Annotated in this window: 56 protein-coding genes, 1 other RNA gene and 1 riboswitch (2 of these 58 cut by a window edge); of the genes, 51 read left to right on the top strand and 6 right to left on the bottom strand. The window is 40.2% G+C overall.

Annotated elements, in window-relative coordinates:
* From JOC77_RS09885 to JOC77_RS09840, 10 genes are all read left to right on the top strand, one after another.
* Window positions 1–375, top strand: the end of a protein-coding gene (locus JOC77_RS09885; RefSeq protein ID WP_204542497.1) for a hypothetical protein. The gene continues 492 nt to the left of window position 1, outside the view; the window shows 375 of its 867 coding nt (coding positions 493–867); its start codon lies beyond the left edge, outside the window; it ends in the stop codon at window positions 373–375.
* A 33-nt stretch (window positions 376–408) separates the two neighbouring features.
* Window positions 409–1,674 (top strand): tetratricopeptide repeat protein, encoded by a 1,266-nt coding sequence (locus tag JOC77_RS09880; protein ID WP_204542490.1) that lies wholly within the window; start codon window positions 409–411, stop codon window positions 1,672–1,674.
* A 79-nt stretch (window positions 1,675–1,753) separates the two neighbouring features.
* Window positions 1,754–2,299, top strand: a complete 546-nt coding sequence (locus tag JOC77_RS09875) for a ReoY family proteolytic degradation factor (RefSeq protein WP_204542481.1) — start codon at window positions 1,754–1,756, stop codon at window positions 2,297–2,299.
* Between the two features lie 138 nt (window positions 2,300–2,437).
* Window positions 2,438–2,902 (top strand): YpiF family protein, encoded by a 465-nt coding sequence (locus JOC77_RS09870; RefSeq protein WP_204542479.1) that lies wholly within the window; start codon window positions 2,438–2,440, stop codon window positions 2,900–2,902.
* A 163-nt stretch (window positions 2,903–3,065) separates the two neighbouring features.
* Window positions 3,066–3,572 (top strand): Rieske (2Fe-2S) protein, encoded by a 507-nt coding sequence (locus JOC77_RS09865; RefSeq protein ID WP_204542477.1) that lies wholly within the window; start codon window positions 3,066–3,068, stop codon window positions 3,570–3,572.
* A gap of 3 nt (window positions 3,573–3,575) precedes the next feature.
* A complete protein-coding gene (gene qcrB, locus JOC77_RS09860; protein WP_101645010.1) occupies window positions 3,576–4,250 on the top strand; it encodes a menaquinol-cytochrome c reductase cytochrome b subunit in 675 nt (224 codons plus the stop codon).
* A 63-nt stretch (window positions 4,251–4,313) separates the two neighbouring features.
* Window positions 4,314–5,078, top strand: coding sequence for a menaquinol-cytochrome c reductase cytochrome b/c subunit (locus JOC77_RS09855; protein ID WP_204542475.1), 765 nt, complete (start codon window positions 4,314–4,316; stop codon window positions 5,076–5,078).
* Window positions 5,079–5,325: 247 nt separating this feature from the next.
* A complete protein-coding gene (gene lhaT / locus JOC77_RS09850) occupies window positions 5,326–5,916 on the top strand; it encodes a lipoprotein heptaprenylglyceryl N-acetyltransferase LhaT (RefSeq protein ID WP_204542473.1) in 591 nt (196 codons plus the stop codon).
* 80 nt (window positions 5,917–5,996) lie between these two features.
* Window positions 5,997–6,785, top strand: coding sequence for a sporulation protein YpjB (gene ypjB / locus JOC77_RS09845; RefSeq protein WP_204542471.1), 789 nt, complete (start codon window positions 5,997–5,999; stop codon window positions 6,783–6,785).
* Window positions 6,786–6,843: 58 nt separating this feature from the next.
* On the top strand, window positions 6,844–7,515 hold the full coding sequence (locus JOC77_RS09840) for a zinc metallopeptidase (protein ID WP_204542469.1): 672 nt from the start codon (window positions 6,844–6,846) through the stop codon (window positions 7,513–7,515).
* 720 nt (window positions 7,516–8,235) lie between these two features.
* On the opposite strand, the gene JOC77_RS09835 is transcribed toward JOC77_RS09840, so the two are convergent.
* The gene (locus JOC77_RS09835) at window positions 8,236–9,108 is read right to left on the bottom strand and encodes a YitT family protein (RefSeq protein WP_204542640.1); all 873 of its coding nucleotides are present in this window, start codon (window positions 9,106–9,108) and stop codon (window positions 8,236–8,238) included.
* Window positions 9,109–9,265: 157 nt separating this feature from the next.
* Here JOC77_RS09835 and JOC77_RS09830 point away from each other — a divergent pair, with 157 nt between their 5' ends.
* The 18 genes from JOC77_RS09830 to JOC77_RS09745 all read left to right on the top strand — a co-directional run bounded on the left by JOC77_RS09830 (window position 9,266) and on the right by JOC77_RS09745 (window position 26,065).
* On the top strand, window positions 9,266–9,619 hold the full coding sequence (locus JOC77_RS09830; RefSeq protein ID WP_204542467.1) for a MazG nucleotide pyrophosphohydrolase domain-containing protein: 354 nt from the start codon (window positions 9,266–9,268) through the stop codon (window positions 9,617–9,619).
* Entirely contained in the window at window positions 9,606–10,406 is an 801-nt protein-coding gene (dapB, locus tag JOC77_RS09825; RefSeq protein ID WP_204542465.1) for a 4-hydroxy-tetrahydrodipicolinate reductase, read from the top strand. The genes JOC77_RS09830 and dapB overlap by 14 nt, the downstream gene beginning before the upstream one ends.
* 9 nt (window positions 10,407–10,415) lie before the next feature.
* Complete coding sequence (gene mgsA / locus JOC77_RS09820) at window positions 10,416–10,820, top strand: methylglyoxal synthase (protein ID WP_204542638.1); 405 nt, start codon at window positions 10,416–10,418, stop codon at window positions 10,818–10,820.
* Between the two features lie 6 nt (window positions 10,821–10,826).
* Window positions 10,827–11,537: a bacillithiol biosynthesis deacetylase BshB1 gene (gene bshB1, locus JOC77_RS09815; protein ID WP_204542463.1), complete on the top strand. Its 711-nt coding sequence runs from the start codon at window positions 10,827–10,829 to the stop codon at window positions 11,535–11,537.
* 3 nt (window positions 11,538–11,540) lie between these two features.
* A complete protein-coding gene (bshA, locus tag JOC77_RS09810) occupies window positions 11,541–12,695 on the top strand; it encodes an N-acetyl-alpha-D-glucosaminyl L-malate synthase BshA (RefSeq protein WP_204542461.1) in 1,155 nt (384 codons plus the stop codon).
* On the top strand, window positions 12,695–13,894 hold the full coding sequence (locus JOC77_RS09805; RefSeq protein WP_204542636.1) for a CCA tRNA nucleotidyltransferase: 1,200 nt from the start codon (window positions 12,695–12,697) through the stop codon (window positions 13,892–13,894). Before bshA ends, JOC77_RS09805 begins: the two co-directional genes overlap by 1 nt.
* Window positions 13,879–14,856 (top strand): biotin--[acetyl-CoA-carboxylase] ligase, encoded by a 978-nt coding sequence (locus JOC77_RS09800; RefSeq protein WP_204542454.1) that lies wholly within the window; start codon window positions 13,879–13,881, stop codon window positions 14,854–14,856. Before JOC77_RS09805 ends, JOC77_RS09800 begins: the two co-directional genes overlap by 16 nt.
* 294 nt (window positions 14,857–15,150) lie before the next feature.
* Window positions 15,151–15,987: a 3-methyl-2-oxobutanoate hydroxymethyltransferase gene (gene panB / locus JOC77_RS09795; protein ID WP_204542451.1), complete on the top strand. Its 837-nt coding sequence runs from the start codon at window positions 15,151–15,153 to the stop codon at window positions 15,985–15,987.
* Complete coding sequence (gene panC, locus JOC77_RS09790) at window positions 15,984–16,829, top strand: pantoate--beta-alanine ligase (protein ID WP_204542449.1); 846 nt, start codon at window positions 15,984–15,986, stop codon at window positions 16,827–16,829. Before panB ends, panC begins: the two co-directional genes overlap by 4 nt.
* Window positions 16,830–16,855: 26 nt before the next feature.
* Entirely contained in the window at window positions 16,856–17,239 is a 384-nt protein-coding gene (gene panD / locus JOC77_RS09785) for an aspartate 1-decarboxylase (protein WP_204542447.1), read from the top strand.
* A gap of 208 nt (window positions 17,240–17,447) precedes the next feature.
* The gene (gene dinG / locus JOC77_RS09780; protein ID WP_204542439.1) at window positions 17,448–20,249 is read left to right on the top strand and encodes an ATP-dependent DNA helicase DinG; all 2,802 of its coding nucleotides are present in this window, start codon (window positions 17,448–17,450) and stop codon (window positions 20,247–20,249) included.
* A 258-nt stretch (window positions 20,250–20,507) separates the two neighbouring features.
* On the top strand, window positions 20,508–20,678 hold the full coding sequence (locus JOC77_RS09775) for a YpmA family protein (protein ID WP_204542437.1): 171 nt from the start codon (window positions 20,508–20,510) through the stop codon (window positions 20,676–20,678).
* Between the two features lie 16 nt (window positions 20,679–20,694).
* A complete protein-coding gene (locus JOC77_RS09770; protein WP_204542435.1) occupies window positions 20,695–21,168 on the top strand; it encodes a cell wall elongation regulator TseB-like domain-containing protein in 474 nt (157 codons plus the stop codon).
* A gap of 16 nt (window positions 21,169–21,184) precedes the next feature.
* The gene (locus tag JOC77_RS09765) at window positions 21,185–22,363 is read left to right on the top strand and encodes a pyridoxal phosphate-dependent aminotransferase (protein WP_204542433.1); all 1,179 of its coding nucleotides are present in this window, start codon (window positions 21,185–21,187) and stop codon (window positions 22,361–22,363) included.
* A gap of 140 nt (window positions 22,364–22,503) precedes the next feature.
* On the top strand, window positions 22,504–23,787 hold the full coding sequence (gene asnS / locus JOC77_RS09760; protein WP_239558703.1) for an asparagine--tRNA ligase: 1,284 nt from the start codon (window positions 22,504–22,506) through the stop codon (window positions 23,785–23,787).
* 342 nt (window positions 23,788–24,129) lie between these two features.
* Window positions 24,130–24,837: a DnaD domain-containing protein gene (locus JOC77_RS09755; protein WP_204542430.1), complete on the top strand. Its 708-nt coding sequence runs from the start codon at window positions 24,130–24,132 to the stop codon at window positions 24,835–24,837.
* 47 nt (window positions 24,838–24,884) lie between these two features.
* Window positions 24,885–25,541 (top strand): endonuclease III, encoded by a 657-nt coding sequence (nth, locus tag JOC77_RS09750; RefSeq protein ID WP_204542428.1) that lies wholly within the window; start codon window positions 24,885–24,887, stop codon window positions 25,539–25,541.
* A complete protein-coding gene (locus JOC77_RS09745) occupies window positions 25,538–26,065 on the top strand; it encodes a YpoC family protein (protein WP_204542426.1) in 528 nt (175 codons plus the stop codon). The genes nth and JOC77_RS09745 overlap by 4 nt, the downstream gene beginning before the upstream one ends.
* Window positions 26,066–26,157: 92 nt before the next feature.
* Here JOC77_RS09745 and JOC77_RS09740 read toward each other — a convergent pair whose 3' ends face one another.
* Together JOC77_RS09740 and recU are read right to left on the bottom strand one after the other, a co-directional pair.
* Entirely contained in the window at window positions 26,158–28,851 is a 2,694-nt protein-coding gene (locus tag JOC77_RS09740; RefSeq protein ID WP_204542425.1) for a transglycosylase domain-containing protein, read from the bottom strand.
* A 32-nt stretch (window positions 28,852–28,883) separates the two neighbouring features.
* Window positions 28,884–29,495, bottom strand: a complete 612-nt coding sequence (gene recU / locus JOC77_RS09735) for a Holliday junction resolvase RecU (RefSeq protein ID WP_204542423.1) — start codon at window positions 29,493–29,495, stop codon at window positions 28,884–28,886.
* A gap of 138 nt (window positions 29,496–29,633) precedes the next feature.
* Between recU and JOC77_RS09730 the strand changes: the two genes are divergently transcribed.
* From JOC77_RS09730 to JOC77_RS09715, 4 genes are all read left to right on the top strand, one after another.
* Window positions 29,634–30,614 (top strand): DUF2515 family protein, encoded by a 981-nt coding sequence (locus JOC77_RS09730; protein ID WP_204542421.1) that lies wholly within the window; start codon window positions 29,634–29,636, stop codon window positions 30,612–30,614.
* A gap of 351 nt (window positions 30,615–30,965) precedes the next feature.
* Window positions 30,966–31,238: a hypothetical protein gene (locus tag JOC77_RS09725; protein WP_204542419.1), complete on the top strand. Its 273-nt coding sequence runs from the start codon at window positions 30,966–30,968 to the stop codon at window positions 31,236–31,238.
* A gap of 98 nt (window positions 31,239–31,336) precedes the next feature.
* Window positions 31,337–31,717, top strand: a complete 381-nt coding sequence (locus JOC77_RS09720) for a YppE family protein (protein WP_204542417.1) — start codon at window positions 31,337–31,339, stop codon at window positions 31,715–31,717.
* A 71-nt stretch (window positions 31,718–31,788) separates the two neighbouring features.
* Window positions 31,789–32,430, top strand: coding sequence for a YppG family protein (locus JOC77_RS09715; protein WP_204542415.1), 642 nt, complete (start codon window positions 31,789–31,791; stop codon window positions 32,428–32,430).
* A gap of 102 nt (window positions 32,431–32,532) precedes the next feature.
* Here the strand turns inward: JOC77_RS09715 and JOC77_RS09710 are convergent, their stop codons facing one another.
* The gene (locus tag JOC77_RS09710; protein WP_204542413.1) at window positions 32,533–33,000 is read right to left on the bottom strand and encodes an Hsp20/alpha crystallin family protein; all 468 of its coding nucleotides are present in this window, start codon (window positions 32,998–33,000) and stop codon (window positions 32,533–32,535) included.
* Window positions 33,001–33,178: 178 nt separating this feature from the next.
* On the opposite strand from JOC77_RS09710, the gene JOC77_RS09705 reads away from it, so the two are divergent.
* The 10 genes from JOC77_RS09705 to JOC77_RS09660 all read left to right on the top strand — a co-directional run bounded on the left by JOC77_RS09705 (window position 33,179) and on the right by JOC77_RS09660 (window position 44,693).
* A complete protein-coding gene (locus JOC77_RS09705) occupies window positions 33,179–33,979 on the top strand; it encodes an alpha/beta fold hydrolase (RefSeq protein ID WP_204542410.1) in 801 nt (266 codons plus the stop codon).
* Between the two features lie 318 nt (window positions 33,980–34,297).
* The gene (locus JOC77_RS09700; RefSeq protein WP_204542408.1) at window positions 34,298–36,547 is read left to right on the top strand and encodes a DEAD/DEAH box helicase; all 2,250 of its coding nucleotides are present in this window, start codon (window positions 34,298–34,300) and stop codon (window positions 36,545–36,547) included.
* Between the two features lie 544 nt (window positions 36,548–37,091).
* Window positions 37,092–38,351, top strand: a complete 1,260-nt coding sequence (locus JOC77_RS09695) for a ribonuclease H-like domain-containing protein (protein WP_204542406.1) — start codon at window positions 37,092–37,094, stop codon at window positions 38,349–38,351.
* A 300-nt stretch (window positions 38,352–38,651) separates the two neighbouring features.
* Window positions 38,652–39,110 (top strand): CotD family spore coat protein, encoded by a 459-nt coding sequence (locus tag JOC77_RS21260; protein WP_239558694.1) that lies wholly within the window; start codon window positions 38,652–38,654, stop codon window positions 39,108–39,110.
* Window positions 39,111–39,169: 59 nt separating this feature from the next.
* The gene (locus JOC77_RS09685; RefSeq protein WP_204542632.1) at window positions 39,170–39,715 is read left to right on the top strand and encodes an SLOG family protein; all 546 of its coding nucleotides are present in this window, start codon (window positions 39,170–39,172) and stop codon (window positions 39,713–39,715) included.
* 104 nt (window positions 39,716–39,819) lie between these two features.
* A complete protein-coding gene (gene gpsB / locus JOC77_RS09680; protein WP_204542405.1) occupies window positions 39,820–40,131 on the top strand; it encodes a cell division regulator GpsB in 312 nt (103 codons plus the stop codon).
* A gap of 61 nt (window positions 40,132–40,192) precedes the next feature.
* An RNA gene (gene rnpB, locus JOC77_RS09675) (RNase P RNA component class B) lies at window positions 40,193–40,593 on the top strand.
* A 639-nt stretch (window positions 40,594–41,232) separates the two neighbouring features.
* The gene (locus tag JOC77_RS09670) at window positions 41,233–42,369 is read left to right on the top strand and encodes a THUMP domain-containing class I SAM-dependent RNA methyltransferase (protein ID WP_204542402.1); all 1,137 of its coding nucleotides are present in this window, start codon (window positions 41,233–41,235) and stop codon (window positions 42,367–42,369) included.
* A gap of 76 nt (window positions 42,370–42,445) precedes the next feature.
* Entirely contained in the window at window positions 42,446–42,613 is a 168-nt protein-coding gene (locus tag JOC77_RS09665; RefSeq protein WP_204542400.1) for a hypothetical protein, read from the top strand.
* Between the two features lie 166 nt (window positions 42,614–42,779).
* Window positions 42,780–44,693, top strand: a complete 1,914-nt coding sequence (locus tag JOC77_RS09660; protein ID WP_204542398.1) for an ATP-dependent DNA helicase — start codon at window positions 42,780–42,782, stop codon at window positions 44,691–44,693.
* Between the two features lie 61 nt (window positions 44,694–44,754).
* On the opposite strand, the gene JOC77_RS09655 is transcribed toward JOC77_RS09660, so the two are convergent.
* Window positions 44,755–44,904 (bottom strand): hypothetical protein, encoded by a 150-nt coding sequence (locus tag JOC77_RS09655; RefSeq protein WP_204542396.1) that lies wholly within the window; start codon window positions 44,902–44,904, stop codon window positions 44,755–44,757.
* A 188-nt stretch (window positions 44,905–45,092) separates the two neighbouring features.
* Between JOC77_RS09655 and JOC77_RS09650 the strand changes: the two genes are divergently transcribed.
* The 4 genes from JOC77_RS09650 to JOC77_RS09635 all read left to right on the top strand — a co-directional run bounded on the left by JOC77_RS09650 (window position 45,093) and on the right by JOC77_RS09635 (window position 50,133).
* Window positions 45,093–46,613 carry a carboxypeptidase M32 gene (locus JOC77_RS09650; RefSeq protein WP_204542394.1) on the top strand — a complete coding sequence of 507 codons (1,521 nt, stop codon included), beginning with the start codon at window positions 45,093–45,095 and terminating at the stop codon, window positions 46,611–46,613.
* Window positions 46,614–46,763: 150 nt separating this feature from the next.
* Window positions 46,764–47,675: a DMT family transporter gene (locus JOC77_RS09645; RefSeq protein WP_204542392.1), complete on the top strand. Its 912-nt coding sequence runs from the start codon at window positions 46,764–46,766 to the stop codon at window positions 47,673–47,675.
* Between the two features lie 338 nt (window positions 47,676–48,013).
* A riboswitch (purine riboswitch) is annotated at window positions 48,014–48,115 on the top strand.
* A gap of 112 nt (window positions 48,116–48,227) precedes the next feature.
* On the top strand, window positions 48,228–48,830 hold the full coding sequence (locus tag JOC77_RS09640) for a xanthine phosphoribosyltransferase (protein WP_204542390.1): 603 nt from the start codon (window positions 48,228–48,230) through the stop codon (window positions 48,828–48,830).
* Window positions 48,823–50,133 (top strand): nucleobase:cation symporter-2 family protein, encoded by a 1,311-nt coding sequence (locus JOC77_RS09635; RefSeq protein ID WP_204542388.1) that lies wholly within the window; start codon window positions 48,823–48,825, stop codon window positions 50,131–50,133. Before JOC77_RS09640 ends, JOC77_RS09635 begins: the two co-directional genes overlap by 8 nt.
* 767 nt (window positions 50,134–50,900) lie before the next feature.
* On the opposite strand, the gene JOC77_RS09630 is transcribed toward JOC77_RS09635, so the two are convergent.
* Window positions 50,901–51,266 carry a GIY-YIG nuclease family protein gene (locus JOC77_RS09630; RefSeq protein WP_204542386.1) on the bottom strand — a complete coding sequence of 122 codons (366 nt, stop codon included), beginning with the start codon at window positions 51,264–51,266 and terminating at the stop codon, window positions 50,901–50,903.
* 226 nt (window positions 51,267–51,492) lie between these two features.
* Here JOC77_RS09630 and JOC77_RS21585 point away from each other — a divergent pair, with 226 nt between their 5' ends.
* From JOC77_RS21585 to JOC77_RS09610, 5 genes are all read left to right on the top strand, one after another.
* The gene (locus JOC77_RS21585) at window positions 51,493–51,624 is read left to right on the top strand and encodes a hypothetical protein (RefSeq protein ID WP_275585065.1); all 132 of its coding nucleotides are present in this window, start codon (window positions 51,493–51,495) and stop codon (window positions 51,622–51,624) included.
* 198 nt (window positions 51,625–51,822) lie between these two features.
* Window positions 51,823–52,596: an SDR family NAD(P)-dependent oxidoreductase gene (locus JOC77_RS09625; RefSeq protein ID WP_204542384.1), complete on the top strand. Its 774-nt coding sequence runs from the start codon at window positions 51,823–51,825 to the stop codon at window positions 52,594–52,596.
* A gap of 137 nt (window positions 52,597–52,733) precedes the next feature.
* On the top strand, window positions 52,734–53,822 hold the full coding sequence (locus tag JOC77_RS09620) for a type III polyketide synthase (protein WP_204542628.1): 1,089 nt from the start codon (window positions 52,734–52,736) through the stop codon (window positions 53,820–53,822).
* Complete coding sequence (locus JOC77_RS09615) at window positions 53,819–54,379, top strand: isoprenylcysteine carboxyl methyltransferase family protein (protein WP_377337642.1); 561 nt, start codon at window positions 53,819–53,821, stop codon at window positions 54,377–54,379. The genes JOC77_RS09620 and JOC77_RS09615 overlap by 4 nt, the downstream gene beginning before the upstream one ends.
* A gap of 386 nt (window positions 54,380–54,765) precedes the next feature.
* Window positions 54,766–57,671, top strand: the 5' portion of a protein-coding gene (locus JOC77_RS09610) for a dynamin family protein (RefSeq protein ID WP_204542382.1). The gene runs 781 nt beyond the window's last position; the window shows 2,906 of its 3,687 coding nt (coding positions 1–2,906); the start codon lies at window positions 54,766–54,768; the stop codon falls past the right edge of the window.

The following is a 57,671-nucleotide window of genomic DNA, read 5'->3' as shown; positions in this document are numbered from 1 at the left end:
AGCCCTGTCCTCATTCCAGTCTGTGAACAAGAGCATGTATGCAGAAAATGGACCGAGATTCTTGAGATTAAAAAAATAAAACATCTAAGTCAATGCCCTGAAGCAGGAAAACCGCTCCAAGACGAAGTTCTAAAAAAAATTGGAATTTATCCTCATAGAGGATATTTGCATACCGGCGGAGAATTAAGCTATAACCTTTTTCTAAAAAGCAGCATGGAGGAATTCCAGGATGGTATTTTTCCCGGAGGGTATGATAGACTAGTTGTTACAGTTTTAGATGGAAAAATAATTCGAGCTGGCAGCCGTATAGACCTCGAAGGGGTCTCTGGAAAAGAAATAACAGTTAAAGTTCCGGGATTTTTTATCCCTTCTTAGCTGCGGCTGTACTTTGACTGTGAGGGAATGAGAATGGTTAACATTGAAAGTATTTTAGAAAACCTAAAAGATGGTGAATTTGATCAAGTATCAAAACATATAAATGAAATAAAATACAACGGCACTGAAGAAGAAATTCTTGAGCTGGCTGAGGGCTGTCTGCATTACGGATTTGTGGATGAAGCAAAAAGCCTGTATGAACATCTTCTAGAGATTTATCCGGAAGAAGGAGAACTAATGGTGTCAATTGCCGAAATTCTCACGGAAATGGACAGGGAAGATGAGGCCATCCTGCTTCTTGAAAAAGTCAGCCCCGAAGATCCTGCATACCCAAGTGCCCTTCTCCTCGAAGCAGACCTATACCAAATGCAGGGGATGGATGAAGTAAGCGAAAGAAAACTTCTCACAGCCAAAGAAATCCTCCCGGAAGAGATCATCATAGACTTTGCTTTGGGAGAACTCTATTATCAGCAGGCTAAATTCTTCGAAGCTCTTCAAAGCTATAAAAAAGTGATACAGCAGGAAAAAGAATTGTCAGGAGTCAACATGAACCAGAGAATAGCTGATGCTTTAAGCTCTGTTGGACAATTTGAAGAAGCACTTCCTTATTTTGAAAAAGCGCTTGAAGAGAAACTAGAAATTAATTTACTGTTTGAATACGGGTTCACGGCTTATCAAGCTGGCTATTACGGCACTGCAGTAGAAAAGTTTACTGAATTGAAAAACTTAGATCCTGAATACCACTCCCTATATTTGTATCTCGCAAAATCATATGAACAGCAGAATGACCTGGATCAAGCCCTTGCTTCAGCAAAGGAAGGCATTAAGCAGGATGAGTTTAATAAGGAACTATGCCATTTCGCAGGCAAGATTGCGCTGAAAAAAGGATTGGAAGAGGAAGCGGAATTCTTTTTTAAAGAAGCTTTGGCTTTAGATCCTGGCTTTATGGAGACTGCCCTAAATCTTCTCAAGCTGTACCTTCACCAGGAGAAATATGAGGAGATCCTGGAGGTTATCAGTTCTGTGCAGCAATATGGCGAGTATGACCCGCAATTTGACTGGATTCTTGCTGTGAGCCATCAAAAGCTGGAAAATTATACGGAAGCAGTCAGATTTTTTGCTGAAGCATTTCCGCAGTTTAAAGATAATCAGGACTTCTTAGAAGAGTATGGTTATTTTCTGATTGAGGAAGGAAAAAACAAAGATGCCGTAGAAATATTTAAGAGGTTGGTTGAAATGCAGCCGGCAAACGATGAATATATCATGACGTTAGAGCGGCTGAATGACCGTTTGGAATAGTCGAAGATAATGTTTCCTGTGACGAATTAAAAATTTCTTAAACTATTTAAAAAATATTAGGTACAGAGGAGGGACTCACATGCACACCCCTGTTTCTGTTAATGAAAAGAAAGAATTTATCCGGTGGTTTTTAAACCATTATCAGCTGAAAAGAAGAGAGTGTGTCTGGATCTTGAATTATCTGATCAGCCACGACCAGCTTATGAAAAAGGTTCATTTCGTGGAGCAGGCCAATTTGTGTCCGAGAGGACTGATTATGTCTACCCATTGTGTAGAAGAAGCTCCCTTCAGGTTTTACAAGTCTAATATAATGACTACAGATGCAGAAAAATCTTTCCATGATATCCGGCTTAACCGCGACGAGGAAATCTTTATCCAGCTGAATTTCCGCTCAGCCTACTCATCTTATCAATACGCAGCAGTTTTAGAAGAAAACCCGTTCATGCCAAAGAACCAGTTTGCTAATGAAAAAGATAAAGTACTCGCCGAACAGTTTCTAGAAAATTCCCTGGCCATCTTCCAGCGCGAGAAATTAATGCAATTAATTGATGATGCTTTGGACCAGCAGAACATCGAAGCATTTCAAAAGCTTACGGCTCAGTTAAAACAGCTGAAAAAAGTGTAGCGTATTTGAACATCTGCCCCTTAGGCAGGTGTTCTTTTCATGTCTGCGGTGAAAAATTCGAAGAGATAATGCCGGCAGAATCGAAAAATGGTAAGATAGACTTGAATACATACTTGGACGCATCGGGAGTGAAGTTAAATGAAGCTGTTACCTAAGGATATAGAAATGTTTGAGCAGGCAAGAGAACACATTGATACCATTATTGTTCCGCTTGCAGGCATAGACTTTGGGACAAATATGAAACAATACGCAAGAATGAATGAGTTCCTCACTATACTTGCATCAGAAATTGAAAGGCAGTTTAAAGGTAGAATCATCCTTCTTCCGGCACTATCCTATATTGCATCTTTAGACACCGAATCAAGAAAGCAAACAGCACTTGAATGGAAAGTGAATTTCTTGAATGAAGGTTTTAAGCATGTATTTTTTGTAACATGCGACAGCGATTGGAAAGCTGTTGAGAAGGATTTTGATCAGTCTCTTATCTGGGTGCCGGCCATTCCGCTGGAAGGATTGGATGATAGCTATAAAAGACAGATGATGGATGAGCAGGTAAGGCAGATTTCAAATATATTTTCCCAAAAATGGCAGCAGGCAAAATAGGAAATTTTTGTGAACAAAGTTGTTTTAGCCTGTCATTTAAGAATTGCCAGATTATTGACCTATTGGAAATATTGATATATCATTGTAATGTCCTTGTTTTATAGTAATCTAATTTTTTTTGGTCATAAAAGACCGAGTTTTCTAATAGAGGGGGGGAAAATGTATGAGCAAACATCGAGTTTCAAGACGTCAATTCCTGAACTATACTCTTACGGGTGTAGGCGGTTTCATGGCTGCCGGAATGCTAATGCCGATGCTTCGTTTCGCGGTTGATCCTGTACTGGAAGCGGCTGCTGGAGAAAATTTCGTCGCTACTAAACAAAAAGTGGATGATTTGACTAACAAGCCGGTAAGGCTGGATTTTTCATACAAGCAGAAGGATGCATGGTATGAATCTGAAGTAACAGATACAGCATGGGTGTATAAGAACGATGAAGGGAAAATTGTTGCCCTTTCCCCGGTTTGTAAACATTTAGGCTGTACAGTGGACTGGAATACGGATAAGGAACATCCTAACCAATTTTTCTGTCCTTGCCATTTCGGCCGATATACTAAAGATGGCATGAACGTAAAAGGAACTCCACCTCTTAAGCCTTTGGATATGTACGATTTCAAAGTTAAAGATGGAATTCTTCATTTAGGGTCAGCAGTTCCGCATAAGGAGGCGTAATCATTGTTAAACAAGATTTATGACTGGGTTGACGAGCGGTTAGATATTACGCCGCTATGGCGTGACATTGCAGATCACGAAGTTCCTGAGCATGTAAACCCTGCCCATCACTTCTCTGCTTTCGTCTACTGCTTCGGGGGATTAACTTTCTTTGTCACGGTAATACAGATTCTATCCGGAATGTTTTTGACCATGTACTATGTACCCGATATCAAAAACGCCTGGCAGTCGGTATATTACCTGCAAAATGAAGTAGCGTTCGGACAAATTGTCCGCGGTATGCACCACTGGGGAGCAAGTTTAGTTATCGTTATGATGTTCTTACATACTTTGCGTGTTTTCTTCCAGGGAGCTTATAAAAAGCCCCGTGAATTAAACTGGATTGTAGGAGTTTTAATTTTCTTTGTTATGCTGGGCCTAGGTTTCACGGGCTACTTGCTTCCTTGGGATATGAAAGCGTTATTCGCAACAAAAGTAGGTCTGCAGATTGCTGATTCTATTCCTGTAATTGGACCATATGCCAAAACATTGCTTTCAGGTCATCCAACTATTGTAGGAGCACAGACGCTGACTCGTTTCTTTGCGATTCACGTATTCTTCCTTCCAGGCGCTTTACTTGGATTAATGGGTGCCCACTTCTTAATGATTCGTAAGCAGGGTATTTCCGGACCATTGTAATATTAAACGAAGAAGCCTAATTTATCTATTAATCAACCATTTTAATGGGGGAGGGGGACTCACATGCATCGCGGAAAAGGTATGAAGTTCGTTGGAGACTCTCGGGTTTCTGCCGAACGAAAACCAAATATTCCGAAAGATTATTCGGAGTATCCTGGAAAAACAGAAGCTTTCTGGCCAAACTTCCTATTGAAGGAATGGATGGTTGGAGCCGTTTTTCTTGTTGGCTATTTATGTTTAACAGTAGCTCATCCATCTCCGCTTGAGAGAATTGCGGATCCTACTGATACAGGATATATTCCTTTGCCAGACTGGTATTTCTTATTCTTATACCAATTACTTAAATATACGTACGCTTCAGGTCCTTATAATATAATTGGTGCGCTAGTTATGCCGGGTCTTGCATTCGGTGGATTACTGCTTGCACCATTCCTTGACAGAAGCCCTCACCGCCGTCCGTCTAAACGGCCGCTGGCTACCGGGTTTATGCTCCTTGGATTAGCCTCTGTTATTTACTTAACCTGGTACTCGGTTGATACACATGACTGGGAAAAAGCAAAAGAGCAGGGTAAAATTGTGGCTAAGGCTGAGATTGATACAAAAGATCCTGGCTATGCTGTATACCAAAAGCAAAGCTGTATCGGCTGCCATGGTAAAGAACTTACTGGCGGAGCTGGTCCTTCACTTATAGGAACAGACTTAAAGCCAGAAGAAATTGCGAAAATTGCCAAAGAAGGTAAAGGCTCTATGCCTCCAAACGCTTACAAAGGCAATGAAGAAGACCTAAAGAAACTTTCTGAATTTATCTCTAAGTTAAAAGCTGAATAATTTTGGCTAAGCTGGCATGCGATCATGCCAGCTTTTTTATATAAATGGGCGCTTTAAAAAACAAATGTTTTTTTTTGCTTTGTTCTTAGGGAGCACTTCTAAAGAAGCCATTTTACTCGCTGGCAAAAGAAGCTGCCCTTAGAAGATCGGATTTCCCATGGAAAGAATTCGACGTGCGGCATGGAAAAATTACATATTAAACGATATAGTAAAAAGTAAGAAACTTATTAAGGGAAGTAGGATTTCCATGGCATTTGTATATTCGATATTGGCAAATAAAAGTTTTTTGTGGATGCTGTTAATTATTAATATATTTGGAACTGTATACGGCTATTATTGGTATGGATACCAGCTGGCGGAGACAACGGCTATTTTTCTGCCCTTTGTGCCGGACAGCCCGACCGCCACTTTGTTTTTCGTAATCGCATTAATTGGGCTTATCCTCAGAAGAAACACTGGCCTTTTTGAGGCATTGGCATTGATGACCCTCTTTAAGTATGGAATTTGGGCAGTTGCAATGAACCTGCTTACTTTAATAGTAAATGGGGAGCTGCATTGGACAGGATATATGCTGATGGCTTCTCATGCTGCAATGGCCCTTCAAGGCCTGCTGTATGCTCCCTTTTTTCGGATTAAAAAATGGCATTTTGCAGCTGCCGCAATATGGACTCTGCATAATGAAATGATTGATTATGTATATTATCAAATGCCAAATTACGGGGACTTAATGAGGTATATCCAGGAAATTGGCTACTTTACTTTTTGGCTTAGTATGGCCTCAATTGCAGCTGCCTATTATACGGCTTATAGATCCTCCAGGATGACATATAAACTTTAGCTGAAATTAATAGGTTTCTGAGAGTTCTACTCTTGTCCCTCCTTTCATACATTTCTATTAGTATGAGAGGGGGGACAAATATGTTTAAACTGAATGTATTATTAGTCATTTTTATACTACTACTACCTGTTCAGCCAGCTTTTGCACAAAGTGAGTCCCTGGAAAAGCTTGATACGATTGCTGATGAAGCCCTTCAGCTGGTTAAAAGCGATAGATTATCTGAAACGAGCCAAATGCTTGATTACTTCTCTAAACAATTCCTTTCACTCACTGCACATGACAATATATTAAGTATGGACGAGCTCAGGATTATAACTGCAGCCCATAATGATGCTAGTAAGGCAGTGGGAACCGCTTCGTTAAGCCTCAATGAAAAAATCTCGAATGTTACTAAATTTCGGTTAGTCGTAGATGCCATATCATCTAAACACCAGCCTATGTGGACTGAAATGGAAGGACAGATTATGGAGACCTTTAAGACCACACAACAGGCTGTGAAAACAAAAAATGTTGAGCAGTTTGATGAAAGCTTTAATAAACTTTTATCTCAGTACAATCTGATCCATCCGAGCTTAAAGGTGGATATTGCCCCCGAAAAAATACAAAAACTGGATGCTAAGTTTGATTTTATTAATCAGTATCGTCCAAATCTCCTTTCTGAAAAAGAAAGCGAGCAGGAATTAACAGCGCTGCAATCAGATCTACAGTCCATTTTTGAAGAAATGAAAGAAGATGAAGCAGATCCATCTCTATGGTGGGTGATGATTTCCACAGGAAGTATTATTATTATGACGTTATCCTATGTCGGCTGGAGAAAATACAAAGGAAATAAAGAATCAGTAAATACCCGAAAGGAGCAGAATGATTGACACAGGAAAGAGGCAAAATTAAAATATAAGAAACCAATCTCATACTAGGGGGCTCAGCATGTTAATCTACTTTATCTTACTTATCCTTGTTCCTTTGTATGCTCAATTTAAAGTGAAAAGTACTTATAAAAAATATTCAAAAGTTGAAAACTCGTCAGGAAGAACTGGGGCAGGGGTGGCCAGAGCCATTCTTGACAGTCACGGCCTTTACAATGTAAATGTGGAAGAAACAAGAGGGTTTTTAAGTGACCATTATGATCCAAGATCCAAAACCGTCCGCTTATCAAGTGGGAACTATCATGGTTACTCAATCGCAGGTGCAGCCATCGCAGCACATGAAGTAGGCCATGCAATTCAGGATCAGCAAAGATATACTTTCCTGCGGTTCAGGCATGCCTTAGTTCCAGTTGCCAATCTGGGATCCAATTTTTCCTGGATGCTTATACTCGCTGGAATACTCGCTAACATGTCGGGATTGCTTCTGCTTGGAATTGCCTTCATGGCTTTTGCAGTCTTATTCCAAATCATAACACTGCCTGTCGAATTCAATGCATCCAATAGAGCCATGGATGAAGTGGTTTCATTAGGAATCATTAGAAACGATGAAGAGCGAGAAACAAGAAAGGTTCTTAATGCAGCAGCCCTAACGTACGTGGCGGCAGCGGCAGTAGCCGTATTAGAACTGGTACGTTTAGTGTTAATTTATACTGGCATGACTAGAAATGATTGAGAAAAATAACAAAAAGGCTGACAGCTTGGCTGGCAGTCTTTTTTGTGTGATAAACACGCTGGTTCACCAGGGGTTTATCTTATTTAAAGGATGAATTTGAACATTTTATGTGGTTAACCCACTTATTTATGTGGCGATTCGTGGCGATTTAAACATATTAGGTGGTAAATTGTACTCAGTTTATATCATTAGGATTTTCGGCAAAAGCGGCTGGCGGTTATATGTATAAAAGACTTGTGACCTTTCAGCATGGCTTAAGCCTTAAAATAAGGAGTTAGTAGCGAGCCTATTTAGCGGATTTAGCCCATCGAACCTATAAGCTGAAGGTTCATTCAAACATTAGCAAGGGGCTCAGACGTGTATGAGGGGTAAATGAAACTTTAAGTGGCGGATTTTAAGAGGAAGAATGAAATTTTAAGGGGGTTTTCGGAAATTTAAGAGGGTTTATCCGTTTATAAGAGGTTTTCAATTTTTTTGGATTTGGGTATAGATAGCAAGGATTTACACCCTGTTCTCCTAACAGCAGCACATTCAAATTGAACAACGGCTTGCTTAATTAGTTGAAAAGACGTCCAAATAGCACCCAACCCCCATAAACTATGGCTGAGAGTAGAATGCTTCCGATTTTAAGGTGGAATGGAAGGATTCAGATATCAAGCCTCCATATTAAAACGCGACCCGGCAAAGGAATCGCGCGCATGTATAATCCATTAACCAACACTATCTCTCGATTGGATTTTTATTTTCATCATGGGTAAATCCTTCACCAAGTACATCGTGGACAACCGTTACTGAGACAAAAGCATGTGGGTCTACAGCGGTAATGGCATTTTTCAACCTTACAAGCTCTGTTCGTGCAACAACACAATAAAGGACTTCTCTATCGGTTTTTGTAAATGAACCATAGCCTTTGAGCATGGTCACACCCCGGTCCATATCCTTCATGATTTTTTCTGCAATTTCCTGATTTTTGTCACTGATCACCATGGCTCCTCTGGCTGAGTAGGCACCTTCCTGCATGAAATCAATAACTCTGGCACCAATAAAAACAGCTACGAGGGTATACATGGCTTCCTTGTAGTCGAGGTAAACAATTAATGAAAGGGTGATTACTGCTGCATCGAAAATAAACATTGTCCGGCCAATGCTCCAGCCAAAATATCGGTCCGCGATTCTGGCAATAATATCTACGCCGCCTGTAGTTCCTCCGAAACGGAAAATGATTCCAAGACCTATCCCGATAAAGCCGCCTGCAAACAGAGCAGCGAGCATAAGGTCATGATGAAGAGGGAATTTCAATTGATACACTTCGAATAATTTCAGCCATGCTGAAAGCCCGACAGTGCCTATGATGGTATATAGAAAGGTAGTTTTACCCAAAAACCTCCAGCCAGCAAAGAACACCGGAATATTTAAAACAAGGTTTGAAATAGAAAGATTCATCCCAAAAACTTGATACAGAAGCAGAGTAATTCCTGTAAACCCGCCTTCAGCGAGGTTATTCTGCATATTAAAATGTACTAGGCCGAAAGCAAAAATTCCGGACCCGAACAGGATAAAAATAATATTTTTTATTTTTAAGCCATAGACCATCTGCAAAAAGACCCCCAAGTAAAACATTAGTAAAATTTGCCGTGTCCATATTATATAGGAATACTTATTATGGAGCAACCTATGGGGCGGCGCAAAAAGTTGTCATAAAGGTTACTTTTAGCTAACATGTAAGAAGAAAGTATGAAGGGTGATTACTGTGAAGAATGAGAAATCCATAAAAGATCTTCAGAATGAAGTTGACAAATATATCAGCCAGTTTAAAGAGGGTTATTTCAGTCCTTTAGCAATGATGGCCCGAATGACTGAAGAGCTGGGAGAACTGGCAAGGGAAGTAAACCATTATTACGGGGAAAAACCCAAAAAAGCCAGTGAAAAAGAAAAAGCGGTTGAAGAGGAATTAGGCGATATGCTGTTTGTCCTGATTTGTTTTGCGAATTCTCTCGGCATTGATTTACAAGAAGCACATGATAGAGTAATGACCAAATTTAATACAAGAGATAAAGACAGATGGACACGGATTGGAGAGGGAGAAGAACATGGACAAGATTAAGATTATCGTTGCAGGTCCCAGGGGAAGAATGGGTCTTGAGGCAGTAAAACTAGTACATAACACGGAGAATTTCGAGCTTGCGGCGGTATTGGACCGAAAGAATAATGGAATGAATTTAAGCGAGATCGGTGGTTTTGAAGGAATTCATGCTCCGGTTTACTCAGACCTGGATGAATGCTTTTCTTCAGTCGATGCCCAGGTTTTAATTGATTTAACAACACCAGAGGTAGGGATGGTACATGCAGAAAAAGCACTCGAGTATGGGATCCGCCCTGTAGTAGGAACAACCGGTTTCTCGAAAGAAGATCTAGAAAGACTGGATAGTCTGACTGCTGAAAAAGAGCTGGGCTGTATAATAGCCCCTAACTTTGCGATCGGGGCTATTCTGATGATGAAATTTTCACAGATGGCTGCAAAATACTTTGAAGATATCGAAGTTATCGAAATGCACCATGACCAAAAGCTGGATGCCCCTTCAGGAACTGCTGTAAAAACGGCGCAGCTAATTTCAGAGGTGCGCGAGGATAAAATTCAGGGGCATCCTTCTGAGAAAGAAACCTTACCAGGCGCAAGAGGTGCGGATATGAATGGAATGCGCATCCACAGTGTAAGGCTTCCAGGACTTGTTGCACATCAGCAGGTTATGTTTGGCATGGAAGGGCAGCTTTTGACTATAAGACACGACTCATTTAACCGCGCTTCATTTATGTCAGGAGTTAAATTAGCAGTGGAAGAAGTTATGAAAATAGATGTTCTCGTTTATGGATTAGAGAATGTAATAGAATAGGGTGAAATGATGAGAATTGCACTGATTGCCCATGATAAAAAGAAAGAGGATATGATACGCTTCGCCACAGCCTATACGGATATTTTTAAACAGCACGAGTTATTTGCAACTGGCACCACTGGACTTAGAATTCAAGAAGCAACAGGGTTGAAAATCCACCGTTTTCAATCTGGCCCGCTCGGAGGAGATCAGGAAATCGGGGCACGGATTGCGAGAAATGAAATGGATTTAGTCCTTTTCTTTAGAGATCCTTTAACCTCTCAGCCTCATGAACCGGATGTTTCAGCACTAATAAGACTTTGTGATGTCTATTCGATTCCGCTTGCAACTAATATGGGAACTGCTGAAATACTGGTACGCGGGCTGAAAAGAGGAGATATCGAGTGGAGAAAGATTGAACGCGACCAGGGGTGAAATAGATTGTTAAACGAACAAGCGGATATACTAGCATTTGGTGCCCATGCAGACGATATTGAAATCGGCATGGGAGGCACAGCTGCCAAACTCGCGTCAATTGGAAAAAAAGTAGTGTTTTGTGACTTAACACACGCTGAATTATCTTCTAATGGAACTGTTGAATTACGGCAGAAGGAAGCTGCTGAGGCGGCTGGCATTCTAGGAGTGCAGCAGAGGATCACGTTAGACCTGCCGGACAGGGGATTATATGTAACGCGGGAAAATATAGATAAAGTTATTTCTGTAATTAGAAGGTTCCGCCCTAAAACCGTGTTTGCACCTTATTTTGAGGATCGGCATCCTGATCACGGAAATTGTGCAAGACTTGTGGAGGAAGCATGCTTCTCTGCAGGAATAAAAAAATACATAGATCCATCCGATGGGCAGCCTCACAGGGCAGGATCCGTTTATTTTTATATGATCAATGGGTTTCACAAGCCTGCCTTTACGGTAGATGTTTCAGACACAATCGAGCTCAAGCTGAGAAGCTTGAGAGCCTATCAAAGCCAATTTAATAAAACGGAAGGCTCATTTGATACTCCGCTTGTGAATGGATATATTGAAACGGTAGAAGCAAGGGAAAGGCTGCTCGGAAAAGAGTCAGGATCGGCCTTTGCTGAAGGGTTTTTCTCGCAGAAACCCATTCTTTTGCCTGCTGCTTTGTTAGGAGAATAAGCTATGAAACTAAAAATAGGTATTACCTGCTATCCGACGGTTGGAGGCTCTGGAGCAGTAGCGACAGAGCTTGGCAAACTTCTCGCCGAGAGAGGCCATGAAATCCATTTTATTTCCTCAAGCATGCCTTTTAGGCTTAAGCGGAGGTATCCGAATATTTTTTACCATCAGGTAGAAGTAAATCAATATTCAGTTTTTCAATATCCCCCATACGATCTCGCGCTGGCAAGTAAAATGGCTGAAGTCGCAAAAAGAGAGCAGCTAGATATTCTCCATGTACACTATGCGATTCCGCATGCAGTATGTGCCATTCTCGCAAGACAGATGGCTGGTACGGATGTGAAAATTGTAACAACCCTGCATGGTACGGACATTACGGTACTGGGTTATGATCCATCTTTAACGGAGAGCATAAAATTCGGGATAGAAAAATCGGATGTGGTTACTGCCGTTTCCGGTGCTCTTGTAGATCAGACCTATACCCTTATACAGCCAGATAAAGAGATACAAACGATTTACAATTTTATAGATGAACGTGTATACCGAAAAACAGATTCCCGTCATTTAAAGCAGGAATACGGAATAGCTGAAGACGAGAAGGTTATCATTCATGTTTCAAATTTCAGAGGTGTAAAAAGGGTCAGCGATGTAGTGCAAACCTTTTATGAAGTTCAGAAGCAGGTACCGTCTAAGCTGATGCTTGTGGGTGACGGGCCGGAAATGTCGGTAGTATGCAAGCTTGCAAATGAATTAGGAATTAAGGATAAAATTCTCACACTCGGAAAGCAGGACAATCTTGAAGAATTATATTCCATAAGCGATCTAATGCTTTTATTATCGAAGAAAGAAAGTTTCGGCCTGGTGCTTATTGAAGCCATGGCATGCGGGGTACCATGTATAGGAACAAACGTTGGAGGTATTCCCGAGGTCATTGAAGATGGAGTAACCGGGTTTCTTTGCAGTCTTGGAGATTATAAAGCAGCAGCTGAAATGGCGCTTCTCTTATTGAGCGATGAAAAAATGCACAAGCAATTTTCGGAGGCGGCCCGAATGGCTGTTCATGAGAAGTTCCGTGCCTCCTTAATTGTGCTCCAATACGAAGAAATTTACTATCGTCTGCTGACAGGCAAGCCCATGCAAGGAGAGGATTTAACTTGATGCCCAAGCTCTTTATCCAGGCGAAGCCTGTCCTTGAAAAGATTGAACAGGCCGGTTTCCAGGCTTATTTTGTTGGAGGTGCTGTTAGAGATTACCTTCTTAATAAACAAATTAGTGATGTGGATATAGCGACAAGTGCAACACCTGCTGAAATTAAAGAAATATTTCCAAAGACGGTGGATGTAGGCATCGAACATGGAACGATCCTTGTCATATTTAAAGGAATTCCCTATGAGGTGACTACCTTCCGCACAGAAAGTGAATATGCCGACTTTCGCAGGCCGTCAAGAGTTGAGTTTATCCGTTCTTTGGAAGATGATTTAAAACGTAGGGACTTTACTATGAATGCGATTGCCATGAATCGGAATTTTACTATTATAGATCCCTACTTAGGCAAAGCTGCTATAGAAAATCAGCAAATCAGGACAGTGGGAAGACCAGAAGACCGATTTCAAGAAGATGCTCTGCGGATGATGAGGGCAGTCAGGTTTGTAAGCCAGCTCTCCTTTTCAATTGAACGAACTACATATCAGGGTTTATCTGACCATGGGTTCCTGCTTGAAAAAATAGCGGTAGAACGAATACTGGCTGAGTTCAATAAACTTCTGGCAGGAGAAAATAAAACAGAGGCTTTTAAAATATTAAGAGAGACTGGGATTTATCAGTTTTTACCCGGGTTTAAAGGATGCGGACATGTTCTCGCTGAATATGAGGGACTGGATACAGCAGGGCTTAAAGAGTTGATTGAAAACTGGACACTTTTAGTGCATCTATTAAAACCAGCTGATATCGATTCTTTTCTTAGAAGCTGGAAAATGTCTGCTAAACAGATGAAGCAGATTAAAAAATATGTATTTTACCTGAATCGCCGTTTACAGGGTTCTTTAAACAAAATAGATATGTTTCATGCGGGGCTTGAAACAACTCTTAGCCTTGAAAAGATTTTTTGTGTTTTGACGGAATGCCCGGAGGAGGCTCATGATACCGATCAAATAGAAAGTGTATATCAGTCTCTGCCCATTCATGCCTTAAAAGAGCTGGCTGTCGATGGAAATGATCTTATACAATGGTCAGCCAGGAAAGCCGGTCCCTGGATTAAAGAAGTATTATTATTTGCTTTAGAGGGTGTATTGGAGCAGAAAGCAGCGAATGAAAAAGAAGCAATAAGGGAGTGGCTCTGCAGGTGCAATCTGATTTGAGAAAAGTACTATTAGAAGCTTTCCATCAGGCGAATGGAGGTTTTGTTTCTGGACAGAATCTTGCAGAAATTATGGGCTGCTCAAGGACGGCTGTCTGGAAACATATAGAAGAGCTCCGCAAGGATGGGTATGAGATAGAAGCAATCAGAAAAAAAGGTTATAGAATCAATAAGAGTCCCGGCAAGCTGTCCGGAAATTCTATATTGCTTGGGCTTGAAACAAAGATGATGGGGAAGCATATTTCTTATCATGAATCTCTCCCTTCTACACAGAAGATTGCACATAAGCTTGCAGACAGCGGCGCTGAAGAAGGAACTTTAGTTATTGCAGATGAACAAACTGAAGGTAAAGGGCGGTTGTTAAGGACTTGGCATTCAGCCAAGACAGGTATTTGGATGAGTCTGGTCCTCCGGCCAAAAATCCCTATGCACCAAGCACCGCAGCTTACTCTTTTGGCAGCGGTAGCCATTGTGCAGGCTATTGAAGATACAACTTCTTTACTTCCAGCCATTAAATGGCCGAATGATATTCTAATCAACGGAAAAAAGGTCACTGGAATATTAACGGAAATGCAGGCTGAAGCTGACCGTATTCATTCAGTTATTATTGGGATCGGCATAAATGTTAATCAGGGGCTCGAGGATTTTCCTGATGAAATAAAGGAAACCGCTACTTCTTTGTCTATTGAAGAGGGACAGCCGATTTCAAGAACTTCAATTATTCAATCCTTTTTAAAGCATTTTGAGATTCTTTATAACCTCTTTTTAAAGGAGGGCTTTAAACCAATAAAGCTCCTCTGGGAAAGTTATGCGGTAAGCCTGGGCAAAGAGATCAAAGCTTCTACTTTAACAGGGGTGCTTTACGGAAAAGCCATCGGAATTACGGAGGATGGAGTGCTTTTATTAAAAGATGACGAGGGAGAAATCCACAATATCTATTCTGCTGATATAGAAATTAGTTAAATGTACATATTAATAAAAAATCTTAGAAATCTAGAATTAGATTATGTATAATGTATGTGGGCGGTATCAAGGGAAAATGAAAAATTTTTCCATAAAAGGAACTGCACCTAAAAAAGAATTTTAAGTGTACTTTTAAAATGCATATCTGCCTTGATCCAATGAGATGGACTGGGACAGAGGGATTAACAACTGGACATTACAGGATCCTTCTGCCTTCGGAAGGGTCTTTTTTGATTTTATATAATCATTCTGACCCTCGTGATTTCATCTCCTCTAAAAAAAGGAGGAAGCACAATGAAGTTTTCTGCCCATTTTAATAAGATGAAACAGCAGGGTGAAAAAATTACCATGCTCACAGCCTATGATTATCCGTCTGCAAAGCTTGTAGAAGAAGCAGGAGTGGATATGATTCTGGTCGGAGATTCACTGGGGATGGTGGTACTCGGGTATGATTCAACTCTGCCTGTTACAGTGGAGGACATGATCCATCATTCTAAAGCTGTAAAAAGAGGGGCGCCTAACACGTTTATCGTTACAGACATGCCCTTTATGAGCTACCATTTATCACTCGATGAAACCCTGAAAAATGCAGCAAAAATTATTCAGCTGGGAAATGCAGATGCAGTTAAGGTTGAAGGTGCAGATGGAGTGCTGGATAAAATATCTGCTCTTACAAAGGCTGGGGTGCCGGTAGTTGCCCATCTTGGATTAACACCGCAATCAGTGGGAGTACTTGGCGGATATAAGGTCCAGGGCAAGGATGCTGACGCAGCCGGCCGGTTAATGGAGGATGCTGCTGCCTGTGAGAAAGCAGGAGCTATTGCACTGGTGCTGGAATGTGTACCTTACCAATTAGCCCAGATGATTACGGACTCTTTAGCAATTCCTACTATTGGGATTGGGGCAGGACAATATACAGATGGACAAGTACTTGTATATCATGATGTTCTTTCCTATGGAGTGGACCGTATTCCAAAGTTCGTTAAGAAATATGGAAATACTGGAGAAATGGTAAAAGAAGCTTTGGGCCAATATATAAAAGAAGTAAAGGAACAAGCTTTTCCGGAAAAAATACATTCCTTTACGATGGCCGAAGAAGAAGTGGAAGCACTATACGGAGGAAAGAAATGAAAGTAATAAAAGAAATCAGTCTATTAAGAGAAGCCCTCAGAGATAAACGAAAAGATGGTTCAACTGTGGGCTTTGTCCCAACCATGGGCTTTTTGCATGAAGGGCATCAGTCACTTCTTAAAAGGGCAAGGGAAGAAAACGATATTGTGGTTCTAAGTGTTTTCGTAAATCCAATACAGTTCGGCCCGAATGAAGATTTTGAAACGTATCCAAGAGATATTGAACGGGATGAGCAAGCAGCCTATGAAGCAGGTGTGGATTTTATTTTTTATCCTTCCGTGGAAGAAATGTATCCGCACAAGGCCGGCGTCTCTCTTATTGTAAACTCAAGGACGAATGTATTATGCGGGGCTAAAAGGCCTGGACATTTCGATGGCGTTGTGACGGTATTGACAAAGCTTTTTAATATAATTCAGCCAGACCAAGCCTACTTTGGCCTGAAGGATGCCCAGCAGGTGGCGGTCATAGACAGCTTGATTAGGGATTTTAATATTCCAGTTGAATTAGTGCCTGTTAATACCGTAAGAGAAGAGGATGGACTTGCAAAAAGCTCCAGAAATGTATTCCTCTCCGAAGAGGAACGTCAGCAGGCCCCGGCTATCTTCAAAAGCCTTCAAAAAGCGAGGGCACTAATAGACAGCGGAGAAAGAAATCCGGAGAAAGTAATAGCTGGTATTAAAGAAGAACTTGACAGCAGTACAAGTGGAGAGATTGATTATGCTGAACTGCTGTCATATCCGGAGCTTGAAAGAGTGGAAGAAATCCAAGGGAAAATCATCATTGCTCTGGCTGTTAAATTCAGCAGGGCAAGGCTTATAGATAATATAATCGTAGAAATCTAATATTCCTGGGAAGAGGAGGAACAAAAATGTTTCGTACTATGATGAATGCAAAAATTCACAGGGCGCGGGTTACGGAAGCTAATTTAAATTATGTCGGCAGCATTACCATAGATGAAGATATTTTAGATGCTGTTGGTATGGCTGCAAACGAAAAAGTGCATATTGTTAATAATAATAATGGGGCACGTTTGGAAACCTACATTATCCCTGGACCTAGAAACAGCGGGGTAATATGTCTAAATGGTGCAGCAGCTAGGTTAGTTCAGCCTGATGACATTGTAATTATCATTTCCTATGCTATGGTTTCAGAACAAGAAATGATGGACCATAGACCGCGAGTAGCAATTATGGACGAAAATAACCGTATTAAAGAATTAATTGCTCAAGAACCAGCAGCAACCATTATGTAAATTGGATAGCCGGCCGAAGGAAGAAAACCTCGGCCGGCTTTCTATTTTAGGATGGAATATCACCTTTGCTTGTGTTTTCTTTTTATTGGGTGGTATGGTATAAAAAAATAAGGAAATGTGATCTCCATAATTCAGCGGATAAATTATGCTTATTATGGCCATATTTCTATATCATTGATAGGAACAATGATTCTGAGGTGTACACAAAATGATGCAACGATTTGTGGTAGTGGATTTAGAAACCACGGGAAACTCACCAAAAAAAGGTGATTCCATCATTCAATTCGCTTGTGCGGTAATTGAAAACAAAAAGATTGTGGAGGAATATTCCACTTACATAAAACCAGAAAAAAAGATTCCGCCTTTTATTGTGGAGCTTACCGGTATAAATGATAGTATGGTCGAAAATGCACCTCTATTTAAAGAGGTTGCTCCAAAAATAAATTCATTGCTTACAGATGCCGTATTTGTAGCACATAATGTGCTATTTGACTTGTCTTTTCTGCAAGAAGAATTAAAGCAAGCAGGCTTTGAGGGGTTTTATGGTTCTACAATTGATACGGTGGAACTGTCAAAAATATTAATGCCGACTTCGGACAGTTATAAGCTTTCAATGCTGGCTATTGAAGAGAATCTCGAACATGAAAGGCCGCACCAGGCGGACAGTGATGCGCATGTTACTGCTCTTCTGCTTTTAAAATTAATGACTAAATTATTTGCCCTTCCGAAAGTAACTCTTAAACAGCTATACAGGCTGTCATTTTCCTTGAAAAGCGAAATCTCTGAGTTGATCGGTGAGTGTATTGCAGAAAAAGATAAAAAAGCACTGGAACCGCTCGATCATTTGGAAATATTCAGAGGCCTTGCGTTAAAAGTTCCTGATCAGCAAGAAGAATTTATAGAAGAAGAGCAGGACTTTACATATCGGTACAATCCCGATACAAAGTACAAGGATTTGAAAAGGGCTTTCCCAAATGCGGAAAAAAGGATGGGCCAGCTGCAAATGATGAATAGCGTTTATGACTCATTTATCCAGCAGAAGCGCAGTATTATTGAAGCTGGTACTGGTATAGGAAAATCATTGGGATATCTGCTGCCAGCCGCTTATTTTATAAAAAAATACCGCAAGAAGGTTATTATTAGTACATATACGCTTCATCTGCAGGAACAGCTATTAAAAAAAGAATTGCCTGCATTGGCGAGTATAGTCCCATTTCCGATCGAGGCAAAAATGATTAAGGGAAAAAACAATTATCTTAGCCTGGCGAAGTTTGAAAGAGTCCTTAGGCAAAAAGACGATAATTATGATACCTCATTAACTAAAATGCAGATTTTGGTATGGCTGACCCATACTGAAACTGGGGATAGAGATGAACTGAATCTAACCAGCGGAGGGGCAAGCTTCTGGGATAGACTTCAAACTTCGGCAGGGCTTCCTGGAAAACTGCAGGAACCGTGGAATACAAAGGATTTCTACTTGAGGGCAAAAGCAGCAGCAAAGACTGCAGATATATTGGTAACTAATCATGCCTATCTAATTCAGGATATTACTGGACAGAACCCGGTACTCCCTAAAGATGCCGTCCTTGTTTTAGACGAAGCCCATCACTTTAACAAAGCATACAATTCTAAACTTGGCTTTAAAGTTAGCTATTTAACCATTAGAACCATCATAAATCGACTCGGTTCATATAATCAGAAAATGGTTTTATACAGACTTGAAAAAATGCTGAAAGAAAAAAATCTGGAAGTTCCCACTTCTTCCAAAGTGATAGAAAACTTGATTCAAGACTTCTTATATGAAAGTGAACAATTATTTTTTCTGCTGGCAAGATACACGGAAAAACTAGCAATCAATCCTGCCCAGCAGAAATTAACCTTACATTTTGATTCAGCAGCTGAATCACGAGAGTTAAATGGAATAAAAATGCTTGCAGAACGAGTGATCGATACTTTAAGACAAATTCGGGAAGCTGCAGACGAAAGAGTGGAAGTATTGACTAGGAGAGAAGAATCCTTAGGGAAAAGCCACTTATATTATGTGTCTGAAGCAGCGAGTCTGCTGGAAGAATTAGCAGAGCAGCAAGGATATTTGAAATCCTTTTTTCTTAGGAATGAAGAAGGTGCCGTGTATTGGGCCGAAATACTGAAAAGCGGTAAAAATACAGCTGTTACATTGCTTTCCCAGCCACTTACAGCTGGACAGAGTATCTGGGATGACTATCTATCTAAGTTTAGTTCCATTATCATGACTTCTGCGACATTAACAGTTAATGGATCCTTTTCGTTTTTTATGGAACAGCTTGGCCTGAAGGATGAAAATATTACAACAGAATCCTATCCTTCACCTTTTAACTATATGGAAGCAGTTAAAATTTTGATTCCCTCCTCGATGCCTGAAATTGGCAGCCTCTCACTCAGTGAATATGCAAGAAATGTAGCACAACATATTGCAGTTGCTGCAACAGGGTCAAATGGCAGGATGATGGTTTTATTTACTTCGCGTGAATTGCTCCGTATGACTTACGATTATTTAAGGGTTGAGGCTGAACTAGGGGACTACACCCTTCTGGCACAAGGAATAACAGGGGGAAGCAAATGGAAGCTGCTCAAAAACTTCCAAGGATTCAACAAAGGTATATTGCTCGGAAATGCAAGCTTTTGGGATGGTGTGGATGTTCAGGGAGATAAACTGTCATGCCTAGTCATAGTAAGACTGCCATTTTCTCCGCCTGAAGAACCAGTGAACGCCGCCAGAAGCAGGCAGCTCATCCAAGAAGGTAAGAACCCCTTCTCTCAGTATGCCCTTCCAGAAGCCGTTTTACGGTTCAAGCAGGGCTTTGGCAGATTGATCAGAGCTGAAAATGAAAAAGGAGTCCTGATTGTTTTGGACAAACGGATACAAAATTCGACCTATGGTCATTCTTTTTTTGAAGCTATCCCAAAAGTCACGGTGGAAACAAAGCCGCTTGAGCAGTTAGAGAAAGCTGTTCGGGAATGGCTTACCTAAGAAAAATGCGGAATGTAAAAAACAAAAGCAGCAGCTTGAAAAAGCTGCTGTAAAAGTGTGTAGTGAGGACTAGAAGTGTTATTGTTTGAGACTTAAAATTAAAACAGTTTCTTTCCGGTTTTTTCACTCTAAATATTATCCGAATGAAGTTATTGCTGTTATAATGATGTTTATAAATCTTAACTTGTAATTTTAGTATGGCCCAAGATTTTAGCCAATATGAGTAAGAAATATTGTTGAATGCTGGAGGAATATGAAATGGAAAGCAAGATTGAAGTAATATCGACAGTAAAAGTGCAGAATTCTCCTGATTTATATAAAATTGTTGATTCGCTGAACAGAACACTGAAGGAAAAAGATCTGATGTTTGGCCTTGCACTGGACGAAACAAATAAAGAAAAAGCGGTTTTTACGATTTACCGTACATAATGGAAGAGTGAAATAAGTGAAAAAATGGATTATATTTTCAGTTATAGCAGCCATCTGCCTGTGTGCTATATCGGCCATTGTGTATTCCGAGGCAATGAAGCCTAAAAAGTCTGCGTTTCAAAAAGCAGAGGCTGCGGCTAAGAGTAAAGGAATGACCGAAGCGGAAAGCTTTTATTTATATAATGGTACCGAAACCTATTATGTGGCTGTTGGAAATACGAAAGATCGCAAAAAAAAGGTTTTCTGGATCCCTGAAAAAAAGGGAGAAGAAATGATCATAATGGATTATTCCAGCGGAAAATCGAAGAGTGAGATCATGAGTCTTGTTCAGCAGGAGCTTAATCCTGACAAGATTCTTTCCGTCAAGCTGGGAATGGAAAATAACGTCCCGCTTTGGGAAGTGGTTTATCAGAATGGGTCAAAACAGATGAATTATGAATACTTTGATTTTGAAACTGGCGAATGGCTGAAATATTATCGCAGTATTTGATTGGAGGATACAAAGAATGTTGTTAGCTAAAAGAGTTCAGGCTTTAACCCCGTCTACAACACTTGCCATAACAGCAAAGGCAAAAGAAATGAAAGCACAAGGCATTGATGTAATTGGACTGGGAGCTGGTGAACCAGATTTCAATACTCCCCAGCATATCATTGACGCTGCCGCTGTATCCATGAATGAAGGGCATACGAAATACACTCCTTCTGCAGGGCTGCCTAAGTTAAAAGCTGTTATTGCTGAAAAGCTGAGAAAAGACCAGGGGCTGGAATATCAACCATCACAAATCATGGTGGGTTCGGGAGCAAAGCATGCACTGTATACTTTGTTTCAGGCTATATTAGATGAAGGTGATGAAGTAATTATTCCTATTCCTTACTGGGTCAGCTATCCGGAGCAGGTAAAGCTTGCTGACGGCAAGCCAGTTTATGTAGAGGGTACGGAAGCCAACTCTTATAAAATTACGGCAGAGCAGCTTGAAAACGCCATAACCCCAAAAACAAAAGCGGTTATTATCAATTCTCCAAGCAACCCTACCGGAATGATTTATTCAAAGGAAGAGCTTCATGCTCTTGGTGAAGTATGCTTGAAGCACAATATTTTAATCGTTTCAGATGAAATTTATGAAAAGCTTGTGTATGGAAACAGCGAACATATATCCATTGCTGAACTATCACCTGAATTAAAGGAAAACACCATTATAATTAACGGGGTCTCTAAATCCCATAGTATGACAGGCTGGAGAATTGGATACGCTGCCGGAAACGAAGAAATCATAAAAGCGATGACGAATCTGGCGAGCCATAGCACTTCAAACCCGACAACAACGGCACAGTACGGAGCTATTGCAGCATATGAAGGACCGCAGGACGATGTGGAAACTATGAGACAAGCTTTCGAGAGCAGATTAGATGCTATTCATGAAAAACTTGTTTCCATACCTGGTGTCACCTGTATAAAACCACAGGGAGCTTTTTATCTATATCCAAATGTACGGGAAGCGGCAGAAAAAACTGGATACAACGATGTAGATGCTTTTGTTAAGGCGCTGCTTGAAGAAGCGAAGGTAGCTGTAATCCCGGGTTCTGGCTTTGGGTCACCAGATAATATACGGCTGTCATATGCAACATCCATGGAACAATTAGAAAAGGCAGTAGAAAGAATCGGATCCTTTATAAATAATAAGTAATTGAATCATTTGGAGGCACTATATGCTCTCAAGGCTATATGCATGAGGCAGCAGATTGCCTGGGAAATGAGTCAAGGGTATAATAAATAATATATGTCAGTTTGTGAAGATTTTTGGAGGGAAATAAACTCGTGAAAACAATGATTAAAGATGTTAGTAAATATGCAGGCGAAGAAGTAACAATTGGCGGCTGGCTGGCAAATAAAAGATCCAGCGGCAAAATTGCCTTTTTGCAGCTTCGGGATGGCAGCGGATTTATCCAGGGAGTTGTAGTAAAAGAAGATGTAGGGGAAGAAGTATTTGCAAAAGCCAAAGCGCTGACCCAAGAATCCTCACTCTATGTGATTGGTACGGTCCAAAGAGACGAACGTTCACCTTTTGGTTTTGAATTGGTAGTGAAGGATATTGAAGTGATCCAGGACTCAAAAGATTATCCGATTACTCCTAAAGCCCACGGTACAGAGTTCTTGATGGACAACCGGCATTTATGGCTGCGTTCAAAAAGACAGCATGCTTTGATGCAGATCAGAAATGAAATTATTCGGGCAACATATGAATTTTTTAATGAAAATGGTTTTTCAAAAGTGGATCCTCCCATATTAACAGGAAGTGCTCCTGAAGGAACATCCGAGCTTTTTGCTACGAAATATTTTGATGAAGATGCATACCTTTCTCAAAGCGGCCAGCTGTATATGGAAGCAGCGGCGATGGCACTTGGAAAAGTGTTCTCATTCGGACCGACCTTCCGTGCAGAAAAGTCTAAAACACGCCGCCATTTAATTGAATTTTGGATGATTGAGCCAGAGATGGCGTTCTACGATTTCGAGGATAACCTTGAGGTTCAGGAACAGTATGTTTCCCACATCGTTCAATCTGTCTTGAAAAACTGTCCAATCCAATTAAATACATTGGGAAGAGACCTGTCAAAGCTGGAACATATTAAGGCTCCATTCCCTAGAATCACTTATGATGACGCCATTAAATTCCTGCATGAAAAAGGATTTGATGACATTCAATGGGGCGATGATTTCGGTGCTCCTCATGAAACAGCTATTGCTGAAAGCTATGACAAGCCTGTATTTATTACACATTACCCTACAGGCATTAAACCTTTTTATATGCAGCCAGATCCGAATCGTGATGATGTTGTCCTTTGCGCGGATCTAATTGCTCCAGAAGGTTATGGAGAAATTATCGGCGGTTCCCAGCGGATACATGATTATGAATTCTTAAAGAGAAGAATAGAAGAACATAATCTAAGCATGGATGCTTATAAATGGTATTTAGAACTTAGACAATATGGTTCAGTTCCGCATTCTGGCTTCGGGCTTGGGCTTGAAAGAACAGTTGCCTGGATCAGCGGAGTAGAGCATGTACGGGAGACCATTCCATTCCCTCGTCTGCTTAACCGTTTATACCCATAAAAACTAAATGTTTCTTACATTGTAGCTTAAGCTATGAAATTCCTTTATATGAAGGGCTTCCTAAGCGGAAGAGGTTTAACCGATTCATGGATAAAAAGATGTATAATACAAAGAAAAGCTCAATAACCAGTTGAGCTTTTCTTTTTTTCGATTCAACAGCAAAGTCTGGAATAAATTGTTAATCATTGTTACTGAATCGAAGATCTAACATTAAGGAAATTGAGAAAAGCGGCGGGTTTAACTTAAAACAAAAAAATGAACATACATGTAAATTTTACCCCGGAGTTATTTTCTCATTTTGACTGATTCTTTCGTGGTATAATTAGAGTTGAGGTGTCCTAAATGTTAAAAGATAATTTTCTTGCTTGGATGAAGGAAGGCAATGTTTCTATTCCTTCTTTTCTTTTGTCCCATTATAAACGAATGGGTCTTAGTGAACTAGAATTTATGGTTTTGCTTCATATACAGCATTTTAATGAGAAGGGAAATACATTTCCAACTCCTGATCAAATATCGGACAGAATGAATGTTGACAGCTCTGAGTGCTCCAGCCTTTTAAGAAGGCTGATTCAAAAAGGCTTCCTGCAGATTAAAGAGGAATATAGGGAAAACTCTATACTATTTGAAATGTATTCGTTAGAACCTCTTTACGATAAGCTGGTACAGTTCTTTTTGAAAGTCCAAAATGAGAAAGAAACGTCCCAGGTAAAAGTTGAAGTGGAAAATGAAGAAAGCCTTTATACGGTTTTTGAAAAGGAATTCGGGAGGCCGCTTTCTCCGTTCGAATGTGAGACCCTCGCCATGTGGATGGAAGATGAACACCATTTTACAATGATTAAAGCAGCGTTAAAGGAAGCTGTTATATCAGGTAAATTGAATTTCAGATACATAGACAGGATTCTTTTTGAGTGGAAAAAGAATGGTATCAGAACTCCAGATCAAGCTAAAAGCCACGGCCAGAAATTCCGTCTTCATAATAGAAGGGATAAGAAGCAGGAAATTCCTCAAGTCAGTAAAACTGTCCCATTTTATAATTGGCTTGAGCAATAAATGGTTTCTATGTAACGGAAATACTCAGTTTTTAAGGAGTAATGACCATGCTAAATCAAACTCAGATTAACTATTGTCTGGATACGATAGGAAATATGTTTCCTGATGCCCATTGTGAGCTTAATCATTCCAATCCATTTGAACTGGTCATTGCAGTTGCACTGTCAGCTCAATGTACGGATGCATTGGTAAACAGGGTGACGAAAACTTTATTTCAAAAATATAAAACCCCTGAAGATTATCTAAATGTCCCTCTTGAAGAGCTGGAAGGGGATATTAGGTCTATTGGGCTTTATCGAAATAAGGCAAAAAATATTCAAAAGCTATGCCGCATGCTGATTGACGAATATTCAGGGCAGCTTCCTGCGGACCGCGATGAATTAACTAGATTTCCGGGAGTAGGGCGGAAAACAGCCAATGTAGTAGTATCTGTTGCATTTGGCATTCCTGCAATAGCTGTTGATACACATGTGGAGAGGGTCAGTAAAAGGCTGGGGATTTCCAGGTGGAAAGACAGCGTTCTTGAAGTAGAAACTGCTTTAATGAGAAAAGTGCCTAAAGAAAAGTGGTCAGAGACTCACCATAGGCTGATATTCTTCGGAAGATATCATTGTAAGGCACAGTCGCCGCAATGTGAGATATGTCCGCTTCTCGATCTATGCAGGGAGGGGAAGAAGCGGATGAAAAGGGTAAAAACAAAATGACAAACTTGATTCTAGCCACTCCTAACTCATTAGTAGGAACTATTTATTTCAAAGAGACGGTTCAGCTTTCCAGGGAAGAACTGAAAGTATGGACACCGGAGCTGTTAGTCCATCATTATTTCCCTTACGAAATTTGTTTTTATAACAGTATCGAGAGCTTTGCGCCTTGGGAGCATGCTGAAAAGGTCATGCCCGATTTGCTGGCTTTATGGCATAGGGAAAGTAAAGTGCTTGCTGATTTATTTTCCCTGCGCAAAACGGATAAGGCCTTTCTTCACATGAAAAGAGCCATTTCCATATGGATATCAGCTCTTTTTTGGATTAACAGCCGTCCTGTTTGTGTACGAGACTGGAGCAATCAGGGTTCAGAATTAGCCTTATCTCCTATTAATGCAGCCGAACGATTAACTTTTATCCTTGAGAGGCCTGTCTTGTTTCATGCGTATAAGCAGCTAAATATCCTCTTTCAAGAACTAGAAAAAATGTTTTACAAACAAATAGCCATAAAAAACCGTCTAAGATGAAACTTAGACGGTTTTTTATGGCTATAAACCTAACTATGGCAGTTCTACAGTTCTAAATCAGAACTGCCATGAAGTTGGGTAATTTGTAAAAATTAATTGAAGGACTGCTGCCTTTGAGAAGGTACATTGGTTGAGTTGCTTCTACGGGTTTCTTGCTGCCCATTATCATTTTCGGTTCCAGTTCCATCGTCCCCAGTTTCAGGTGGATTGGTTTCATCTTCGGTTGGTGTTTCAGGCTCCTCAGGCTCGGCAGGCTCTTCTGTGCTGCCATCCTCGCCATCTTGAGGGTTATCCTCTTCCTGTCCTTGATCTTTGCCTTCACCTTGAGCAGGATCCTGGTTTTCACCATTCTCTTGATCCTGGCTTGGATCTTCTGGGTTGGTATTCTCATTCTCTTCGCTAGGGATGGCTGGTTCTTTTTCCAATTCTGGAATTTGAATAGTTGTAGAAGCTGAATCACTTCTGCTGCCGCCAGCTATGGCTGAAACGGTAAATCTGTATGTTCCGCCTGCTTGAGGATTATCAATTTTCAGCCCTTGATTCCGAGTGACAGTAAGAACTGAATCTGCTCCGTCATTTAACGCTACAGAAACCTCAAATTCCGGGTCTTTTTCTTTGCCTTTATAATCCCATTTTAGTGTGATTTGATTGGCATCAGGATCATAAGATGCTTCTAGTTTTCCTGGTCCTTTTGGTTTTTCGTATTCCTTAGAAACCTCGGTAGGCTGGTGTCCGCGGACAAAGTATTCATAGCTGATGTTGCTTTCAGGTGTATAATCGCTGGCAAGCTTAGGAGGGTTTGATCCCTTCTCAACCTTAACCTGTACTACACTTTTCGGCTGTTTAAAATCAGGAGTCTCTTTATCCTGAGAAACATAACGCATTAATTCTCTAAACATTTTTTGTGAGATTTTTTGATACTCATTTTCGACAGGAATATAGTCTTTCTTATTCCCGTATCCAGTCCACACAGCTGCAGTATAGTTCGTCGTATAACCTGCAAACCAGGCATCTGGAACGGCTGTTTCAGGTATATTCCACTTCTGTCTTTCATCCTCGGTATAATTCGTTGTTCCTGTTTTTCCTGCCACGTGGAGTTCAGGAACATTTGCATAAGAACCAGTACCGTAGGAAGACTTAACAACACTCTTTAGCATATCTGTAACCATAAAGGCTGTGCTTTCTTTCATAGCAACCTGTGGTTCCGGCGCCGTTTTGATTTCCGTGTTGTTCACCACAATCTTAGTAATTGCATGCGGTTTATTGAAAATCCCATTATTGCCAAAAGCACTGTATGCACCTGCCAATTGAAGAGGTGATATCCCGGGATTAATGCCGCCAATGGATGCTGATTCAAAAAACTTATCCTTTTTCAAGGGCAGGCCAAGACCTGTGCCAAACTCTCTGGCTTTATCCAGGCCAACTGCCTGAAGAGCTTTTAGTGCAGGGATATTCAAGGAACGGCCCAGGGCTTCACGGATCGTCATTTGGCCGCGAAATTGATTATTGTAATTATTTATTGGAGTTCCATCCGAATATTGATACTGTTCATCCACAATTTGTTCGTAAGTGGACCAGTTCAAATACTCAATCGCCGGGCCGTAATCTACGATAGGCTTAATGGTGGAACCTGGTGATCTTTCGATCTGAGTGGCGTAATTGTAATTTCTTTCACCTTTAATATTTCGGCCTCCGCCTAAAGCACGGATTTCACCCGTTTTTGTATCAAGCAGGGTAATACCCGCCTGGAACTTTTCATCAGGGAAATTAAACTGATCGGAGGACATCATTTCATAAACGTGTTCCTGTGCTTTAGGATCCATTGTAGTATAAATTTCTAATCCATCTGTGAATACATTGTAATCTCCCATATCTTCTACTTCATTGATTACATGGTCAATAAATGCATTATAAGGTTCTGTGTTTTTTACTCTATGTTCTTCTTTCACTAACAGCTTCTTGACAGGGACAGCTTTTGCTTCAGCCATTTCCTCTTTACTGATATATCCGTGCCTCTCCATTAGAGTAAGCACAACATTCCTTCGTTTTTCTGCTCTGTCAGGGTAGTCGAATGGTGAATAATAAGAAGGACTTTGCGGCAGACCAACAAGGGTGGCAACCTCAGGGAGTGTTAACTCCTTTAAAGACTTATTAAAGTACGTTTTAGCTGCGGTTGAAATTCCATTTGCTCTTTCACCATAGAAAATTTTGTTTACATACATTTCAAAGATTTGTTCTTTTGTATACTTGCGTTCGATCTGCAAGGAGATCCATAGTTCCTGAGCTTTACGCTTTATCGTTTTTTCAGGTGTTAAAAAAGATCTTTTTACTAATTGCTGTGTAATCGTACTGGCACCCTGTGACCCAAATCCATCAGTCACATTGGCAACCACCGCACTTCCCAGTCTGCGGATATCAACTCCATGATGCTCAAAGAAACGAGCATCTTCTGTAGCGATCGTAGCATCAACTACTGATTGCGGTATTTCATCAAAAGGAACATATTCCCGATTTTCTTTTCCTACTTCTTTGATCAAATGCTTGTTTTTGTCATAGATTTTGGAGGATACCGGATCCTTTAACATACCCTGGCTCAGCTTAGGTGCTGTTGCCGCAAAGTAAGCGAAGGCCGCTCCCCCTAATACCATTCCTGTTATGCCTAAAGCTATCAATAAAAGGAAGATTCGTTTAAACAGACCAGAAGGCTTAGTCTTGCCTTTCTTATTGTTCTTTACCTGTGTCTGCTGTTTTCGGCGCTCTTCTCTAGTTTTATAATTTTGTGCCATTAAAGCTACCTGCCTTTCTATACAGAAAAAAACTAAAAGTATGATGCATATAGCTGATCTATTATCTTAATATAGTCAATTCTAGGCTGAAAACCAAGCAGAATGCTAGAGGAACATGCTTCCACCTCTGATTTTGCTATCGATTTCCGGCCGCCGGACATCATTCTGTCCCAATAATTGATCAGATCTTCAGCTTTCATTAAATAAATTTCCTCTGTAGCTGTAAATCTTAGGATAACGAAAGCGATCGCTCCCTGAACCATAACTGCCTGCATATGCTCAATTTGATGGGTATGAAAATTCTTCAAAGGGAAGGAAGAAGGATTTTGTGTTTCCTTCGCCTCAAAATCAATATATCGCCCTTTATATATTCCATTATAATCAGTTGTTGAAGTTTGTTTAAAATAGGCCTCTTTTATGACAGCCGCACTTCTCTTCGGATAGTGTACATCCACGATCTGTACGGGAGTCGGTTTTTTGTGAACAACAGCAATTCCATTGGCTAAATAATAATCATTTGATGCATTGATATCATCCTCTAATGTCATTCCCCGATTGCTAAAATTCATTTTTTTAACGGGTGTTTTTGCTCCGGTGTCTGGCATTGAAACAAATTTCCGTCCATTCGGATAATTAAAAGCCAATCCGTCCCCTCCTTAACCACTCATAATATAATAGCAAAGATTGCTTAAAATGGGGTGAATAAAACTTATTTAATCGTCTAACCTAGGGAAAGAAGGGCATTTTTTTTTCGGACTAGATTTAAAGGAGGGTTTTTCTTTATGTGTAACTATTCTCCTCCGCTTCAGATAAATGACGACTATATTTTATCCTCGATCCGAAAGGTAACAGAACATAAAAATAAAGATAATATATCTCGGACCGCTGCTTATTTTGAATTTTTCAAAGCATATTCTGAAATAAAATGGTCATTTTTAGCCAGTATGGTTTCAAGGAATGCCGGCTGGAATATGTGCGACCTTGAGGGTATTTGGCTGCCTAAAGCTCTTTCTAATGAATATAGAAAAATATTATTTTTGACATATGAACGAGCAAACTGGCTGATATTTGACGATGCCTTTCCACAATTACTGCTCTATCATTATTCGACGAAATTGGGCAGACCTTTGTTTCACTTAGGCAGAAAGTTTAATATTTCAAAATATATTGAAAACGAGTGGCTTTTCTTTTGGAAGCATCGAAATGAACAAAGACTTCTGGATGCTCTTATTATAAATGAACAAAACTTAATTCAGCGCCCCGTCATCCAGCATAAGATGTATAAGAGCCTGGTATTTAAATCGTTTAGTTTTTTATTTCAGGATTGGCTTCATTTCAGCACCGTGTTGTTTCCAACCATGGATGGTACTCTTTATGGATTAAGTGCTTATAACTTCCGGCAGCTAGACTCTAGAATTAAACTCGGCAAGAAATTGGGCTCCTTGCTTTTCTCAAACGAATTATTCCCCCAATTCTACCAATTTTCAGTAAGTACTGAGCATACGGGCTCCAGAATCGATTATGAACAATATTTCCCTTATAAAAAAACGAGAGAAACTCCGTTTTTAAGAACCATTTATCCTGTTATCAATCATCATAGAAGCAGTGTTGAACTATGGGACAAACACCGAAAGATCAAGAACAAATGGCTGAAACCAGAAAAAAGCCCGGAAAATGCGGAGCTGACAGCGTGGTATAAAAATAAACAAAAGCAATTAGAAGCAGGTGTAACTATCTATCGTTTATTAGTGAAAAGCGAATAACAGCTGATAAACCATAAACAAAAATCCCTGCCGCGTGTTGGCAGGGATTTTTACCATTTCTTTATTCTGATGGGCGGTTTGCACCTATCAGCTTTTTATCACCATAGCCTGGAGCATTTTCTTTTGTTTGATTTCCGGATTTTTTATTGTTTTCTTGTTTTTTCATTCCTAAACACCTCCTGGTTTTAGCATTTGCAAGGAGAAAGTTTTCATTCTTAGTTGTCGAAAATGGGTTGAACATAGTGCTTTGGCACTTTCTTTGGCGATTAGCTTCTAGTTTTGTCAACAATGGAGGAAGTTTTTTATTCATACAGAATATTAGGAGTAAAGATAGCCGGGGAGGAATAAAAGATGGCTGAAAAATTGGTTTCAAAAGATAAAATTTTAGAAATGCTATTAGACATTAATGACCAGCTTGAAGTATTAGAAGAAACTTTGGGAATACATGCAGATAAAGAAAAAGAAAAGATGTGGAGTGAGGGCTCTGAAATAATTGAAAAGGCGCAGAAGATTTATGGGGGCACAGGACAGCTTTTGCAAAAAATCAGCCGCTCTGCCAGTAGTAATACCCGAAAACCTCTAGAATTGGGTTCAGGATTAAAACCATTGCTTGTAAGGGGATGAATTCTTTTTGATTATGGCTAACTGCATTCTTTAAACTTCCTTCGCCAAAAGTTATATTATTAAATATAATAGATGGCTGAAGGAGGTTATTTCTGTTTATGAATAGTACACATGCAATTCTGGTAACTGCCACAGAAGAGCTGTTAAAGCTCACTGATCAAATCGAGGCAATATTTGACGAAGTAAAAGCTGACAAACAGGAAAGAGACTTTTTTGAAGAAGTTCGTCCTTTTGCTGAAAGCGCACAAAACCTTTCAGACAAATGGGTAGAAATGGCTAAAGAATACGTGATGCTTGAAAAGCCCAAACATATTTATAGAGAACAGATTGAGCAGGCCGGTGAGCTTGTTTCTACTTGTTCAGTGCAAGCCTTTTTCCCATCTACAAGCCTAAAAAGATTTAAGAATCAGCTTCAATCCATTCGTTATACCCTTGAAGGTTTATTAACTCATTTAAAAGACAATTTACATTTATCCTGAGAAGAAGCACAGCCTTTATGCCTTCTGCATAGTAATATATCAGCTAATACCATGAGGAGGATGGAGTACTCATGATGATGGGATCCCCTTTCAGCCATACCAGCTACGATCCGAGATATATAAGCAATGCTATGCCCGCTGTGAATTATAACGTATCAGCACAAAGCTACTTGCCCCAGATGCCTCAATATGAGAACCAGATGAGCTTCCAGGGTAATGCGTATCAGCCCTATTTTCAGCAGCCAGGCAGACCGGGGCAGCCTTACATGAACGACACGTTTGGCAGTAATCTGAATCCTTATTATGGGCAGCAGCCATACCAGGCTTCGATCCCGCACCATCAGAATTTCCCTCTGCCTGTCAATTCTTATCAAGGACAGTATCAGGGACATATCAATCAGCAGCAGCCATTTGTCCCTTCTGCTCCGAAAGCGGTGAATCCTTTTGAAAATCCTTTGAATATCCAGCAGGGAAACAATTACGGGCCAGCCAAACAAACAGGGCAGCTGCCTGCCAATCCGTATCCAAAGCAAAATTTTATGCAAAAGCAGCAATCACAGGGTATTTCTTCAATCATTAATCAATTCAAAACTCAGGATGGCTCCATAGACATCAACAAAATGATGTCTACAGCAGGGCAGATGATGAATACTGTTAATCAAGTTTCTTCTATCGTAAAAGGATTTGGAGGACTGTTTAAAGTTTCGACCTGATCAGAATATGGCACTAAGGCTGTGGAGTATCCACGGCTTTTTAGCATGTTTTCAGGATTACATAAAAAGAAACCTGTTAGATACAACAGGCTCATTTAACCGCTATTCAGAAATCGAAATTCTCTTGCCCTTAATTTTGGGTACGGTAACCAAGAGAAGTCCATCTTTATGGTTAGCCGTTATATTTTTATCATTAATCGGTTTGTTAAAAGAAATGGTTTTAGACATCTTTCTAAGGGATTGTTCCCGATGGATGTCAGAATTTAAATCATTTCTCTTTTCAAGTGCTGCCTGCTGGGTGACTGTAATAACAAGGGATTGTTTAAGCATTTCAATATCTATCTGCTGTCGTGGAATTCCAGGAAGCTGAGCAGCGACTATATAACGGTCATCTTTCTCCTGAACGTCCAGAGGGAAAGATCGTTCTGTAAAAGAGAGTGTGAACAATTCGTCCATGGATTGTAAGATACCTTTTATAGGTTTCTCTGAAAAGAATAAATCAAAGGCACTCCTTAACTCAGAGAACGGTTCTTTTCTTGGCGGCTTGGATGAGTGATCAGGCAGTTTCATCCTTTGTCTCCTTTCTTTAGTTAGATATAAATGCTAGAAGTGATCCTGCATATCTTTTTATTATTAGGCTATGAAGGAACTTCGTCTCTGGTGAACAGATTTGCTATTATACTGATCTGTTTATAAAAATGGCCGGGAGGGAAGAGTACTTCAAAAAGGTGAACTGAGGTGCAGGGAAATGACCGAAAATAATTTTTTAAAACACAACAGTCAGTCATATAACCAAGAAGGAAAAGGCGAAGTGTTATTATTTATTCATGGGTTTTGCGGCAGTGCCCATTACTGGGATGAACTAATCCCATTATTAAAGGATGATTATACGGTCCTATGCGTTAATTTAAGGGGGCATGGTGGAAATAAAACGGATGATTCCGCCATTGAAATCACAGATATGGCCCGTGATTTGTATCATTTTCTATCTCAGCATAGTGTAGATCAAGTGTATATGTTCGGGCATTCTCTCGGAGGCTATATTTCTCTGGCATTTGCGGAACTATTTCCGTCTAAGCTTAAGGGATTCGGACTCATCCATTCAACTGCTTTCCCAGATTCAGATAATGCTAAAGAAGCCAGGATAGAAAGCATGAATTTGATTGATGAAAGAGGACTGGCTTCCTTTGTGGATCGATTAATTCCAAATCTTTTTTCAAAGGATTCTTTAGCTCAGCTGAAAGACAAGGTCAGTAAAGTAAAAGAGATCGGATACGGAACAGATGTGAATGGTGCAAAGGGAGCGTTAATGGCAATGAGAAACCGCCCGGACCGGAACCATGTGCTCCGCGAAACTTCCAAACCGGTGTTATTAGTGGCAGGTGAAAAGGATAAAGTGATTCCACCCGAGAAAGTTTTTTCCGTTGAAGACAGCCATATAAAAACAGAACTGCTGCCAAAGGCAGGTCATATGGGGATGCTGGAAACACCGGAAGAACTTGCGCGGATTATAAAAAACTGGATAAAGCTGTCAAAGTTAAAACATTAACAAGAGCTCCCGCATAAACTGCGGGAGTCAGAGTGTAGACAAAATCAATTTCAAACAAACTTTGTTGCGAAGAAGAGGTTTGTCAATTTATTTCTTGCATATATGGTGGCTTTTCTTAGAGTTAAGCACTATATATTGAGGGTTAAATATTATTAAAAAATAGCTGTCGACTTTGTCGACAGCCTGGCTCCCGCATAAACTGCGGGAGTTTTTTATGTAGAAATACTGAAAGGGAAAAAATTTCCAATCTTTGTTAAAACGAACAGCTAGTCAGCCAAACAAATATTCGGTAAAATGGATGTATAAAGAGGTGGAACGATGTTTAGAAAAAAATCACTTTCCGAATTAATAGAAGAACTAAGAAAAAACGAAAATATTATCAATTGGCACGAAATAAACCCCCAGGAAGCCAAAACAAAAGAAATGCCGGAGAGAGTAGATCACAGAATTAAAACTGCACTAATGAAAAGGGGAATAAATGAGCTTTACAGCCATCAGTATACTGCTTTTCAAACCTTGCAAAAGGGCGAAAACATTGTAGCAGTTACCCCTACAGCTTCTGGAAAAACTCTTTGTTATAATCTCCCAGTCCTACAATCCATTGCTGAAAATGACGCGAACCGCGCTTTATATATATTTCCAACAAAAGCATTAGCCCAGGACCAAAAAAGCGAATTAAACGAAATCATCGACGAGATGGGAATAGATATAAAAAGCTATACATACGACGGAGATACATCGCCGGCTATCCGGCAGGTGGTTAGAAAAGCCGGCCATATTGTCATTACAAATCCTGATATGCTTCATTCTGCTATTCTTCCGCACCATACGAAATGGGTCAGCTTATTTGAAAATCTTAAGTATGTTGTAATTGATGAGCTGCACACTTACCGAGGAGTCTTTGGGAGCCATGTTGCGAATGTGATTAGAAGGCTGAAACGAATCTGCAAGTTTTACGGAAGCCGCCCAATTTTTATTTGCACTTCCGCTACAATCGCCAATCCACAAGAATTAGCAGAACAGCTCACAGGGAATCCTATGCGTTTAATAGATGATAACGGTGCACCGAGAGGGAGGAAGCATTTTGTATTTTATAACCCGCCGATTATAAACAAGCCTTTGAATATAAGGAAAAGTGCGACGGTAGAGGTAAACAATTTAGCAAAAGAATTCCTTAAGAATAAAATTCAGACCATCGTGTTTGCTAGAAGCAGGGTCAGAGTAGAAATTATATTAAGCCATATACAGGAACTGGTTAAAGGCCAGGTTGGGGCAAAATCCATAAGAGGCTATAGAGGTGGTTATCTTCCAAAGCAGCGGAGGGAAATAGAACGCGGCTTAAGGGAAGGAGAAATAATAGGAGTTGTTAGTACGAACGCACTGGAATTAGGGGTAGACATTGGCCAGCTGCAGGTCTGTGTGATGACAGGTTACCCGGGAAGCGTTGCCAGCACCTGGCAGCAGGCAGGCAGGGCAGGAAGAAGACATGGCGAAGCCCTCATCTTAATGGTTGCCAGCTCTACTCCCATAGATCAGTACATTGTTCAAAATCCTGAATACTTTTTTGATCGTTCTCCAGAGTCAGCCAGGATAAACCCAGAGAACTTAATTATATTGGTCGACCATTTAAAATGTGCGGCTTATGAACTCCCATTTAATGAAAATGAAGAGTTTGGACCGATGGATGTCAAAGAAATTATGGAATATCTGGTAGAAGAAAGAGTTCTCCATGTCAACGGTGATAAATTTTATTGGGCAAACCAATCATTCCCGGCCGGGAATATCAGCCTCCGTTCGGCATCACAGGAAAACGTTGTGATTATAGACCAGTCAGAAACGGCTAATGTAAAAATAATCGGTGAAATGGACCGGTTTAGCGCCATGACTCTACTTCATGATGAAGCGATATATTTACACCAAGGCGTTCAGTACCAGGTGGAAAAACTGGACTGGGATCACAAAAAAGCGTACGTCAGGGAAGTAGACGTGGAATATTACACAGACGCGAACCTTGCTGTACAGCTTAAAGTGCTAGAAATAGATAAAACCATAAACCGTGAAAAGACGTCCGTTAACTATGGCGATGTGACCATAAATATTCTTCCAAGCATTTTTAAAAAAATTAAACTGACGACGTTTGAGAACATCGGGTCGGGACCCATTTATTTACCGGAAGAAGAACTGCATACAAGTGCTGCCTGGCTGGAGTTAAAACAAGTAGATCCGAAGCTCGGTGAAAAAACACTAGAGCAGCTTTTAATGGGAATTGCAAATGTACTGCAGCACGTAGTCCCCGTGCATGTAATGTGTGACCGTAACGATATTCACGTAGTATCACAAATAAAGGCCAGCCACACAGGACTTCCTACCATTTTTTTATATGACCATTATCCAGGCGGCATCGGATTAGCAGAGGACGTATATAAACGCTTTGAAGATGTAAAAGGTGCAGCAAAAAACCTTATACAGAAATGCCAGTGCCGCGATGGCTGCCCGTCATGCATAGGTATGGAAATTGAAGGCATAAAGGCTAAACAAAGAAGTATCGAGCTGTTAGATCACTTTTAATTTAGGCTATGTTAAGGTTCAAGGTTGATTTTGACACTATGGATTAAAGCGGAGGGCGCGAGGCTACTGCTCAGAAAAGCGGATCAAGGGAGACCCACAGGCGTACAACGCCGAGGAGGCTCCCGGATCGCCCGCGGAAAGCGAGTGCCTCTCGCTGCAATCAACAGGCAAGTTTAACAGAGCTTTAATTTAAAGGATGGGAAGAAGCAGGGTACCGTGAATTGTAATGCTCAATTTTTCGAAGAATGATATGTAAATTTTGTGTATTTTGTCTAAAAGTGCTGCTGAACATAAATGTAGTGTTTTTCGAAATGAATGAGCTGAAATTCAAGATTTATGAGCAGAAAATAAGGATTAACGAAATAAAGGAGTGCTGATAAAAGAATCGCTGCTTCAACTAGGTTTATCCGCAATTCGGCGAGTAAGCTGCTGGTACAAATATAAGAGCTCCAAAATTAACGACTGAGCCGATTTCAGAATGAGGCTCGTAATTGAACGACACCGCTTTAAGTATCAAGGCTATTAACAGAAGTGAGAGGATCAGATGTCATTAAAAAATAAACTTGGCCGTCTTAAGGGGCATATGAGCCTTCCGAAAGAAGAACATCCTCTGCCCCAGGTTCCTCCGCCGAAAATAAAGGCTGAAACCAAAGATATTCCTTTTATGGAAAAATGGACGGAAAACTCTGCTCATATATACCAAATGGATAATGACTATTGTTTTATAAGAGAGGTTCATTATCCTTTAGAATATCAGCATGGGCTCTATTCATTTAACGATGCGAAAAACGCCATAGATGCTTGGAATGAAGTCTCTTACAGCCATCCGCTTTCATCGAAGGGCATAAATGCGGAAGAGATGTTTTTCTTTGATACTGAAACAACCGGCCTTGGCGGAGGGGCGGGCAATACGATCTTTATGCTTGGCTACGCCTTCTTTTCTGACCATGGAGTTACGGTAAGACAGCATATTCTTCCTAATCCAGGTGCAGAAGTTCCGCTATACCAAAGTTTTTTAGAAAATGTGAACTATAATACACTAGTTACTTATAACGGAAAAGCATTCGATTGGCCCCAGCTTAAAACAAGGCATACCCTGATTAGAGAGCATGTCCCAAGACTGCCCCAGTTCGGGCATTTTGATCTTTATCATGCGTCCAGAAGGCTGTGGAAAAACGACCTGGAAAAAGTAAAATTAATTAATGTGGAAAAAAATATTCTAGGAATTGAGCGGCAGGATGATATGCCGGGATATCTGGCCCCGTATATATATTTTGATTATTTAGAGAGAAAAGATCCTGAAGGTATGTTTGGAATCATTCGGCATAATGAAATCGATGTGCTTACGCTCATTACTTTATATACCCATCTTTCAAGGCAGCTGCTACAAAAGGAAGGTTCAGAGCTTTCCTCTTATGAGGTAGCTAGATGGTACCTGGGACTCGGAGAGAAAGAAACGGCCATTGAAGCCTATAATAAGGTTTTACAGGGAGATAATGATATACAGCGCGTTTCAGCCCTCCACACTTTAGCCTATCAATGGAAAAAGAACAAGGAGGAGGATAAGGCGATAAAGGCCTGGGAAACAGTAGTAAAGGAAGGCCTTTTGAAAGAGAAAATAGAAGCCTGTATTGAAATGGCTAAGATCTACGAGCATTCTCAAAAACTTTACAGAAAGGCTATGGAATTTACTGAAATTGCCCTTTCTCTTTTACCCTCTGAACAAAAGGAAAAAAGAGCGGCTAAAGAGCTGGATTTGAGACTTAAAAGACTCATCAAGAAGGAAGGCTCTTCGGGAAATTGACCATTCTTCATTCTCTAGAAAAAATCCTGGAGGAAATCCTAAAAAGTTATTGTCGCACATTGTAAAAGTGTGTAAAATATAAACGAAAAATACACTCATACATCAAGGGGTATACCATGTATAAAACAATCTTAGTCCTGTTTTTTGTCGTTGTCTGCCTAACAGCGATTGTTTTTTCTGCCTTAAAGGATAGCTTCTATTCGTTTTTGCTGTAAAATAGGGCATTTAACCAGTACACGAACGTCCCATTCATCATAATCTGTAAATGTAAGATAAACTTATGATGGAAGGGGAAACTTTATGGAAAAGAAATATCCTATGCTGCCAACACAAGTCAGCCCGGCAATGCAGCCGCCAGCATGCCCGCCATGCCCGCCATGTCCGCCGCCTCAGCAGCTAAGTCCAGCCATGATGCCGCCGCAGCAGGTGAGCCCGGCCATGATGCCGCCGCAGCAGGTGAGTCCAGCTCAAGTCGGCCCAACACAAATGGAGGCACCAGTTGTCAGCCCGACGCAGCAAAATGTTCAAGAAAATATCATTAACCATATTGTTCCGCATATTCACCCGACAAATACTACTATTGTGAATACACATGTATTCAAACACCAGCATTTTTTCCCGCAAACGACCAATGTCGTGAACCAGGCAGTGAATCAGGAGTTCATCTGCGGACCAGGCCCTGTGGCGCCGGCCATGATGCCGCCATGCCCGCCTCCGTGTCCGCCGCCATGTCCGCCAAGACCTAAATGCTGGTTTTAACAATTAAGGGCTGTCCAGCCCTTAATTTTTTATTTTCCCTAATGAGGGAGGCTGCCATGATAAAAAATATCTTTATTACAGGCTATAAAGGATTTGAATTGGGGATATTTAAAAGAGAGCATCAAGGCGTGGCTTACATAAAAAAAGCAATTGCAAATCATTTGATCAGCCTTATTGAAGATGGTTTAGAGTGGGTTTTGATTTCTGGCCAGCTGGGGACCGAATTATGGGCTGCTGAGGCTGTTTACGAGCTGCAGAATGAATATCCTGAGTTAAAAATCGCTGTATTGACTCCATATCTTGAACAGGAAGCTAATTGGAATGAAAATAATAAGGAATTTTACGAATCCATTTTAGCTCAGGCTGATTATGTCGATTCGATATCTAAAAAACCTTATGAAAGTCCTCTGCAGTTAAAAACAAAAAACCATTTTTGTATGAAGAAAAGTGATGCCTTGTTGATTTTTTATGATGAGGAACGTGAAGGGTCTCCCAAATTTATGTACCAGGATGCCAGGTTATATGCTGAGTCCCATCCTTACCCCATTTATCAAATTACTTTTGATGACTTGCAGCAGATAGCTGAAGAGGAGCAGTGGGAGTAAGTTAAAGTTCAATACTTTTTCTATATTAAAATTGACAAATCATTATATTTTTGAAAAAATAAAATAAAATTTAATGCTTCGTGAAAGTTCTGAGGTGAAGTCTTATGCTATCGGATAAGATCAAATTAACAGCAAAAGATATTCTTGAAAAAGATTTTAAAACGGCAATGCGCGGATACAAACCGGAAGATGTAGATCAATTTTTGGATCTAATAATAAAGGATTATGAAACATTTCATCACGAAATTGAAGAATTAAGGCAGGAAAACTTAAGATTAAAGAAACAAACGGAAGATACGGCAAGAAGGCCTGCTGCACAAGCTCCAGCCCCTGGGCCTGGAACAACAAACTTTGATATATTAAAGCGCCTGTCTAATTTAGAAAAACATGTCTTCGGGAATAAACTGTTTGATTAAGATTAATTTACCATTGCAGAAGTAGTCTATATTAGATATAATAACTAGTGTCATGTTGATGACGTTCGGGTAATCGCTGCAGCAGCTTAACAGCTACGCTGTAGAGGAAAGTCCATGCTCGCACAGGCTGAGATGCCTGTAGTGTTCGTGCCTAGCGAAGTCATAAGCTAGGGCAGCCGTGTAAACCGGCTGACGGCTGGGAAAGCACCTAAGTCATTTTTGATATGGTGCCGGTACCTGTAAAAGTGCCACAGTGACGTAGCCTTTCTAGAAATGGAAAGGGTGGAACGAGGGTAAACCCCACGAGCGAGAAACCCAAATTAAGGTAGGGGCACCTTCTCATTTGGAAATGAACAAAGAGAAGGACGGGTATATTCTTATATCCGTAGATAGATGATTGCCGCCCTGGTACGAGACTTTATGTCGCTATCAGTACCTAGGTACAAAACATGGCTTACAGAACGTTATCTAACTGCTTAATTTTTGATTATATTGTTCATACAGAGCTCTCCTATCTTAAGGAGAGTTTTTTTATGGTACATAGGGAAAGAAATGAAAAAGGTTTTTAAATTGAATTATGAAACCAAACCTCTTTTTAATTTATGGCTATGTTAAAGTTCATAGTTGATTTTGGCACTATGTTGATCTTCGCTGCAGACGCGAGGACTCCTCCGGGAAAAGCGGGTATTGTCTAGCTCCGGACTGACACCTTCGGTCATAAGCCAATCGCCATCAAAAAGCAAAAAGCGGTTTCGCCGCCGCTCGTCTTATGCCTGTCATGTGTCTGACTTTCTATGTAATGTTATCTTTTAAAAGAGTATATTCATCACAGTTCTTTTAAAAGAAGCATCTCGAAAGTCACCGCTCTCCGCTTTTCTATTAAGGGAGACCCACAGGCGTGTTACGCCGAGGAGGCTCCCGTACCGCCCGCAGAATGGAGTGCCTCACGCTGCAATCAACAGGAAAGCTTAACAGAGCTTAATTTATTTAGAAAGAAGCATATTAATAACAGGATGAATGTCCAGTCAGGTTCTCTTCATCAGAAGGAAGGGTATACTAAGCAAGGGCTTATTGGATTAATATTTTTAAGTGGGTGAATGAATGAAAAAATATACTTTAGCTGCAACCGCAGCCATGGGATTAGAATCTCTAGTAGCAAACGAAGTAAGAGATCTTGGGTACGAGTGTGAAGTTGAAAATGGCAGGGTGATTTTTAAAGGTGATGAAACAGCCATTGCCAGAACTAATCTATGGCTCCGCACCGCAGACAGAGTTAAAATTATAGTAGGTGAATTTAGGGCTAAAAGTTTTGAAGAGCTTTTCGAAAACACAAAAAGGATAAATTGGGAAGATTATCTGCCAGAAGATGCAGAATTTCCGGTATCTGGAAAATCCGTTAAATCGGAATTGTACAGCGTGCCTGACTGCCAGGCCATCGTTAAAAAAGCAATTGTAGAAAGACTAAAGAGCAGTTATAAAAAAGTATCCTGGTTTCAAGAAACGGGACCTCTGTTCAAAATAGAGGTTTCTATTTTGAAAGATAAAGCGACACTGACGATTGACACAAGCGGCGCCGGTCTTCATCGAAGAGGCTACAGGGCAGAACAGGGTGAAGCACCGATTAAAGAAACGCTGGCTGCTTCTTTAATCAAACTGACTAATTGGACACCTGACCGTCCTTTCGTAGATCCTTTTTGCGGATCTGGTACGCTCCCGATTGAAGCCGCAATGATCGGTCAAAATATTGCACCGGGCTTTAATAGGGAATTTGTTTCAGAAGCCTGGGGATGGATCTCACCAAAGATTTGGGACGAAGTGCGCACCGAAGCGGAGGATGCGGCTAATTATGATCAGCCGCTTGATATTGCGGGTTTTGACATCGATCATAAAATGGTTGAAATAGCAACGCAAAATAGCATGGAAGCCGGGTTTGGCGAATTGCTGCAATTTAAGCAGATGCAGGTTAGAGATTTCACAACAAGAAAAGACTATGGTGTGATCATTGGTAATCCTCCATATGGAGAACGTCTTGGTGATAAACCGGCTGTTGAGCACATGTACCGTGAAATGGGGAAAGCTTTTAGCAAGCTGGACACATGGTCTGTGTATATGATTACTTCACATCCTGACTTTGAGAAGCACTATGGCAAACAGGCAACCAAAAAAAGAAAATTATTTAATGGTTTTATCCGGACAGATTATTATCAATTTTTCGGGCCGAGACCTCCAAGAAAGTGAATCTGAGTGGAATAGGGCTGTGTCTTCCTGCATAGAATGAGAATATCGTTCACTTTATTGCAGAGGAGTGCAGGGAATGCAAGGACAATATGTTGATTTTGCATTAATATCAAAAGCAATTCAAACAACATTTGAAAAGCTGAAAGAAGAAGGGCATTCAAATGACAGGAGCCTGACTGAATTGCTCGAAGCGGAAAGAAATCTAAATCAAGCATTATCGTTTCACCTTCAAGCTAAAATATAAGACATAAGTTAAGTGCGCTATAAAGCGCATTTTTCTTTTGATAATAGGAAAATAACCTTTTGTTCAATAGTAGAAATTGCAAACCTTGGCCGGCACTTTAGTGAACTGCAGCTTTATTTAGAATGCAGGCCGAAGCGATCAGGGAGTTATTAAAAGGAGAGTCATAATGGCACAATCATTTCCATTTGCTATAACTAAAACAGAATCATTCTATGATAAATTATCAGAATGGATCGGCGATGTTTTTTACGATATTTTGCCCGAAAAAGGATTTGAGCTGCGAGATGAGCAGATTTTCATGGCATTCCAGCTTGAAAAAGCATTTAAAGATAAAAAAATTATGTTTGCTGAGGCAGGTGTAGGTACTGGTAAAACAATAAGCTATCTATTGTATTCCATTTTCTATGCACGCTATTTTAATAAGCCTGCCATCATATCATGTGCGGACGAAACACTCATTGAACAGCTGGTAAAAAAAGAAGGCGATATATCTAAATTGGAGAAAGCCTTGGGCATACAGGTGGATGTGAGGCTTGCAAAATCCCATGAACAATATCTTTGCCTGAATAAGCTTGACCATGCTGTTAACCATGAAGATTCAGAAGCCATTGACCAAGTGTTTGATGAACTGCCTAAATTTGTACTTGAAGGGGCTTCTATGTCGGCATATAAAGCATACGGAGACCGTAAAATGTACTCCTATGTTAATGATGAAGACTGGAACAAAATTAACTGGGATCCGCTTCAAAGTTGTTTTACTTGTGATAAACGACATCGGTGCGGACAAACTCTTTCCCGGGATTTCTACAGAAAATCTAGTGACTTAATCATCTGTTCTCATGATTTCTTTATGGAACATGTGTGGACGAAAGAATCTAGAAAAAGAGAAGGACAGCTCCCGCTGCTGCCTGAATACAGCTGTGTGGTTTTTGATGAAGGCCATTTGCTCGAATTCGCGGCCCAAAAGGCTCTTACTTATAAAATAGCCGAAAATACCATTTCGGCGGTGTTAGACAGACTCTCAGCAAATGATATACGAGATGAAACTCTTTATGTAATAGATGAGATATTAGAAATCAATCAGAAATTTTTTAGTGAGCTCAATCAAAATGCAGTTGAAATTAAAGGGTCAAATAGACTACAAATTAATATGAGCAATTCAAGCTGGAATCTTGCAAGCCGTCTCCATGATAAAATCCAGGAGCTTGAAGATAATCTCGTTTTTGATGCTGAAATGTATACTATAGATGATTATCAGTTAAAAGTGACGGAGGAGTATCTCGAAGGACTGGCCTATTCGCTCTCCTTATTACTAAAAGAAAGACAGGCTGTAGTCTGGTTTGAGCAGGCAGGAATTACGAGAACCCTGGTAATCATGCCGAGACTTGTTAAAGATATATTAAGTGAACAAGTATTTTCACAGAAGGTTCCTTACATTTTCTCTTCGGCTACCTTATCCGACAACAAATCATTTGATTATATAGCAGATAGTCTAGGGATAAAAGATTATTTAAGTTTCTCTGTTGAATCTCCATTCGAATATGATGAAGTGATGAAAATTGCAGCACCTTCCATACAATCCCTAGAAGAGAAGCTCGCTTATACGATGAATTCACTTAGAGAAGCTGGGGGATCGTCTCTTGTATTATTTAATTCTAAAGAAGAACTCCTCTGGTTTAAGGAGCATGCAGACAAGGATGTATCTTTTCCTATTTATTACGAAGGGGATGCAGAGATAAGCGATCTCGTTCGAACCTTCCAGGAAGAGGAAAATTCTGTCCTTTGTTCCTATCATTTATGGGAAGGACTGGATATCCCAGGGCCTTCGCTTAGGAATGTGGTTATATTTTCACTGCCTTATCCGCCGAAAGATCCCGTTTTTGAAGCAAAAAGACAGGCTGTACAGGATCCTTTTCTTCAAGTAGATCTCCCGTATATGCTGCTCAGACTGAGACAGGGCATTGGAAGGCTAATCAGAACAACTGAAGACCGTGGAACTGTGCATATTCTATTGCCGGTTGCTTTAGAGGAATTAACAAAAAGTAAAATACAGGACATTCTTCCTGTAACTCCAAACTAAATATATAGCGAGTATACGCTGGATAGCTCATCGCTTCAGAAAAAAAGAGATAAAATATGCTTTATTTTATCTCTTTTTTATTTTCCCAGATTTCAAGGTCTGTACAGGCATAACAGAGAAGTCCTGACTTTTGATCAATAACTCCATCCAAAAAGCCATCTCGACAATAAATTTCTTTTCCACAAACTGAACAGATGCCCGCCAGCTCCATATAACTGCCTCCTTCAAATAGTTAGAAAATAAACAAAATACTTTTTATTCTTACATTAAAGTTAAGTATAAAATAAAAATATGGTAAAATACATAAGGAAACGATGCCCCAGTGGAATCGCTCCGACTGATCGGCCATAGCTGCTTATACAGTTAAGAGAGGAAACAGCAAAAGAAGGGGGAAAAAAAATGAGTGAAAGCTTACAAAACTTAGAACAGGATTTTCTGGAATATGTTAAAAAAATATCTGCTTATAACGAAGCACTGGGATTGATTTTTTGGGACTTGCGTACAGGTGCTCCCAAAAAAGCAGTGGACCAGCGCTCACAGGTAATTGGCATTCTTTCTTCAGAAGTGTTTGCGATGTCGACAAGCGAGCAGATGGCAGCTTTTATCGCAAGGCTTTCTGATGAAAATGTGTTTAGCAGCTTGAATACAAGCACTCAGAAAATACTTCTTGAATGCAAAAAAGATTATGAGAAAAACAAAAAGATACCAGCAGCAGAATACAAAGAATATGTTGTTCTTCAATCAAAAGCTGAATCCGTCTGGGAAGAAGCAAAGCAAAAATCTGATTGGGAATTATTTAAGCCATACTTAGTGAAAATAGTAGAATTCAATAGACGTTTTATTACATATTGGGGATACGAAGGTAATCCTTATAATACATTATTGGATATGTATGAGCCAGGAGTCACTGTAGATGTTCTGGATGAGGTTTTCGGGCAGCTTAGGGAAACAATTGTACCGCTGGTCAAGGAAATCGCCGAATCAGAAAACAAACCAGCGACCAATTTCTTATATAACCGTTTTTCAAAAGAGGACCAAAAGGCCTTTAGCCTTGATATCTTAAAGGAGCTTGGCTATGACTTTGAAGCTGGAAGACTGGATGAAACGGTACATCCATTTGCAATTGGTTTAAACCCTGGCGATGTCAGAGTCACAACCAAATATGATGAAAATGATTTTAGAACGGCCATATTTGGTACTATTCATGAGTGCGGGCATGCTATTTATGAACAAAATATATCAAGCGAACTAATCGGAACACCACTGGCTTCTGGTACATCAATGGGAATTCATGAATCGCAGTCGCTTTTCTTTGAAAGCTTTATCGGCAGGAATCTTTCTTTTTGGAAAAAGCAATACCCGCTGATTCAAGAATACGCGGAAACTCAATTTAAAAATATTGAGCTGGAGGATTTTTATCGTGCCATCCATGAGTCCAAGCCTTCTTTAATAAGAATAGAAGCTGATGAGCTGACATACCCTCTGCATATAATGGTGCGCTATGAAATCGAAAAAGCCCTCTTCAATAATGAATTAGAAGTAGATCAGCTTCCAGAAGTTTGGAACCAGAAATATGAAGAGTATCTAGGAATCCGCCCTGATAAGGATGCGAATGGTGTTCTTCAGGATGTCCACTGGTCAGGAGGAAGCTTCGGCTATTTTCCATCTTATGCATTAGGCTATATGTATGCAGCTCAGTTAAAACATGCCATGCTGAAGGATCTTCCAAACTTTGATGAATTATTGGAAAATGGTGATATTCAGCCTATTAAAAATTGGCTTACACAGCATATCCATCAATTTGGCAAAATGAAAAAGCCTTTGGAAATTCTGCAAGATACAACAGGAGAAGGTCTGAATGCCAGCTATTTAATCAACTATTTAACGGAGAAATACGGCAAGGTTTATCAGCTTGCCTGATAATTCAGATATATAGGAAATCACTAGAACAATTCCAAAAAGGGGAGAATCCGTAGATTGCTCCTCTTTTTTTTTGTAGTTCCTTCAAGTATGCATACTTAATAATCCCATGAATGCGGGAAGCTGATTTTGTGTTAGGGAGGGAAAAACATGGAGAAGAGAAATTATATTGCTCACTTTTCTGTGCTAATAGCTGGTATCCTCTGGGGGTTAATTGGGATATTTGTAAAAGGCCTAAACGCACTTGATCTTTCTGCCATGGATATTGTAGCAGTCAGGTCTGCGGCAGCTTTTTTAATATTGCTTATCGGCGGGCTGGTATTTAAACGGCGAGAGTTGATCATTAAGCCCAAGGATGCCTATTTATTTGTCGGAACAGGGATATTAAGCATGGTGTTTTTTAATTGGTGTTATTTTACGGCTATGCAGATGCTTAATATTTCGCTGGCGGTTATTCTTCTCTATACTGCTCCGGCCTTCGTTTTGGTTTTATCAAGTTTAATCCTTAAAGAAACATTTACTAAAACTAAGCTGCTGCTCATTATATGTACTTTGATTGGCTGTACGCTTGTAGCGGGAACCAATATCGGTGCATCAGGAGACCTGACTCTTACTGGTATTATTATTGGCCTTGGCTCAGGACTTGGATATGCGCTTTATAGTATTTTTGGTAAACTGGCATTAAAAAAATACAGTTCATATACGATTAGCTTATATACGTTCTTGTTTGCCTTAATTCCCCTATTGCCCTTCACAACATTTTGGACAAGACTGCCAAGCGGCCAACTTTTCACTTTTTCAATGTATACCATTGGACTCGGAATTATTTCCACAGTCTTTGCCTATTTGTTCTATACTTCTGGCCTTAAAAAAATGGAAAGCTGTAAAGCTTCATTGCTTTCAACGGTAGAACCAGTAACAGCCATGTTAATCGGCTTTTTTCTCTTTGGTGAACAGATAACAGGATGGCAGATTGCAGGGTCGCTTCTTATAATATTATCGGTTTCTGCGATCAGTGTAGATTTTACAAGGCTTAAGCGGGCGGGTATGGAGCATAATTAGGAGATAGGCATGTCTTAACGAAGAATACTGAAAAGCTCAGTTTATCAAAATACTGATATTTATATTGTTCTTCAAATAATTAGAAAGGGCCGCTAGTTATGAAAGAACCTCTATCTGCGATTTAGGAGGGGGCATTAAATAACAATAATCTGAGGAATGAATATTAGTTTTCGGCTTTATCCGCTTTAAATTCATTTGCTGTTGTTTAGGTGTACATTAGTAAATAATCAAGAGAAAACAACTGCTTATCCGAACGATTAAAATAAAAGGAAGTAAAAAGTTCGTTTTTAAATAAAAAAACCTTGTATTCAATTTCCTGAATGGTATAATTCTAATTATCAATTAAATATGAACACCCTCATATAATAGCGGGAATATGGCCCGCGAGTCTCTACCAGGTTACCGAAAATGACCTGACTATGAGTGGGCAATCACGGACTTTTTGTCTGAAGCTTATTTGTTATGGCTTAAGTGTATTGCTTCACTCGTGTGAAGCAATACACTTAAGCCTTTTTTATTTCAAAAGAGAAGTACATCGGGGAGGAATAAACTGTGAAGCTATTAAAAGAAAAGATTCTGCAAGAAGGAATCGTATTATCTGAAAATGTATTGAAAGTGGACTCCTTTTTAAATCATCAAATGGACCCAGTTTTAATGAGTGAAATTGGCAGAGAATTCGCAAACAGATTTACATCAGAATCTATCACAAAGGTGCTTACGATTGAGTCTTCCGGTATAGGACCGGGTATTATGGCTGCCATGCATTTGCAGGTCCCGCTTATCTTCGCGAGAAAAAGAAAATCAATGACTCTTACAGATAACCTGCTTACTTCTTCTGTCTACTCCTTTACCAAACAGGAGGACTATACAATTTCTGTTTCATCTAAATTTATAACCTCTCAGGACAACGTACTAATCATCGATGATTTCTTGGCAAACGGGCAGGCAGCTCTCGGCTTAATCGATCTGATTAATGAAGCAGGGGCAGCCTTGGCTGGAGTTGGGATTGTGATTGAAAAAGGATTCCAGGAAGGCGGCAGAGTTTTGAGGGAGCGGGGCATAAAAGTGGAATCGCTGGCTATTCTAAAGTCCCTGAAAGATGGAAACATACAATTTGCTGATGCAGCAACGGAGGAGGTAATCATTCATGAATAATTCGGTATTTAAACTAACATCTTTAGGCATTCAGCATGTTCTTGCCATGTATGCCGGAGCAGTGATTGTCCCGCTTATCGTCGGAGGGGCGATGGGACTTAAGGGAAGTGATTTAACTTACCTGGTTTCTGTGGATATCTTAATGTGCGGGTTAGCTACTTTACTGCAGGTCTGGCAGAATCGCTTTTTTGGAGTGGGCCTCCCTGTTGTTCTGGGCTGTACATTTACGGCGGTAGGTCCCATGATTGCTATTGGCGGAGAACATGGATTATCTGCTATTTATGGTTCAGTCATTGCATCGGGACTATTTGTTGTATTAATCAGCGGTTTTTTCGGAAAAATGGTCAGATTTTTTCCACCTGTTGTGACTGGATCAGTTGTTACCATTATTGGAATCACCTTAATTCCTGTGGCTATGAATAACCTGGCAGGAGGGCAGGGGGCAAAAGATTTTGGTTCTCTTTCAAACATTGCATTGGGATTTGGGACTTTGTTTCTTATTATCGTAATTTATAAATTTTTTACAGGATTTATAAGAGCTATATCTATCTTAATTGGTTTAATTTTTGGAACGGTGGCTGCTTCATTAATGGGTAAAGTTAATTTTAATGCAGTAGAATCGGCTTCTTGGTTTCATTTGGTAGAGCCATTCCACTTTGCCGCTCCTGCATTCGAATTAACTCCCATTTTAACGATGTGCCTGGTTGCGGCAGTCAGCTTAGTGGAGTCCACTGGAACTTATTTTGCATTAGGAGATATAACAAATACAAAAATATCTGAGAATAAGCTGGCCAAAGGGTACAGAGCTGAAGGCCTTGCAAGTGTAATTGGCGGCATCTTCAATGCATTTCCATACACTACGTTTTCACAAAATGTCGGGCTTGTTCAAATGTCGGGTATTAAAACGAAAAAAGTCATATATATTACAGGTTTTATGCTCATTGTCCTTGGGCTCGTGCCAAAAATTGGAGCTCTTACAACTATTATTCCTTCTTCTGTTCTGGGCGGAGCTATGGTCGCTATGTTCGGAATGGTGATTGCATCGGGGATTAAAATGCTTAGCCGGATAGAATTTGCCAAGCAGGAGAACCTGCTGATCATTGCTTGTTCTGTAGGGATGGGACTTGGTGTAACCGCTGTGCCTGAGCTTTTTTCACAGATGCCTGCCAGTGTGAAAATTCTTACGGACAGCGGAATTGTATCTGGCAGTTTGACAGCCATCATTTTAAATATCATTTTTAACATCATACCTGGAAACCGGACTATTACCATACCAGCATTAAAGGAGCAGAAGGCTTCCTAAAAAGTTAATAAAAAAATCAGAGCATGGGCTTTGATTCAGATTGTCGAAAAAGGGGTTCGGAATGGTTACTTTCCGAACCCCTTTTAAATTATCATTCTTTTTTATCAAAAAAAGGGCACGCTAGACCTCTACTGGCCTTGCTCTTTAGGCCATTTTTGGACTTTTCAATGACCAGTAGTCCATTTTCTTCAAATTCATTGAAGCGAAAGTAAGCATCGCCTGCATGGACAATTTTTTAAGTCCCTTAAAGTTGGCCAACGCATGCCGGATATTACTATCGTGTGTATTGCCGGGTGTCACAAGTGTTCCCAGGAAAAATCGCATTGCCGAATGAAAGGTGTAAGCAAACTGTTTTGTCCGCTCGTCCTTGACGAAATCTTAAGGACTAAATGGTCCTGTGGAACCAGCTGGTCTAAAGCAGCTATCTCTAATTTCCTCAGGAAATGAGTGTTTCTGGAAAGCATTTTCATCACCCCAATCAATTTCATGTATTAATTCAAATTAGCTTTCAGGAGCGTTCCAGAGTAACGTTTATAACCTAGTTGATTGGAGTGTTAGGTGCGGTGACTCCTGCGGGAGCAGAGAGACAGGTGAGACCCCGCAGGAGGATTAGCAACGTGGAGGCTCATCCTCGCCCCGCAAAAGCGAAGCGCCCTTCACTGCAATCAACAGACTTCGGTAACAGGCCAAATAAAAAACTGCAGGCAAGCTCGAATTTCATGAGTTTGTCTACAGTCTGAATCAGGGCATGGGCTCTGATTTTTTTTTTATATTCTAAAGAAAGCTTTATCAATATTGTATTTTGCTTTAAGCTCATTAATAATGTATGTTTCATATATTTCACGGTCAACTGGCTCTTCTACATAGCAGATATCAATGGTGTATACTTCATCTCTGTGCTGTTTAATTGGAGAAACAGTATCCTCAAAGTGTTTCTTAATTCTTTGTCTTAATTTGCGGGCTTTACCGACGAACAAAAGTTCATCATTTATATTATAAAACATAAAGATTCCGCCTTTATCTCTTGGGATACGGTGGAAATCCTCAAATCCATAAATATTGCTTAGTTCTGGATTAGGCTTATTTGGTTTGGTAATAGAAAGATCCGGAGCAGGTATTTCAATTTTTATCACGAGTATACACTTCCTTATTTTTATGTAAAGGTAAATGGTATCATAAGTTTCATGCAAATTCCATTTTGTTTTCGGTATGAGTGCCGAGTCTGTATTTATATTCCCCAAATTCAAGATTTTTAACGGTTTTCTGCTTTACTTTCATATAAATTTATTAAACGTGTGCAACTTCCCAGGCTGAGCTGAATAAAATACTATAATTACTCGAAAGAAAGATGGGAAGCACTTGAAGAAGCAATATTGCGTTCATTGTAAATCTATTTTTGATGAAGCTGAGGTCTGCGGAAATTGTGGCAATAAAGAGCTTAAAACCATCATTATCGAGGTTCAATACCAGAAAGATGTGAATAAGGAGTAGATATCTGCAATGTTACATAATATCGCACTTTTCGCTCCATATTGCTCCCATGAAAGCATTTTTCATGGGTTCTTTCATGTTTTAGGGGAGATCCTGAAAATTTACTATACGGTCCATTTCAGAGACGGCTCTTTTGATTAATTCTATATTATGTCGTATGGTTTAAATAGGAAATTTTTTAAAAAAGGGGTCATGAAAATGTATTTGCCATCTTTTAAACTGGACGGAAAAACGGCTGTTGTTACAGGAGCAGGACGTGGAATAGGAAGAGCGATTGCGATTGGCTTTGCGGAAGCAGGGGCTAATGTAGCTCTGCTGGCCAGAACAAAAACAGATATAGAGGAAACAGCTGAAATGATTGAGAGCCTGGGACAGAGAGCTCTGCCTATTGTTACCGATCTTACGGATGCAGAACAGATAAAAAGGGCGGCGGCCATGGTCCATCAGGAAGAGCAGAAGATTGACATCTTAGTAAATAATGCAGGTATGAATATCAGATCAAGAGCGCTGGACGTTACAGAAGATGAATGGAAAACCATCATGGATACAAACTTAAAGTCCGCGTTTATGATGTCGAGGGAAATCGGACAATACATGGTGAATGCTGAGCAGGGCGGTTCAATCATTTCTGTCTCTTCTGTGGCTGGGCATGTCGCCTTACGAACCGGAGTTGTTTATGCTGCAACCAAAGCTGCAATGATACAAATGACAAAGGTTCTTGCATTTGAGTGGGGAAAGCATAATATCCGTGTAAACAGCCTGGGACCTTGGTATTTTAAAACACCATTAACAGAAAAACTTCTTCAAGATCAGGAGTACGTGCAGGAGATCTTACAAGTAACACCATTAAATAGAATTGGAGAGCTTGAGGAGCTGGTTGGCCCGGCAGTATTTCTGGCATCCGATGCTTCAAATTACATAACCGGCCAAACCTTGTTTGTCGATGGTGGAATGACGATTCAAGGGTTTTAAGTAATAAGGATAAGGGGTAGATCATAAGGCGGAAAACGCCGATGATTTACCCCTTATTTATTTTAACCTCCTGGGGGCGGCATACTTACGTAGTAATATGGACAAATTACATACGATGGACTAAGAAAGGTGATACTATGGCCAATATTCTATCAGTTTCTGATATTCAGCTGCCTTACGAGATTAATCAATCTACTATTATGGAATTTGCACGGGAGATGTTTGGATCGTCTTTTAGGGATATTGACAGATTGTTAAAGGTGTTTGTAAATGGGCAGATCGAGAAAAGGCATTTTGCCTGTGACTTGGATTGGTTTCGTAAGCAGCATTCATTTAAGGAGAAAAATGACAAATATATAGAGCAGGCTGTCCGCTATGGATCTGAAGCCATTCAAGCCTGCCTACATAATACGGCTTTCCTGAATAGGAAAATCAACGAAGAAGAAATTGATGCCATCATATTGATTTCCAGCACAGGCCTTGCAACACCAACCATTGATGCAAGAATTATGAATATCCTGCCATTTGGTTCTCATACTAAAAGAATTCCTGTCTGGGGGCTTGGGTGTGCAGGCGGAGCAGCTGGCCTATCTAGAGCTTTTGATTATTGTAAAGCTTATCCACAGGCTAATGTGCTGGTATTATCAATTGAGTTTTGCAGTCTAACCTTCCAAAAAGATGATCTTTCCAAAAGCAATTTAATCGGGTCGTCTATTTTTGCTGACGGTGTAGCCTGTGCCCTCGTTTCCGGAGAGGAATCCAGCTTATTGAAGGAAAGCAGACTGGAGGCTTTTCCCGAAATTCAAGCAGTACAGTCTACATTGCTTAAAGAATCATTGGACGTGATGGGCTGGGATGTAAAAAATGAGGGGTTATTTGTTATTTTCTCAAAAGATATCCCGTCTTTAATCGAGCAATGGCTGAAGCCGAATGTAGATGAGTTTTTAGAAACTGCCGGGTATTCGCTACGTGATATCAATCACTTTATCGCTCATCCTGGAGGTAAAAAGGTAATCGAGGCTTATGAGGAAGCGCTTGGCTTTTCTGAAGAAAAAACCAAACTTTCTCTGGAGGTCCTGAAAGAACATGGAAACATGTCTTCTGCAACGATTCTTTATGTGCTGAAAAGGTTTATGGAGGGGAATGCAGAGAAGGGAGACACTGGTCTTGCAGCTGCACTTGGGCCTGGTTTTTCCTCAGAGCTTTTACTGATGAGGTGGAAATGATGATCTTTGGAGTATTTATTATATTCTTAATCTTACAGAGACTTGGCGAGCTTCTAATTGCAAAACGAAATGAAATCTGGATGAAGCAGCAGGGCGGGATTGAATTTGGAGCTTCACACTACCCTTGGATGGTTGCCATGCACTGTTCCTTTTTCCTATCCTTGATCATTGAAGTAACTTATATACAATCTGGTCTAAGTGAATACTGGCGCCCATTACTCATCGCATTCCTTATATTGCAGGCTGGGAGAATGTGGGCATTAACCTCACTGGGAAGGTTTTGGAATACTAAGATTATGGTTGTTCCTCATGCGAATGTGGTGAAGAAAGGGCCTTATAAATATGTAAAACATCCAAACTATATTATCGTCGCATTAGAGCTTGCCGTCATTCCGCTGCTGTTTAATGCGTACTTTACGGCAGTCATTTTTACGATTCTTAATATTTTTATGATGTATAAACGGATACCTGCTGAAGAGGAAGCACTTCATAAATTGACTGATTATCAACATGTTTTTATGACAAAGGAGAGTACAATCCCTAAAAATATGAAATAATCAGAAATCAGCATTGAAAATGATTATCGTTCGTGTTAAACTCTAATTGAGTTTGAAAATTATTCTCAATAAGACAGATAATCATTCAATTTAGATGTGAGGTGCTGACTAGATGATCTGGTTGTTTGTAATTGCCACTATATGTACATATTCACTTGTGATGAAATATGTTTTAAATAGGATCCAGAAACCCTTTCATCCAAGAGAGACTCAATCTATTACAACTGAAAATAACAAAGGGGCTTTTATAGCCGCCCATTCAGCCAGGTGAAAAATTGCCTGGTTTTTTATTTTGCAAAAAACGATATAATTACTCCCTTTTTCATAATTATCGATTAAAATAATACTGAGTTGTTTGAAAGCCAAGCTGACAAGGGGAACTATCTATGAACCATACTATTACAGATCAACATGGACTTCTTGAGTCGTTAGCTGAATTGTATCTGCACATATCGGCTGCAAAAGATGAATTGCACGCAAATAAAATAAAAGGGCTAATCCAAAAGGTAAGGCAGGACGAGAAATTAATCGCTTTTTGCGGGCACTTTTCTGCAGGAAAGTCCAGCATGATTAATTCCTTGCTTGGACATGACATGCTCCCTTCTAGTCCAATTCCTACCAGTGCAAATATCGTAAAAGTTAAAAAGGGAGAAGAGTACGCAAAAGTTTATTTTCACGAAGGGAAACCCTATCTATATCCTGCTCCTTACGATTATGAACAGGTAAAAAGCTTTTGTAAAAACGGAGACAGCATCTCCTCGATTGAAATAAGCACTAAGCGCTTTCCGCTGGAGAATAATTGCGCGGTAATGGATACACCTGGTATCGATTCTGCTGATGATGCCCACCGAATCGCTACAGAGGACGCCCTGCATCTGGCTGATATCGTCTTCTACGTTATGGATTATAATCATGTACAGTCAGAAGTGAATTTCCTATTTACAAAAGAGCTTCTTTCTGCGAATAAAAAACTGTATCTAATCATAAACCAAATTGATAAACACGATGAAACAGAGCTAAAGTTTAGCCAATTTAAAGAATCTGTTGAAGAAGGCTTTCTTAATTGGGAAGTAAAACCGGAGGCGATCTATTACACATCTGTTCGATACCCTGACCTCCCGCATAATGATTTTGCGCAGATCAGTGAATTGATTTCTGTTTTTTCAAAGCAGGATAGAAGTGTGTTTATAGAATCTGCTTATCATTCCGCTATTCAGATTATACATGAGCACCTGAAATGGCAGGAAAGCCGTGTAAAAGAAGAAAATACTATATTTTACAGTCTAATAGAAGGTTACAACGAGAAAGCCAAACAGGAAATGCTGGCTAAATTGGAGGCTCTTGAGATTGAAAAACGGGAGATCCTTCTTTATCCTGAATCTCTAATTGAAAAGTTCAAATCAAAATTAGAAATGATCCTAAAAAATGCTTATTTAATGCCGGCAGAAACAAGGGAGCTGGCAAAAGAATATCTGGAATCAACTAAACGTGATTTTAAGGTTGGACTGCTGTTTTCAAAAGGGAAAACGGAGCAAGAGCGTGCAGGCCGGTTCAATAGGTTAAAACAGGAACTGGATGAGAAGCTCGAGACACAGCTTGAACGTCATATAAAAGAACTCTCTATTTTAATGCTTAATGAAAGCGGTCTATCCGATGAGGATTTAGAGGCTGAGGTACAGGGGATTTCTCTGGAGCTCTCGGATCACATGATTTCGGATATTGTTAAACCACAAGTAAGTATAACCGGTGAATATGTTCTAAGTTTTACCAATGAATTAGCTGATGTGCTTAGGAGGATTACGAAAAAGAATGCTTTAGAATTCCTGGAACAATTTAAATCTGCACTTGTGAAGCAGCAGAATAGACTGCTGACTGAGAAAAGCGGGGAAATGGCAAGTGTAAATGCTTTTACTGAGGCGTTTCAAAAAGTAGAAGCGTCTGAGAAGTTTCTCCAGCAGAAAAAGTCAGAGTTAAACAGGATTTTAGAAGCGAAAGACAAGGCATTGCCTAAGGAAATCCTCAATCGTCTGCTTCGGAAATGGGACGGGGAGGAAAATGATTATCATGTCATCGTTGGTGATGAACTAGAGAAGGAAACTTCTATGTCAGTTGAAAAGCCAGTAACTGAAAAAATATTGATTCAGAAAGAAAATAGAAGTGCTAGGGAGCACGGCAAAGCCAGAATGAAAGATTTGGCCGAAAATCTTGCAGATGCCTCTTCCATTCTGAAGAATATAAAAGGATTCCGCTATCTGTCCGAAGATATGGAAGCTAGTGCCGAACGGCTTGAGAATCAAACATTCACCATTGCACTTTTCGGGGCTTTCAGTGCAGGTAAATCTTCATTTGCCAATGCCATCCTGGGAGAAAGGGTACTTCCTGTATCACCCAATCCAACGACAGCCGCTATAAATAAGATCTGTCCACCAGATGATGCTAACCCTCATGCTACGGCACGAGTCAAGCTAAAGACAGAAAAGATGCTTTTGGAAGACATGGCAATGGCCCTTTCCGCATTTAATGTTACAGCTGTTTCTCTGGAGGAAGCGTATCAGCATGCATCCAGACTTTTAGGGAAATCCGTGGGGAATGGAATGCAAAATGCACAGCTTTCTTTCATAAGGGCATTTCATGAAGGGCTGCCGCAGTTTAAAAATCAGCTGGGAACTGAAATTGTAGTGAATATACATGAGTTTAGGGAATTTGCCGCCTCTGAACAAAAATCTTGTCTAGTGGACACAATAGAGCTTTATTACGATTGTGAGATAACCAGAAAAGGGATTATCCTTGTGGATACACCAGGAGCAGATTCCATTAATGCAAGACATACAGGGACTGCGTTTGAATATATAAAGAATTCAGATGCCGTGTTATTCGTCACTTACTATAACCACCCATTTTCTAAGGCAGACCGGGAATTTTTAATTCAGCTGGGAAGAGTTAAAGATTCGTTTTCTATGGACAAAATGTTCTTTATCGTAAACGCTGTGGATCTTGCTTCATCTCAAAAAGAACTTACTGAAGTAATGGAATATATGAAGGAGCAGCTAGCGAATTTTCAAATCCGGTCACCTAAGATTTATCCTATTTCCAGTAAAGCAGCTCTCGACGAAAAACTGGGTCAGCCTGTATTACAGGGACATTTTCTTTCTAATAGCGGACTTAGGGATTTTGAGTCTGTCTTTGATGACTTTTTAGAAAACGATTTAACAGAAATGGTCATTTCCGCATCCCTGAGCTTATTAGCCAGGGCCGAAAAAATGCTTAGAGAGGTAATATCAGCTTCCAAGCT

It is taken from the genome of Peribacillus deserti (assembly GCF_016909175.1).
Classification (GTDB): domain Bacteria; phylum Bacillota; class Bacilli; order Bacillales; family DSM-1321; genus Paraperibacillus; species Paraperibacillus deserti.
The sequence above is the reverse complement of the archived record's forward strand: the minus strand, read 5'-3'. Positions and strand labels throughout refer to the sequence as shown.

Coding starts and splice junctions, on each gene's coding strand:
- JOC77_RS09880 (WP_204542490.1), top strand. CDS start 409: ATGGTTAACATTGAAAGTATTTTAGAAAACCTAAAAGATGGTGAATTT.
- JOC77_RS09765 (WP_204542433.1), top strand. CDS start 21,185: ATGTTGTTAGCTAAAAGAGTTCAGGCTTTAACCCCGTCTACAACACTT.
- ypjB (WP_204542471.1), top strand. CDS start 5,997: ATGTTTAAACTGAATGTATTATTAGTCATTTTTATACTACTACTACCT.
- JOC77_RS09855 (WP_204542475.1), top strand. CDS start 4,314: ATGCATCGCGGAAAAGGTATGAAGTTCGTTGGAGACTCTCGGGTTTCT.
- JOC77_RS09655 (WP_204542396.1), bottom strand. CDS start 44,904: ATGGAGCTGGCGGGCATCTGTTCAGTTTGTGGAAAAGAAATTTATTGT.
- JOC77_RS09670 (WP_204542402.1), top strand. CDS start 41,233: ATGAAAAAATATACTTTAGCTGCAACCGCAGCCATGGGATTAGAATCT.
- nth (WP_204542428.1), top strand. CDS start 24,885: ATGCTAAATCAAACTCAGATTAACTATTGTCTGGATACGATAGGAAAT.
- bshA (WP_204542461.1), top strand. CDS start 11,541: ATGAAACTAAAAATAGGTATTACCTGCTATCCGACGGTTGGAGGCTCT.
- JOC77_RS09665 (WP_204542400.1), top strand. CDS start 42,446: ATGCAAGGACAATATGTTGATTTTGCATTAATATCAAAAGCAATTCAA.
- JOC77_RS09700 (WP_204542408.1), top strand. CDS start 34,298: ATGTTTAGAAAAAAATCACTTTCCGAATTAATAGAAGAACTAAGAAAA.
- JOC77_RS09805 (WP_204542636.1), top strand. CDS start 12,695: ATGCCCAAGCTCTTTATCCAGGCGAAGCCTGTCCTTGAAAAGATTGAA.
- JOC77_RS09710 (WP_204542413.1), bottom strand. CDS start 33,000: ATGAAACTGCCTGATCACTCATCCAAGCCGCCAAGAAAAGAACCGTTC.
- JOC77_RS21260 (WP_239558694.1), top strand. CDS start 38,652: ATGGAAAAGAAATATCCTATGCTGCCAACACAAGTCAGCCCGGCAATG.
- JOC77_RS09720 (WP_204542417.1), top strand. CDS start 31,337: ATGAATAGTACACATGCAATTCTGGTAACTGCCACAGAAGAGCTGTTA.
- JOC77_RS09695 (WP_204542406.1), top strand. CDS start 37,092: ATGTCATTAAAAAATAAACTTGGCCGTCTTAAGGGGCATATGAGCCTT.
- JOC77_RS09620 (WP_204542628.1), top strand. CDS start 52,734: ATGGCCAATATTCTATCAGTTTCTGATATTCAGCTGCCTTACGAGATT.
- JOC77_RS09635 (WP_204542388.1), top strand. CDS start 48,823: ATGAATAATTCGGTATTTAAACTAACATCTTTAGGCATTCAGCATGTT.
- JOC77_RS09745 (WP_204542426.1), top strand. CDS start 25,538: ATGACAAACTTGATTCTAGCCACTCCTAACTCATTAGTAGGAACTATT.
- asnS (WP_239558703.1), top strand. CDS start 22,504: ATGATTAAAGATGTTAGTAAATATGCAGGCGAAGAAGTAACAATTGGC.
- JOC77_RS09650 (WP_204542394.1), top strand. CDS start 45,093: ATGAGTGAAAGCTTACAAAACTTAGAACAGGATTTTCTGGAATATGTT.
- dinG (WP_204542439.1), top strand. CDS start 17,448: ATGATGCAACGATTTGTGGTAGTGGATTTAGAAACCACGGGAAACTCA.
- JOC77_RS09755 (WP_204542430.1), top strand. CDS start 24,130: ATGTTAAAAGATAATTTTCTTGCTTGGATGAAGGAAGGCAATGTTTCT.
- JOC77_RS09625 (WP_204542384.1), top strand. CDS start 51,823: ATGTATTTGCCATCTTTTAAACTGGACGGAAAAACGGCTGTTGTTACA.
- JOC77_RS09870 (WP_204542479.1), top strand. CDS start 2,438: ATGAAGCTGTTACCTAAGGATATAGAAATGTTTGAGCAGGCAAGAGAA.
- JOC77_RS09645 (WP_204542392.1), top strand. CDS start 46,764: ATGGAGAAGAGAAATTATATTGCTCACTTTTCTGTGCTAATAGCTGGT.
- panC (WP_204542449.1), top strand. CDS start 15,984: ATGAAAGTAATAAAAGAAATCAGTCTATTAAGAGAAGCCCTCAGAGAT.
- JOC77_RS09725 (WP_204542419.1), top strand. CDS start 30,966: ATGGCTGAAAAATTGGTTTCAAAAGATAAAATTTTAGAAATGCTATTA.
- mgsA (WP_204542638.1), top strand. CDS start 10,416: ATGAGAATTGCACTGATTGCCCATGATAAAAAGAAAGAGGATATGATA.
- dapB (WP_204542465.1), top strand. CDS start 9,606: ATGGACAAGATTAAGATTATCGTTGCAGGTCCCAGGGGAAGAATGGGT.
- panD (WP_204542447.1), top strand. CDS start 16,856: ATGTTTCGTACTATGATGAATGCAAAAATTCACAGGGCGCGGGTTACG.
- lhaT (WP_204542473.1), top strand. CDS start 5,326: ATGGCATTTGTATATTCGATATTGGCAAATAAAAGTTTTTTGTGGATG.
- JOC77_RS09615 (WP_377337642.1), top strand. CDS start 53,819: ATGATGATCTTTGGAGTATTTATTATATTCTTAATCTTACAGAGACTT.
- JOC77_RS09775 (WP_204542437.1), top strand. CDS start 20,508: ATGGAAAGCAAGATTGAAGTAATATCGACAGTAAAAGTGCAGAATTCT.
- JOC77_RS09660 (WP_204542398.1), top strand. CDS start 42,780: ATGGCACAATCATTTCCATTTGCTATAACTAAAACAGAATCATTCTAT.
- JOC77_RS09730 (WP_204542421.1), top strand. CDS start 29,634: ATGTGTAACTATTCTCCTCCGCTTCAGATAAATGACGACTATATTTTA.
- JOC77_RS09740 (WP_204542425.1), bottom strand. CDS start 28,851: ATGGCACAAAATTATAAAACTAGAGAAGAGCGCCGAAAACAGCAGACA.
- JOC77_RS09835 (WP_204542640.1), bottom strand. CDS start 9,108: ATGGTCTATGGCTTAAAAATAAAAAATATTATTTTTATCCTGTTCGGG.
- JOC77_RS09875 (WP_204542481.1), top strand. CDS start 1,754: ATGCACACCCCTGTTTCTGTTAATGAAAAGAAAGAATTTATCCGGTGG.
- JOC77_RS09840 (WP_204542469.1), top strand. CDS start 6,844: ATGTTAATCTACTTTATCTTACTTATCCTTGTTCCTTTGTATGCTCAA.
- panB (WP_204542451.1), top strand. CDS start 15,151: ATGAAGTTTTCTGCCCATTTTAATAAGATGAAACAGCAGGGTGAAAAA.
- JOC77_RS09715 (WP_204542415.1), top strand. CDS start 31,789: ATGATGATGGGATCCCCTTTCAGCCATACCAGCTACGATCCGAGATAT.
- JOC77_RS09865 (WP_204542477.1), top strand. CDS start 3,066: ATGAGCAAACATCGAGTTTCAAGACGTCAATTCCTGAACTATACTCTT.
- gpsB (WP_204542405.1), top strand. CDS start 39,820: ATGCTATCGGATAAGATCAAATTAACAGCAAAAGATATTCTTGAAAAA.
- JOC77_RS09705 (WP_204542410.1), top strand. CDS start 33,179: ATGACCGAAAATAATTTTTTAAAACACAACAGTCAGTCATATAACCAA.